General features: G+C 70.5%; 53 protein-coding genes and 2 tRNA genes (2 of these 55 running past the window's edge). 26 read left to right on the forward strand and 29 right to left on the reverse strand.

Translation table 11 applies throughout. The features are described 5' to 3' along the window. From AC3RXZ_RS07135 to AC3RXZ_RS07170, 8 genes are all read left to right on the forward strand, one after another. Positions 1–810: the 3' portion of a hypothetical protein gene (locus AC3RXZ_RS07135; RefSeq protein ID WP_491493568.1), read on the forward strand. 402 nt of this gene lie to the left of the window's left edge; only the last 810 of its 1,212 coding nucleotides appear in the window; the start codon falls outside the window, past its left edge; the stop codon is at positions 808–810. Then, entirely contained in the window at positions 807–1,613 is an 807-nt protein-coding gene (locus tag AC3RXZ_RS07140) for an inositol monophosphatase family protein (protein WP_491493569.1), read from the forward strand. The genes AC3RXZ_RS07135 and AC3RXZ_RS07140 overlap by 4 nt, the downstream gene beginning before the upstream one ends. Before the next feature lie 194 nt (positions 1,614–1,807). Further along, positions 1,808–3,124 (forward strand): M23 family metallopeptidase, encoded by a 1,317-nt coding sequence (locus AC3RXZ_RS07145; RefSeq protein WP_491493570.1) that lies wholly within the window; start codon positions 1,808–1,810, stop codon positions 3,122–3,124. A gap of 51 nt (positions 3,125–3,175) precedes the next feature. Next, positions 3,176–3,247: transfer RNA gene (locus AC3RXZ_RS07150), tRNA-Thr, on the forward strand. 35 nt (positions 3,248–3,282) lie between these two features. Then, a tRNA-Met gene (locus tag AC3RXZ_RS07155) sits at positions 3,283–3,356 on the forward strand. 147 nt (positions 3,357–3,503) lie between these two features. After that, entirely contained in the window at positions 3,504–4,511 is a 1,008-nt protein-coding gene (locus tag AC3RXZ_RS07160) for a sugar phosphate isomerase/epimerase family protein (protein WP_491493571.1), read from the forward strand. An 81-nt stretch (positions 4,512–4,592) separates the two neighbouring features. Beyond that, on the forward strand, positions 4,593–6,080 hold the full coding sequence (locus AC3RXZ_RS07165; RefSeq protein WP_491493572.1) for an HNH endonuclease signature motif containing protein: 1,488 nt from the start codon (positions 4,593–4,595) through the stop codon (positions 6,078–6,080). Between the two features lie 29 nt (positions 6,081–6,109). Next, complete coding sequence (locus AC3RXZ_RS07170) at positions 6,110–7,084, forward strand: SDR family oxidoreductase (RefSeq protein WP_491493573.1); 975 nt, start codon at positions 6,110–6,112, stop codon at positions 7,082–7,084. Between the two features lie 33 nt (positions 7,085–7,117). Here the strand turns inward: AC3RXZ_RS07170 and AC3RXZ_RS07175 are convergent, their stop codons facing one another. Together AC3RXZ_RS07175 and AC3RXZ_RS07180 are read right to left on the reverse strand one after the other, a co-directional pair. After that, positions 7,118–7,933 carry an SDR family oxidoreductase gene (locus tag AC3RXZ_RS07175; protein ID WP_491493574.1) on the reverse strand — a complete coding sequence of 272 codons (816 nt, stop codon included), beginning with the start codon at positions 7,931–7,933 and terminating at the stop codon, positions 7,118–7,120. A 103-nt stretch (positions 7,934–8,036) separates the two neighbouring features. Beyond that, a complete protein-coding gene (locus AC3RXZ_RS07180) occupies positions 8,037–8,891 on the reverse strand; it encodes an SDR family oxidoreductase (RefSeq protein WP_243230217.1) in 855 nt (284 codons plus the stop codon). Positions 8,892–8,984: 93 nt separating this feature from the next. On the opposite strand from AC3RXZ_RS07180, the gene AC3RXZ_RS07185 reads away from it, so the two are divergent. The 6 genes from AC3RXZ_RS07185 (at position 8,985) to glmM (ending at position 13,501) form a co-directional block, all read left to right on the forward strand. Continuing rightward, the gene (locus AC3RXZ_RS07185) at positions 8,985–9,350 is read left to right on the forward strand and encodes a winged helix-turn-helix transcriptional regulator (protein WP_491493575.1); all 366 of its coding nucleotides are present in this window, start codon (positions 8,985–8,987) and stop codon (positions 9,348–9,350) included. Between the two features lie 40 nt (positions 9,351–9,390). Continuing rightward, positions 9,391–10,257, forward strand: coding sequence for a tRNA pseudouridine(38-40) synthase TruA (gene truA / locus AC3RXZ_RS07190; RefSeq protein ID WP_491493576.1), 867 nt, complete (start codon positions 9,391–9,393; stop codon positions 10,255–10,257). A 66-nt stretch (positions 10,258–10,323) separates the two neighbouring features. Continuing rightward, on the forward strand, positions 10,324–10,992 hold the full coding sequence (locus AC3RXZ_RS07195; RefSeq protein WP_243230230.1) for an endonuclease/exonuclease/phosphatase family protein: 669 nt from the start codon (positions 10,324–10,326) through the stop codon (positions 10,990–10,992). 177 nt (positions 10,993–11,169) lie between these two features. Then, positions 11,170–11,616, forward strand: coding sequence for a 50S ribosomal protein L13 (rplM, locus tag AC3RXZ_RS07200; protein ID WP_243230238.1), 447 nt, complete (start codon positions 11,170–11,172; stop codon positions 11,614–11,616). Between the two features lie 25 nt (positions 11,617–11,641). Further along, positions 11,642–12,127: a 30S ribosomal protein S9 gene (gene rpsI, locus AC3RXZ_RS07205; protein ID WP_243230247.1), complete on the forward strand. Its 486-nt coding sequence runs from the start codon at positions 11,642–11,644 to the stop codon at positions 12,125–12,127. 15 nt (positions 12,128–12,142) lie between these two features. Continuing rightward, a complete protein-coding gene (gene glmM / locus AC3RXZ_RS07210) occupies positions 12,143–13,501 on the forward strand; it encodes a phosphoglucosamine mutase (protein WP_491493577.1) in 1,359 nt (452 codons plus the stop codon). A 40-nt stretch (positions 13,502–13,541) separates the two neighbouring features. On the opposite strand, the gene AC3RXZ_RS07215 is transcribed toward glmM, so the two are convergent. Genes AC3RXZ_RS07215 through AC3RXZ_RS07225 form a run of 3 tightly spaced genes read right to left on the reverse strand, consistent with a single transcriptional unit; the run spans position 13,542 to position 15,950 of the window. Continuing rightward, entirely contained in the window at positions 13,542–13,991 is a 450-nt protein-coding gene (locus AC3RXZ_RS07215) for a VanZ family protein (protein ID WP_491493578.1), read from the reverse strand. 20 nt (positions 13,992–14,011) lie between these two features. Continuing rightward, on the reverse strand, positions 14,012–14,956 hold the full coding sequence (locus tag AC3RXZ_RS07220; RefSeq protein WP_491493579.1) for a Ppx/GppA phosphatase family protein: 945 nt from the start codon (positions 14,954–14,956) through the stop codon (positions 14,012–14,014). A gap of 28 nt (positions 14,957–14,984) precedes the next feature. Then, positions 14,985–15,950 carry an acetylxylan esterase gene (locus AC3RXZ_RS07225; protein ID WP_491493580.1) on the reverse strand — a complete coding sequence of 322 codons (966 nt, stop codon included), beginning with the start codon at positions 15,948–15,950 and terminating at the stop codon, positions 14,985–14,987. Positions 15,951–16,123: 173 nt separating this feature from the next. Here AC3RXZ_RS07225 and AC3RXZ_RS07230 point away from each other — a divergent pair, with 173 nt between their 5' ends. From AC3RXZ_RS07230 to AC3RXZ_RS07240, 3 genes are read left to right on the forward strand one after another with little or no spacing between them, the layout of a single operon-like run. Then, positions 16,124–17,122 carry an ABC transporter permease gene (locus AC3RXZ_RS07230; protein WP_491493581.1) on the forward strand — a complete coding sequence of 333 codons (999 nt, stop codon included), beginning with the start codon at positions 16,124–16,126 and terminating at the stop codon, positions 17,120–17,122. Between the two features lie 10 nt (positions 17,123–17,132). Continuing rightward, positions 17,133–18,095, forward strand: a complete 963-nt coding sequence (locus AC3RXZ_RS07235) for a carbohydrate ABC transporter permease (RefSeq protein WP_491493582.1) — start codon at positions 17,133–17,135, stop codon at positions 18,093–18,095. Positions 18,096–18,125: 30 nt separating this feature from the next. After that, positions 18,126–19,880: a type 2 periplasmic-binding domain-containing protein gene (locus AC3RXZ_RS07240; protein ID WP_491493583.1), complete on the forward strand. Its 1,755-nt coding sequence runs from the start codon at positions 18,126–18,128 to the stop codon at positions 19,878–19,880. 68 nt (positions 19,881–19,948) lie between these two features. Here the strand turns inward: AC3RXZ_RS07240 and AC3RXZ_RS07245 are convergent, their stop codons facing one another. Genes AC3RXZ_RS07245 through AC3RXZ_RS07255 form a run of 3 tightly spaced genes read right to left on the reverse strand, consistent with a single transcriptional unit; the run spans position 19,949 to position 24,035 of the window. Continuing rightward, positions 19,949–20,515: a DUF624 domain-containing protein gene (locus tag AC3RXZ_RS07245; RefSeq protein WP_491493584.1), complete on the reverse strand. Its 567-nt coding sequence runs from the start codon at positions 20,513–20,515 to the stop codon at positions 19,949–19,951. A gap of 32 nt (positions 20,516–20,547) precedes the next feature. Further along, complete coding sequence (locus AC3RXZ_RS07250) at positions 20,548–21,549, reverse strand: LacI family DNA-binding transcriptional regulator (protein WP_491493585.1); 1,002 nt, start codon at positions 21,547–21,549, stop codon at positions 20,548–20,550. Then, a complete protein-coding gene (locus AC3RXZ_RS07255) occupies positions 21,543–24,035 on the reverse strand; it encodes a glycosyl hydrolase family 95 catalytic domain-containing protein (RefSeq protein ID WP_491493586.1) in 2,493 nt (830 codons plus the stop codon). The genes AC3RXZ_RS07250 and AC3RXZ_RS07255 overlap by 7 nt, the downstream gene beginning before the upstream one ends. Before the next feature lie 63 nt (positions 24,036–24,098). On the opposite strand from AC3RXZ_RS07255, the gene AC3RXZ_RS07260 reads away from it, so the two are divergent. The 8 genes from AC3RXZ_RS07260 to tsaE all read left to right on the forward strand — a co-directional run bounded on the left by AC3RXZ_RS07260 (position 24,099) and on the right by tsaE (position 36,061). Then, positions 24,099–26,159, forward strand: coding sequence for a beta-galactosidase (locus AC3RXZ_RS07260; protein ID WP_491493587.1), 2,061 nt, complete (start codon positions 24,099–24,101; stop codon positions 26,157–26,159). Then, entirely contained in the window at positions 26,156–28,477 is a 2,322-nt protein-coding gene (gene yicI / locus AC3RXZ_RS07265) for an alpha-xylosidase (protein ID WP_491493588.1), read from the forward strand. The genes AC3RXZ_RS07260 and yicI overlap by 4 nt, the downstream gene beginning before the upstream one ends. Further along, positions 28,477–30,963, forward strand: a complete 2,487-nt coding sequence (locus tag AC3RXZ_RS07270; RefSeq protein WP_491493589.1) for a glycoside hydrolase family 3 C-terminal domain-containing protein — start codon at positions 28,477–28,479, stop codon at positions 30,961–30,963. The genes yicI and AC3RXZ_RS07270 overlap by 1 nt, the downstream gene beginning before the upstream one ends. A 113-nt stretch (positions 30,964–31,076) precedes the next feature. Further along, positions 31,077–32,030, forward strand: coding sequence for a type I pantothenate kinase (coaA, locus tag AC3RXZ_RS07275; protein ID WP_243230319.1), 954 nt, complete (start codon positions 31,077–31,079; stop codon positions 32,028–32,030). Between the two features lie 168 nt (positions 32,031–32,198). Next, positions 32,199–34,046: a glutamine--fructose-6-phosphate transaminase (isomerizing) gene (glmS, locus tag AC3RXZ_RS07280; RefSeq protein WP_491493590.1), complete on the forward strand. Its 1,848-nt coding sequence runs from the start codon at positions 32,199–32,201 to the stop codon at positions 34,044–34,046. A gap of 70 nt (positions 34,047–34,116) precedes the next feature. Continuing rightward, on the forward strand, positions 34,117–34,476 hold the full coding sequence (locus AC3RXZ_RS07285; RefSeq protein ID WP_243230344.1) for a holo-ACP synthase: 360 nt from the start codon (positions 34,117–34,119) through the stop codon (positions 34,474–34,476). Then, positions 34,473–35,579, forward strand: a complete 1,107-nt coding sequence (alr, locus tag AC3RXZ_RS07290) for an alanine racemase (RefSeq protein ID WP_491493591.1) — start codon at positions 34,473–34,475, stop codon at positions 35,577–35,579. The genes AC3RXZ_RS07285 and alr overlap by 4 nt, the downstream gene beginning before the upstream one ends. Continuing rightward, positions 35,576–36,061: a tRNA (adenosine(37)-N6)-threonylcarbamoyltransferase complex ATPase subunit type 1 TsaE gene (gene tsaE / locus AC3RXZ_RS07295; RefSeq protein WP_491493592.1), complete on the forward strand. Its 486-nt coding sequence runs from the start codon at positions 35,576–35,578 to the stop codon at positions 36,059–36,061. Before alr ends, tsaE begins: the two co-directional genes overlap by 4 nt. Here the strand turns inward: tsaE and csrA are convergent. From csrA to AC3RXZ_RS07360, 13 genes are all read right to left on the reverse strand, one after another. Continuing rightward, complete coding sequence (csrA, locus tag AC3RXZ_RS07300; protein WP_243230366.1) at positions 36,039–36,290, reverse strand: carbon storage regulator CsrA; 252 nt, start codon at positions 36,288–36,290, stop codon at positions 36,039–36,041. The two genes, tsaE and csrA, sit on opposite strands and share 23 nt — an antisense overlap. Positions 36,291–36,299: 9 nt before the next feature. After that, positions 36,300–38,372, reverse strand: a complete 2,073-nt coding sequence (locus AC3RXZ_RS07305; protein ID WP_491493593.1) for a flagellar biosynthesis protein FlhA — start codon at positions 38,370–38,372, stop codon at positions 36,300–36,302. Beyond that, positions 38,369–39,460, reverse strand: coding sequence for an EscU/YscU/HrcU family type III secretion system export apparatus switch protein (locus AC3RXZ_RS07310; protein WP_243230373.1), 1,092 nt, complete (start codon positions 39,458–39,460; stop codon positions 38,369–38,371). Before AC3RXZ_RS07310 ends, AC3RXZ_RS07305 begins: the two co-directional genes overlap by 4 nt. Then, on the reverse strand, positions 39,457–40,218 hold the full coding sequence (locus AC3RXZ_RS07315; RefSeq protein ID WP_491493594.1) for a flagellar biosynthetic protein FliR: 762 nt from the start codon (positions 40,216–40,218) through the stop codon (positions 39,457–39,459). The genes AC3RXZ_RS07310 and AC3RXZ_RS07315 overlap by 4 nt, the downstream gene beginning before the upstream one ends. A 1-nt stretch (position 40,219) precedes the next feature. Then, the gene (fliQ, locus tag AC3RXZ_RS07320) at positions 40,220–40,495 is read right to left on the reverse strand and encodes a flagellar biosynthesis protein FliQ (protein WP_243230376.1); all 276 of its coding nucleotides are present in this window, start codon (positions 40,493–40,495) and stop codon (positions 40,220–40,222) included. Beyond that, positions 40,492–41,367 (reverse strand): flagellar type III secretion system pore protein FliP, encoded by an 876-nt coding sequence (gene fliP / locus AC3RXZ_RS07325; protein ID WP_491493595.1) that lies wholly within the window; start codon positions 41,365–41,367, stop codon positions 40,492–40,494. The genes fliQ and fliP overlap by 4 nt, the downstream gene beginning before the upstream one ends. Beyond that, a complete protein-coding gene (gene fliO, locus AC3RXZ_RS07330) occupies positions 41,364–41,816 on the reverse strand; it encodes a flagellar biosynthetic protein FliO (protein WP_308220947.1) in 453 nt (150 codons plus the stop codon). Before fliO ends, fliP begins: the two co-directional genes overlap by 4 nt. Next, a complete protein-coding gene (gene fliN, locus AC3RXZ_RS07335) occupies positions 41,813–42,475 on the reverse strand; it encodes a flagellar motor switch protein FliN (RefSeq protein WP_491493596.1) in 663 nt (220 codons plus the stop codon). Before fliN ends, fliO begins: the two co-directional genes overlap by 4 nt. Next, on the reverse strand, positions 42,472–43,392 hold the full coding sequence (locus tag AC3RXZ_RS07340; RefSeq protein ID WP_243230400.1) for a flagellar motor switch protein FliM: 921 nt from the start codon (positions 43,390–43,392) through the stop codon (positions 42,472–42,474). The genes fliN and AC3RXZ_RS07340 overlap by 4 nt, the downstream gene beginning before the upstream one ends. 48 nt (positions 43,393–43,440) lie before the next feature. Beyond that, entirely contained in the window at positions 43,441–44,274 is an 834-nt protein-coding gene (locus AC3RXZ_RS07345; RefSeq protein ID WP_491493597.1) for an OmpA/MotB family protein, read from the reverse strand. Then, positions 44,271–45,074 carry a motility protein A gene (locus AC3RXZ_RS07350; RefSeq protein ID WP_491493598.1) on the reverse strand — a complete coding sequence of 268 codons (804 nt, stop codon included), beginning with the start codon at positions 45,072–45,074 and terminating at the stop codon, positions 44,271–44,273. Before AC3RXZ_RS07350 ends, AC3RXZ_RS07345 begins: the two co-directional genes overlap by 4 nt. Beyond that, entirely contained in the window at positions 45,074–45,337 is a 264-nt protein-coding gene (locus tag AC3RXZ_RS07355) for a flagellar FlbD family protein (RefSeq protein ID WP_491493599.1), read from the reverse strand. The genes AC3RXZ_RS07350 and AC3RXZ_RS07355 overlap by 1 nt, the downstream gene beginning before the upstream one ends. 170 nt (positions 45,338–45,507) lie before the next feature. After that, the gene (locus AC3RXZ_RS07360; protein ID WP_491493600.1) at positions 45,508–46,191 is read right to left on the reverse strand and encodes a GntR family transcriptional regulator; all 684 of its coding nucleotides are present in this window, start codon (positions 46,189–46,191) and stop codon (positions 45,508–45,510) included. Between the two features lie 217 nt (positions 46,192–46,408). On the opposite strand from AC3RXZ_RS07360, the gene AC3RXZ_RS07365 reads away from it, so the two are divergent. Then, positions 46,409–47,626: a Fic family protein gene (locus tag AC3RXZ_RS07365; protein ID WP_491493601.1), complete on the forward strand. Its 1,218-nt coding sequence runs from the start codon at positions 46,409–46,411 to the stop codon at positions 47,624–47,626. 59 nt (positions 47,627–47,685) lie between these two features. On the opposite strand, the gene AC3RXZ_RS07370 is transcribed toward AC3RXZ_RS07365, so the two are convergent. The 8 genes in view from AC3RXZ_RS07370 to fliF are tightly spaced (at most 15 nt apart) and all read right to left on the reverse strand, a layout consistent with a single transcriptional unit that may run on beyond the window. Then, positions 47,686–48,843, reverse strand: coding sequence for a flagellar hook protein FlgE (locus tag AC3RXZ_RS07370; RefSeq protein WP_491493602.1), 1,158 nt, complete (start codon positions 48,841–48,843; stop codon positions 47,686–47,688). Positions 48,844–48,858: 15 nt separating this feature from the next. After that, positions 48,859–49,281, reverse strand: a complete 423-nt coding sequence (locus AC3RXZ_RS07375) for a flagellar hook assembly protein FlgD (protein ID WP_491493603.1) — start codon at positions 49,279–49,281, stop codon at positions 48,859–48,861. A gap of 14 nt (positions 49,282–49,295) precedes the next feature. Further along, positions 49,296–50,756: a flagellar hook-length control protein FliK gene (locus AC3RXZ_RS07380; protein ID WP_491493604.1), complete on the reverse strand. Its 1,461-nt coding sequence runs from the start codon at positions 50,754–50,756 to the stop codon at positions 49,296–49,298. Beyond that, positions 50,753–51,175 carry a flagellar export protein FliJ gene (locus AC3RXZ_RS07385; protein WP_491493605.1) on the reverse strand — a complete coding sequence of 141 codons (423 nt, stop codon included), beginning with the start codon at positions 51,173–51,175 and terminating at the stop codon, positions 50,753–50,755. The genes AC3RXZ_RS07380 and AC3RXZ_RS07385 overlap by 4 nt, the downstream gene beginning before the upstream one ends. Then, complete coding sequence (locus AC3RXZ_RS07390) at positions 51,172–52,467, reverse strand: FliI/YscN family ATPase (protein WP_491493606.1); 1,296 nt, start codon at positions 52,465–52,467, stop codon at positions 51,172–51,174. The genes AC3RXZ_RS07385 and AC3RXZ_RS07390 overlap by 4 nt, the downstream gene beginning before the upstream one ends. Beyond that, positions 52,464–53,069, reverse strand: a complete 606-nt coding sequence (locus tag AC3RXZ_RS07395; protein ID WP_491493607.1) for a FliH/SctL family protein — start codon at positions 53,067–53,069, stop codon at positions 52,464–52,466. The genes AC3RXZ_RS07390 and AC3RXZ_RS07395 overlap by 4 nt, the downstream gene beginning before the upstream one ends. Then, positions 53,059–54,063, reverse strand: coding sequence for a flagellar motor switch protein FliG (fliG, locus tag AC3RXZ_RS07400; RefSeq protein ID WP_491493608.1), 1,005 nt, complete (start codon positions 54,061–54,063; stop codon positions 53,059–53,061). Before fliG ends, AC3RXZ_RS07395 begins: the two co-directional genes overlap by 11 nt. Continuing rightward, positions 54,060–55,293, reverse strand: partial view of a flagellar basal-body MS-ring/collar protein FliF gene (gene fliF / locus AC3RXZ_RS07405; protein WP_491493609.1) — the 3' portion only. Its footprint extends 416 nt past the window's final position; 1,234 of the gene's 1,650 nt are visible here — the last part of the coding sequence; the start codon falls outside the window, past its right edge — the gene reads right to left on this strand; the stop codon is at positions 54,060–54,062. The genes fliG and fliF overlap by 4 nt, the downstream gene beginning before the upstream one ends.

Raw genomic sequence — 55,293 nt, forward strand, 5'->3', positions numbered from 1 at the left:
TTCAAGCCCGCGGCCGAACGCTACATCACGGTGTTCACGCGGGTCATCTACTACCTGACGCTCGTCTTCCTCGTGGCGCTCGCCGGGATGCTGGTGTTCTTCCTGACCTTCCCGCACACCTTCGACTACAACGACCTCTACTGGCGGATCGTCGTCGCACTCGCGATCCTCACGGCTGTCGGGACGACTCTGATCCCGCTGCTGAACGCACTGTTCGCGCCGAAGAAGCAGAAGCCCGCCGTCTCCCCGGCCGCCACCTCGTGGCCGACATACGGCGACGGCATCACGCCGCTGCCGGTGCTCGCCGACGGCTCCCCGGACTGGAACGCGTACTACACCGGTCACCCGACCGTGCAGACCGCGGCGCTTCCCGCGCCGGCGTATCCCGTGCTCGGCGGCGCGGTGGCCGCCCCGGCCTCCCACCCGCAGGAGCCGCAGGCTCCGGTCTGGCCTCCGCAGGATGCCGCTCCCACCGCGGCAGCGTGGTCGGCCGGTGCGGCGCAGTCCACGTTCCCGGAGCCCCCGGCGTATCCGACGCCGCCGACGCAGCCTCAGCCCGAGCCGTACCCGGCACCCCAGCCCGAGCCGTACCCGGCACCCCAGCCCGAGCCCTACCCCGGGCCGCAGCCGGAACCGTACCCGGTGCCTCAGCCCGGGCAGCCCGAGCCGCCGTCTGCTCCTGCCGCGCCGGTGGCGCCCGAGCAGACCGGTGAGACCCCTCGATCGGCCGCACCGACCCCGCAGGAGTTCCCGCCGCCTCCGCCGGTGCCGCCTCTCCCGCCCGTCCCGCCGACGCCGTCGCAGCAGTGACGGCGCCCGTCGCCGAGTCCGAGGGGCTGCGCGCTCTCGCCGTCGACATCGCGCGCGAGGCGGGCGAGCTGGCGAGGAGCCGTCGCGCGGTCGGCGTGTCCCTCGCCGCGACGAAGTCCACGCTCACGGACATCGTCACGGAGGCGGATCGCGAGGTCGAGGAGCTCATCCGAGCCAGGCTGGCGAATGAGCGTCCGGGCGACGGGTTCCTGGGGGAGGAGTCCGGATCGGATGCCGGGACCACCGGCGTGACCTGGGTCGTCGACCCCATCGACGGCACCGTCAACTACCTCTACGGCATCCCCTCGTACAGTGTGAGCATCGCCGCCGTGCGCGGCCCAGCGATTCCCGAGTCCTGGGAGGCGCTGGCCGCCGCGGTCTTCGCGCCGGGTCTCGGCGAGCTGTTCTCCGCGGCGCGCGGGGGAGGTGCGTGGCAGGACGACCGCCGTCTGCGGGTCACCGATTCCACGCCGGCGGGGGCGCTGCTCGCGACCGGCTTCGGGTACGACCCGGCCACGCACGACGGCGATCTGCTGACGGTCCGCCGCGTGATGCCGATCGCGCGGGATCTGCGACGCGGCGGGTCCGCGGCGCTCGATCTGGCGTATGTCGCTGCGGGACGTCTGGACGGCTTCTTCGAAAGAGGGCTGAACGCGTGGGACTTCGCGGCGGGTGCTCTCCTCGTGGAAGAGGCCGGTGGCCGGGTCAGTCGCTTCGACACGGATTCCGCGCGGCCGATGCTCATCGCCGGCGGAGCCGATGTCCACAGTCGACTGCGTGACCTTCTCGACACGGAGAAGTGAGTGCCGCTCATGGCATTCTCAGACACGACAGGGTACTGTTTATCCATTCGTTACCTTCGTCACCCGAAGACGCAGGTGTAAGCGCCCCCGAGCTTGACCGAAAGATCCCCGTTTTGCCCTTCGATACCCCTGAGGCTGAGAGTGCGCCCACGCGCCGCTCGAGCCGCCACCGCATCGCGGCTTCCGCGACCCCGGTGGATGAGGTGACAGCCGGTGAGATCCCCGTTCCGTCGTCCGCGGATGCCGTCAGCGTGCCGCTGTCGCGACGTGCGGCGCGCCGGCGTCCGACCGCGCCGGACGCGGCCCCGCAGAGCGGCGTCGACGCCCCGGCCATCGACCTCTCGCCGATGCCGGCCAGCAGCCGTCGAGCGCAGCGTGCGAACACTCCCCGCATCCCGGTCCCCGATGTTCCGGTCGAGGAGATCCTGGCGGATTCCGTCGTCATCGTCACGTCCGAGACCGCTCCGGTCGACGTGGCCGAGCACGACGATGCGATGACCGAGGCTCCCGTCGTCGTAGACGAGCCCGCGGCGCAGGCACCCGTCATCGAGGTCCCGGTCGCCGAGGCGGCTTCCGACGCTTCGGGCGCCTCCTCCGACGAAGATCCCTTCACCGCGGCATCCCAGATCTTCCGGACTCACACGGCGTCTGTCCCGGCGGCCGAGCGCGTCGAGCCCGCCGCCGATGAGGCTGCCGGTGCCGACGACGCCGAGCCCGCGACCGAGTCGCACGTCGTCCCGCGGCGCACGCGTCGCCCGAAGGCGCGCCGGATCGTCGCGGCCGGCGCGACCGTCGGCGTCATGGGGATCGCGGGTCTGCTCGCCGTGTCGATGACGCTTCCCGCCGAGGCTGTCGCCGCGGCACAGGGCGTCCAGGCGACGTCCGCGATGTCGCTGGTCACCTCAGCATCCGAGGTCGCCGGCGAGGCCTCCGACGAGGAGATCCAGGCCTTCGTGTCCTCCTCCGACGTGGCCGACCCGAACCTGCAGCGCAGCGAGGACTACTCGACGGTGTCCCTCGTGGACCTCGCCGCCGAGCAGGGCATCCAGTATTCCGACACGCTCTACACGAACGACCCCGAGGCCGCCATCCAGTGGCCGTTCGTGGTCGGCGTCGCGATGAGCTCCGGCTACGGACAGCGCTGGGGGCGTCTGCATGCCGGCATCGACCTCGTGCCGGGGAACGGCGCTCCGATCCAGGTCATCGCCGACGGCACCGTGCGCATCGCGACCGAGTCGGGCGGAGCCTACGGCGTGACCGTGTACGTCGATCACATCATCGACGGCGAGGTCGTGACGAGCCACTACGCGCACATGCAGTACGGCTCGCTGCGCGTCAAGGCCGGCGACAAGGTCAAGGTCGGCGACATCGTGGGACTGGTCGGCAACACCGGCCGCTCCTACGGCGCGCACCTGCATTTCGAGATCATCATCAACGGCTCGACGGTCAACCCGCTGCCGTGGATGCAGGAGAACGCCGGACGCCACGAGGGGGTCACCCCGGTTTCGTGAGAGGCCGGGAGATCTGGTATTCTCGTGTGGTTGCCTGAACAGGGCAGCAGCGCCCCGATAGCTCAGTGGCAGAGCACTTCCATGGTAAGGAAGGGGTCGTCAGTTCAATCCTGACTCGGGGCTCGCAGCATCCGCTTCTGGCGAGATGGATGCCGTGCGGCAGGGTAGCTCAGTTGGTGAGAGCGCACGACTCATAATCGTGAGGTCGCGGGTTCAAGCCCCGCTCCTGCTACAGAATGAAACCCCCGGTGATGCCGGGGGTTTTCTCGTCTCCGTGGCGCGAACGAGGCAGGCTTCGCGGATTCCGTCCGATCGTGGGTGATCCGTGGCGCGTCGATCCGTCTTGGGCCAGACTGATGCCGAGCAAAGGAGCTGAAGGATGACCCGACCGATCACGCTGTTCACCGGCCAGTGGGCCGATCTCCCGTTCGAAGAGGTCGCGCGCCTCGCCGGCGAGTGGGGCTACGACGGGCTCGAGGTCGCCTGCTGGGGCGATCACATCGACGTGTCCCGCTGGGATGACGACGCGTACGTGCAGTCGCGTCGCGACATCCTGGATCGCAACGGACTGAAGGTGTGGACGATCTCCAACCACCTCGCGGGGCAGGCCGTCTGCGATGACCCGATCGATGAACGGCACCGCGACATCCTGAGCGACCGGGTATGGGGCGACGGCGATCCCGAGGGCGTGCGCCGTCGTGCCGCCGAGGAGCTGAAGGACACCGCCCGGTTCGCCGCGAAGCTCGGCGTGACGACCGTGACCGGGTTCACCGGGTCGTCGATCTGGAAGGCCGTGGCGATGTTCCCGCCCGCCTCGGAGGAGTTCATCGCGGCGGGCTACCGGGATTTCGCCGACCGCTGGAACCCGATCCTCGACGTGTTCGAAGAGGTCGGCGTGCGCTTCGCGCTCGAGGTGCACCCGTCCGAGATCGCCTACGACTACTGGACGGCCAAGGCGACGCTGGAGGCGATCGGTCATCGAAAGAGCTTCGGGATCAACTTCGATCCGTCGCATTTCCTGTGGCAGCAGCTGGATCCGGTCGCGTTCGTCCTGGACTTCGCGGACCACATCTTCCACGTCCACGTGAAGGAGTCGATCACGAACCTCGACGGCCGCAACGGCGTGCTCGGATCCCACCTGCCCTGGGCGAATCCGCGCCGGGGCTGGACGTTCGTCTCGACCGCGCACGGGAAGGTGCGGTGGGAGCCGCTGTTCCGCGCGCTCAACGCGATCGGCTACGACGGGCCGACCTCGGTGGAGTGGGAGGACGCCGGCATGGACCGGCTGCAGGGCGCCCCGGAAGCGCTGGCGTTCGTGCGCAGGCTCAACGCCATAACGCCGCCGGATGCCGCGTTCGACGCGGCCTTCTCGACTCGAGCCGACTGAGACTCGAATGCGCCGGAAACCCGTCCTGACCGGCGGGTTTCCACATCGTTCGATGTCGGTGGCCCCCGTCATGATGGAGGCATGGAGAACAGTCCCGCAGCCATTCTCGATCAGGTCGCGACCGGCCTGCGCGAGCTGCTGAGCGGCGACGCGCTGGCGGGGCTGTCCGACGCCGAGCGGGCCGAGGTGCTGGCGGGTCTGGGGCAGCTGTCCCGGCTGACGGATGCCGCGATCATCGAGACGGTGGCGACCGCTGACGTGGACTTCGGGCATCGGTACGGATGCCGGGGCATGAATGAGATGCTGCAGCGAACGCTGCTCGCCGACGCTCCGACGGCGTCCCGGTTGACCCGCGCCGCGGCCCTCGTACGACGAGACGTGAATCTGCTGTCGGGAGAGCGGCTGCCGGCCCGGTGGACGGCGCTGCGTGAGGCGATGCTCGAGGGTGCGATCGGGGTGACGGGGCTGCTCGGCGCCACCGCGCCCTTCGAGCAGGCGGGAGACCGGATCGCTCTCGACGAGCGGATCTGGGCGGACGCGGTCCTGGCCTCGGCGGCCCGCGGTCGGCGGCCGGACACCGTCGACGTCGACGGGGGCGGCGCCGACACCGCCGACGTCGAGCCGTCGAGCGCGGACGACGAAGCGGGCCCGCCGGCGACGGCGGAGGACCTGCGGCAGTTCGCTCAGACGCTCGCGACCGTCCTCGACCCCGACGGTGCGGAGCCCACAGACTGCCAGGGGCAGGCGCGGCGCTTCCTGCGTCTCGGGCGGCTGACCAGGGGAACGCACCCGCTGAACGGGAACATCACGCCGGAGATGGCGGCGCAGCTGCAATTGATCTTCGACGCGTTCGACAACCCGAAGGTCGGCGGGGCGCCGGACCCGGGAGTGCTGTTCCGTCCCACGGACGACGAAGCCGAAGAACTCTCGGCCGGGGATCCGTTCGATTCCGATCCGCGGAACGTGATCGACCCGCGCACGCCCGGCCAGAAGCGGCACGACGCGCTCGCCGCTGCGCTGGGCATCGCGGCCCGTCATGAGGAGATGCCGTCTCTGGGCGGAGCCGCACCCACGCTCGTGGTGACGGTCGACGCGAAGAACCTCGCCTCCGGCGCGGGCTGGGCGACGATCGCCGGTTCCGAAGCACCCGTGCCGCTGCACGTGGCCGCGCACACGGCGTGTGCGGGCGCCATCCAGCGAGTGCTGTTCGATGAGGGCCGCATCATCGGGATCACGGTCAGCGATCGTGTGTTCACCGTCCACCAGCGCCGAGCGATCGTCGCCCGCGACAAGGAGTGCCTGATCCCCGGCTGTCACGTCCCCGCGACCTGGTGCGAGATCCATCACGTGACCGAGCATGCCCGTGGCGGGCCGACGCACACCGACAACGGCGTGCCGCTGTGCTGGTGGCATCATCGGTCCCTGGAGCACTCCGGCTGGGAGATCCGCATGAACGGCGGCGTCCCGCAGATCCGAGGCCCCGAATGGTGGGATCGGGAGCGGAGGTGGCGGACGCCGCGCCTCTCGGTGCCGACCGGACCGCCCCGAAGTAGGCTCCTGCGGACCTGACGGCATCCGTCCTGAGTAGAGTGCTGAGCATGTCAGCGACGAAGGTGTTGTTCATCGGCGGAACGGGGATCATCTCCTCCGAGGCGAGCGCTCTCGCAGCGCGACGCGGGATGGAGGTCACTCTGCTGAACCGCGGACGCTCCCGTCGAGCGCCCGCCGAAGGGGTGGAGGTGCTCACGGCCGACATCTCGGACGCCCGCGCCGTGGACGAAGCCCTCGCCGGGCGCGAGTTCGACGTCATCGCGGACATGATCGCATTCACCCCGGACCAGGTGCAGCACGACATCGATCGCTTCGAGGGGCGCACCGGACAGTACGTCTTCATCAGTTCGGCCTCCGCCTATCAGAAGCCGGTCGCCCGCCTGCCGATCACGGAGTCGACTCCGTTGCGCAATCCCTACTGGCAGTACTCGCGCGACAAGATCGCCTGCGAGGACCTGCTCGCCTCGGCCTACCGCGATCGCGGGTTCCCTGTGACGGTGCTGCGTCCGTCGCACACGTACGACCGGTGGACGATTCCGGCCTTCGTGGGCTGGACGGCGATCGACCGAATGCGGCGCGGCAAGGAGATCGTGGTGCACGGGGATGGCACGTCCCTGTGGACGCTCACGCACTCCCGCGACTTCGCCGTCGGGTTCGTCGGGCTGCTGGGCAATCCCCTGGCCATCGGGGACACGTTCCAGATCACGAGCGACTTCGTGTACACCTGGAACGAGATCTACACGATCCTGGGGCGGGCTGCGGGGGCGGAGCCGCGGTTGCGCCATGCGACCAGCGCGGCCATCGAACGAGCCCTCCCGGAGCGCGCCGGGCAGCTCACGGGCGACATGGCGCATTCCGTCGTGTTCGACAACACCAAGATCCGCCGCCTGGTGCCCGAGTTCGATCCGGTCATCGGCCTGCATGTCGCCGCGCGCGAGATCATCGAGTGGCACGACGCGCATCCCGAACTGCAGCGCGTCGATCCGGAGCTGGACGCGCTCTTCGATCGCCTGATCGACTGAGCGGGGGCCCGCGGAACCGGGCCCCCGAAGTCATCAGCGGAACGCCGCGGCGTTCTCCCGCGCCCACTGCGCGAACGTCCGCCCCGGCTGCCCGGTCAGGCGCGTCACGGTGTCCTGCACGACCTGACCGATCTCCGGCGGGTTCTTCGCCAGCTCGAGACCGAACTCGACATACTCCTCGTCGTATCCGTAGCCGCGCAACCGCTCGCGCTCTTCCTCCTCCGAGAGCTGCACCCACGTGACCTCCTCGTCGAGCGCATCGCCGATCCGGGATGCACGCTCGGCGGGCGTCAGCGCCTCGGGCCCGGTGAGGTAGTAGGTCCGGCCGTCGTGGTCGTCCTCGGTGAGAAGCACGACGGCGACGGCGGCGATGTCGGCCGGATGGACCATGGCGCTCGGCCAGGCCGCGAGCGTGCGGACCTGCCGGGTCTTGGCGATCTCCGGCGCCCATTCGAGCGCGTTCGTCATGAACTCGACCGGTGCGAGCTGCGCCCAGGGGATGCTCGCTGCGCGCAGCGCCGGCTCGAGCGTGCTCTCGTCCCAGCCGCCGAGGACGCTGATGCGTCGGATGCCGGCCGCCTCGGCGAGCTCGACCAGTTCCGGTCCGTTCTGCAGCGTCGCGCCGAAGGCGCCGTCGAAGGTGATGAAGTGCACCGCATCGCAGCCTTCCATCGCGGAGCGCATGCTCTCGAGGTCCGTCAGGTCGCCGCGCACGGCATCGACGTCGCGGGGGAGCCGGGCCCGGGCGGGGTCACGGGTCAGTGCCCGCACCCGCTCGCCGCGTTCCACCAGCTGATCCACGATGTGCCTGCCGACACTGCCCGTCGCCCCGGTGACCAGAATCGTCATGAGAATCGACCTTTCGTTCGTCGTGACGCCCAGTCTCGCGGGTTATCCGGACAGATATTGTCCGGATAACCCGCATCCGCGGAAGATCGCCAGGGGTGCCCCGTCAGGCGAGAGCGCGCAGGCCGTCGACCAGCGGCGTCGTCGGGCGACCGATCAGCCGCGCGAGCGTGCCGTCCGTGTCCGCCAGAGCGCCGTCGCGGATGCCGGCGTCCAAAGCGGTGACGAACCCGATCGTCCCGGCATCCAGGCCCGCGGCCTCGAGCGCGGCGGCGTGCTCCTCCGTGCTCAGTGGCGTGTAGACGACCGGACGCCCGACCACCTCCGAGATCGCCGCAGCGAGGTCGGCATACGTCCAGGCGATGTCGCCGCCCAGTTCGTACACCTCTCCGATGTGGCCGTCCTCCTGAAGCACGACGGCAGCGGCCTCGGCGAAGTCCCTGCGGCCGGCCGACGCGACCCGGCCGTCCCCGACGCTCGCCGCGAGGACACCGGTCGAGGCTGCACGCGCGAGGTCTGCGGCGTAGTTCTCGGTGTACCAGTTGTTCCGCAGGATCACGGCGGGAACACCCGAGGCGGCGATGAGCTCCTCGGTGGCCTTGTGCTCCGGAGCGAGGACGAGATCGCTCGTCGTCGCCTTCGGCGCGCTCGTGTACACGAGCTGCGAGACCCCGGCCGCGCGCGCGGCATCGATCACGGCCCGGTGCTGAGGGACGCGCTGCCCGACGTCCGAGCCCGAGATCAGCAGCACGCGATCGACCCCGTCGAGTGCGGCCGTCACGGTCTCCGGTCGGTCGTAGTCCAGCTCGACGACGCGCACGCCGCGAGCCTCGAGATCGGCCGCTCTGGCGATGTCGCGCGCCCCGGCGACGATCGCCGCGGGGTCGGCCCCGCGCTCGAGGAGGCTGTCGATGACGAGGCGGCCGAGCTGTCCGGTCGCGCCGGTGACGAGAATGGTCATGGGTGTCCTTTCATCGGTGACATCAAGCCCAACTCGACGGCGATCTCGATGCATTCCCGAACACGGGTACCCACTTTGACGTAAGGTACCCACATGACGGTGAGTTTTGCGCAGATCAAGGCCTCGGTTCCCGGCGCCTTCGAGGAGGGCTGCAGCACGCGGGTCGTGCTCGACCATGTCATGAGCAAGTGGGGCGTGCTGGTGCTGTCGGCCCTGTCCGAGGGGACGCTGCGCTGGGGAGAACTTCGCCGGACCGTGGCGGGCATCAGCGAGAAGATGCTGGCGTCGACGCTGCGCACGCTCGCCGACGACGGGCTGGTGCATCGGGAGTCGTTCCCCACGGTGCCGCCGCACGTCGAGTACAGCCTCACGCCGCTGGGGGAGGACCTGATGGCGCGCCTGCTCCCCCTGGTGGAATGGGTCGCCGACAACTCCGAACGGATGCTCGCACGATCCTGAACGTCCGGGCGCGGCTGCGCCCCGCGGATAGGCTGGCCGAGTGAGAATCCGCCTGGACATCGCCTACGACGGCACCCATTTCCGCGGGTGGGCCAAGCAGCCGGGGCTGCGCACCGTGCAGGGCACGCTGGAGGCGGCGCTGGCGCGCATCGTCGGCTCCGAGGTCCAGTTCGTCGTCGCGGGCCGCACAGATGCCGGGGTCCACGCCAGCGGGCAGGTCGCTCACGTCGACCTCGACGACGCGCAATGGGCGCGCATCGAGGCACGGCACGGCCGGGCCGCGCACGATCCCGCGGGATCGATCGCCGGGCGCATGCGCGGCGTGCTCGGGGCATACCCGGATGTCACGGTCACGTCCTCCGCGCTCGCCCCGGACGGCTTCGACGCCCGCTTCTCCGCCGTCTGGCGTCGATACCGCTATCGCCTGGCGGACGACGTCGCGGGCTTCGACCCGTTGCGCCGCGCCGACACGACGAGCATCCGGGGGAGCCTGGATGCCGAGGCGATGGATGCCGCGGCGCAGACCCTCATCGGCCTGCACGACTTCGCCGCCTACTGCAAGGCACGCGAGGAGGCGACGACCATCCGCACGCTGCTCGACTACCGCTGGCGACGGGACGAGCAGGGCGTGCTCGTGGCCGAGGTCAAGGCGGACGCGTTCTGCCACAGCATGGTGCGGGCGCTCGTGGGGGCGTGCGCAGCCGTGGGGGAGGGGCGGCTCGACGTCGAGGACCTCGCCGTGCTCCGGGATGCTCGTACCCGCACCAGCGAGTTCAAGGTGCTGGCGGCGCGCGGACTCGTCCTCACCGAGGTCGGGTATCCCAGCGACGACCTGCTCGCGGCACGGGCCGAGCAGACCAGGGCGCGGCGCGACCGGGACGGCTCGGTGCGGTCCGACGACGAGTGAGCCGTTCCCCGGCCGGTCGCCGGATCGACACCTGGCGCACAGTCGGAAGGTCTAGCGTGAGAGGGGATGAAGGTCATCTCCTACAACCTGCGCAAGCACCGCGCCGCCGGCGAACTCGATGCGCTCGTCGACGAGCACGGCGCGGACATCCTGTGCCTGCAGGAGTGCGACGTCGCAGCTCTCCCGGACCGGGTCGGAGATCTCGTGCTCGCCCAGGCGACGCAGGGCAACCGCCTGGGCCTGGCCGTCTTCTACCGGGAGAACACCTTTCGCCTCCACTCGCTGCGGGCGATCGAGTTGAAGAAGTCGCTGCACGACCGGATGCTCAAGCCGGCCCACGAGCGGGTGCTCGCCGTGCGGCTGCATGACATCGACGACGGGCGGGAGATGATCGTGGCGTCGTTCCACGCCGCACCGCTCACCGCCCTGAACTCGCTGCGGCGCACGCAGATCCGAAGCGCGCTGACCGAGCTCGAGGCGTTCGGCCCCGGCATCCCGATCCTCATGGTGGGGGACTACAACTATCCGGTCTTCAAGGAGAACCTGGGCCAGACCGTGCGCGACCACGGGTACACGCTGACGCTCTCGGACGAGCGCACCTACACGCGCTATCGCGTCTTCAAGGGGCACTACGACTTCGCCACCTCCGAGGGGTTCGACATCGACAGCATCCGCACCCTGCCTCAGCGCGCGAGCGACCACCGCCCGATCCTCATCACCGCGCAGCTGTCCTGAGGGACGAGGTGTCAAGTTGGGCAAAGCCGCCCTGATGGCGTAAGCTAACCCTTTGGTGCCCGACTGCGGTACCGCGAACGTGAGCCCTCCACTGGCGTGTTCTCCTTCCTCGAAGGCGGAACCACCCCGGAGTGGGATTCACGAACTCCTCCGTTCGAACAAGAAAGCAGCACTATCGTGACGCGCACTTACACCCCGAAGGCCGGGCAGGTCCAGCGTGACTGGGTCGTCATCGACGCCACCGACGTCGTTCTCGGTCGTCTCGCCTCGCACGCCGCAGCGCTCCTGCGCGGCAAGCACAAGGCGACCTTCGCCAACCACATCGACTCGGGTGACTTCGTCATCATCGTGAACGCCGACAAGGTCGCGCTCACGGGTCAGAAGCTCCAGAAGAAGATGGCCTACCGCCACTCGGGCTACCCGGGCGGCCTCAAGGCCGTCTCGTACGCCGAGCTGCTCGAGAAGAACCCCGTCCGCGCCGTCGAGAAGGCCGTCCGCGGGATGCTCCCGAAGAACAGCCTCGGGCGCCAGCAGCTGGGCAAGCTGAAGGTCTACGCCGGTGCCGAGCACCCGCACGCCGCTCAGAAGCCCCAGACGTACACCCTCGACCAGGTCGCCCAGTAAGCGCCGCAACGAAAAGGACATACTCGTGGCTGACATCCAGGACTCCACCGAATTCCCTCAGAACTACTCGACCGCGACGCCTGAGACCGAGGTTGCGGAGGCGGCTCCCCGTCCCGTGCTGAGCGTCCCCGGCGCCGCCGTCGGCCGCCGCAAGCAGGCCATCGCCCGCGTGCGCCTCGTCCCCGGCTCGGGAACGATCACGGTCAACGGCCGCACGATCGAGGACTACTTCCCGAACAAGCTGCACCAGCAGCTGATCAACGACCCGTTCACGGTCCTGAACCTCGCCGGTTCCTACGACGTGATCGCCCGCATCTCCGGCGGCGGCCCCTCGGGCCAGGCCGGTGCGCTGCGCCTCGGCATCGCCCGTGCGCTGAACGGCATCGACGTCGAGAACAACCGTCCGACCCTGAAGAAGGCCGGCTTCCTCTCGCGCGACGCTCGCGTCAAGGAGCGCAAGAAGGCCGGTCTCAAGAAGGCCCGCAAGGCGCCTCAGTACTCGAAGCGCTAAGCCGCACAGCCCTTCATGGCACTGTTCGGCACGGACGGCGTGCGAGGTCTTGCCAACGGCATCCTCACCGCCGACCTGGCGCTCTCCCTGGCCCAGGCGACTGCAGTCGTCCTGGGCCAGGGCCGTACCGCCGAGGCGCGCAAGGCGCAGGGCAAGCGGCTCACCGCCGTCGTCGCCCGCGACCCGCGCATCTCCGGCGAGTTCCTGGCCGCCGCCGTCTCGGCCGGCCTGGCCTCCTCCGGTGTCGACGTCTTCGACGCCGGAGTGATCCCGACCCCCGCGCTGGCGTTCCTCGTCGCCGACCGCGACGCCGACTTCGGCGTGATGGTGTCGGCCTCGCACAACCCCGCGCCCGACAACGGCATCAAGATCTTCGCCCGCGGTGGCGTGAAGCTCCCCGACATCGTCGAGCAGCGCATCGAGGCCGCCATGACCGGAGACAAGCTGCTGCCGACCGGAGAATCCGTCGGCCGCATCCAGCGGTTCTCCGACGCCGAGGACCGCTACGTCGTCCACCTGCTCGGCTCCCTGCCGCACCGCCTCGACGGCATCCACGTGGTCCTGGACTGCGCGCACGGCGCGGCATCCGGGGTCTCGCCCGAGACGTTCCGGGATGCCGGGGCCGAGGTGACCGTCATCGGAGCCGATCCGGACGGCATCAACATCAACGACGGGGTCGGATCGACGCATCTCGACCAGCTCGCCGAGGCCGTCGTGCGCCTGGGCGCCGACGTCGGCATCGCCCACGACGGCGACGCGGACCGCTGCCTCGCGGTGGACGCCGCCGGCAACGTCGTCGACGGCGACCAGATCATGGCGATCCTCGCGATCGCCATGAAGGAGCGCGGAGTCCTCACCGATGACACCCTCGTGGCGACCGTCATGAGCAACCTCGGGCTGCACATCGCGATGCGCGAGCACGGCATCACCGTCCGCCAGACCGCGGTCGGCGACCGGTACGTGCTCGAGGACATGAACGCCAACGGCTTCGCGTTGGGCGGCGAGCAGTCCGGTCACGTCATCATGAGCGAGTACGCCACCACCGGAGACGGCCTGCTCACCGGTCTGCACCTCGTCGCCGAGATGGCGCGCCAGCAGAAGTCGCTCGCCGAGCTCGCGAGCGTCATGACGGTGTACCCGCAGGTGCTGATCAACGTGCGCGGCGTCGACAAGGACCGCGTCGCCGACGACCAGGGCGTGCAGGATGCCGTCCGCACCGTCGAGCAGGCGCTGGGCGACTCCGGGCGCGTGCTGCTGCGCAAGTCCGGCACCGAGCCGCTCGTGCGCGTCATGGTCGAGGCCGCGGACGCGGAATCGGCGAAGACCTTCGGGCAGCAGCTCGCAGACGTCGTCTCGCAGCGCCTGGCGCTCTGAGACGCCGGGCTGATCGAGCCTCATCCCTTCACAGGAGCGCTCACGCCTCGACGGAGGCGCGGGCGCTCCGCGGCCTCCGCACGACCGCGGCAGCAACCCGTCCGGCCGCCGTCCCGAGCGTGTTGGCGACGACATCCGACACGGTCGGGAAGCGGCTCGGGAGCAGGATCTGCACGAGCTCGATCGTCGTGCTCGTCGCGCACCCGAGCAGGATCACCTGCCACCATCGCAGTGCGGGGAAGCTCAGCATGACCAGCGCGCCGAACGGCACGAACAGCACGACGTTGGCAAGGAACTCGAGCACCGGATAGCCGATCTCGAACGGCAGCCCCCACGCGGCCAGCAGCCGCGCCGCCGTCTCCACGATCCCGGTGGCCTTCTCGGCATCCTCACCCGGCAGCCACACGACGAGCGCGAGCGCGAAAAGGTACGGCACGAGCAGCACACGGGCGACCACTGCGCGCCGCGGCCGGGGCGGAGGAGCATCCATCCGGGACAGCGTACCTGCGCTCAGATACCGGTGCCGCTCCAGCTCAGCGACTCGATGTAGCGCAGCAGCACGCCCTCGCGCAGCGCCCAGGGCGAGACCTCGAGCTCCTGGACGTCCAGCATCGTCATCGCGGTGTGCAGGGACACGGCCGCCGCGACGATCTGGAACGTGCGATCGGGCGTGATGCCGGGCAGTTCCTGGCGGGCGGACGCCGGCAGCCGCGCGAGACGGGGGATCCAGGAGCCGAGGGCGTCGTGGGGGAGCAGCATCCGATCGATGCCCGACCAGCCGGGAACCGGGTACCCGACGAGGCGGGCGAGGGAGCGGATGGCCTTGGACGACCCGACGACGTGATCGGGCCGCGGCAACGCGCGGAAGGCCGGCGTCACCGAAGAGAGCACGGTCGTGGCATGCGCGCGCAGCCGTTCGACGGCGTCCTCGCCCGGCGGATCGTCGGGCAGGAACTCGACCGTCATGCGCCCGGCCCCCAGCGGGACGGATGCCGCGGCCTCCGGGATCTCGTCCGCTCCCGCCGCGATCTCCAGCGAACCGCCGCCGATGTCGAGCAGCAGCAGCTGACCCGCCGACCAGCCGAACCACCGGCGGACGGCGAGGAACGTCAGCTCCGCCTCGGTCTCGCCGTCCAGCACCTGCAGCGGCTGACCGAGCGCGGCTTCGATCCGCGCGATGACCTCGACGCCGTTCGTCGCCTCGCGGACCGCGCTGGTCGCGGTCGCGAGCAGGGCGTCGACGTTCTCGGAAGCGGCCACGGTCCTGGCGCGCGTGACCGCGTCCTCGAGCGCGCGCACGCCCTCGTCGGAGATCGCACCATCGGGGGTCAGGAAGCGCATGAGGCGCAGCACGGTCCGGTCGCTGGTCGTCGCCAGCGGCCGCCCGCCGGGGCGGACATCGGCTGCGAGCAGGTGGACGGTGTTCGATCCGATGTCGATGACTCCCAGGCGCACGGAGAAATCGTACCGGCGGCGCGGGTCCCTAGACGCGCGCGGCGAGCCAGCGCGCCTGGCGCACCCACTGCGCGATCTGCCCGCCCTCGTGGCCGTTGAACAGGTACGGCTCGATCTCGGCATCCGTCGAGGCGAGGTGGTTGTAGGCGGCGTACACGCTCGAGGGCAGCACGATGCCGTCCATGAGGGCGGCCGAGAACAGCGCGGGCTGGTGGATCCGGCGCGCGAAGTTCACACCGTCGAAGTACGACAGCGTCTCGAACACCTGAGCCACGCGGTCGCGGTGCACCGCGAGGTAGCGCTCGATCTCGGCGTACGGATGATCGGGGGTCCGCTCGACCGACCGGCGGAAGAAGCAGAGGAACGGCACGTCCGGCATGACGGCGAACACGTCGGGATGCAGGGCGCCGGCGGCGATCGAGATCCCGCCGCCCTGGCTCGCGCCGGTGACCGACACCCGGTCGGGGCGCACGAACGGCAGCTCGCGCGTCGTGTCCACGGCACGGACGGCATCCGTGAACAGCCGGCGGTAGTAGTACGTCTCCGGGGACTCGATGCCGCGGGTCATGAAGCCGGTCGCGGCGGAGGCCGAGCCGTGCGGGTCCGGGGTGTCTCCGCCGGATCCCCAGTTCGCTCCCTGGCCGCGCGTGTCCATGAGCACGTGCACGTATCCTGCCGAGGCCCACTGCAGGCGCTCACCGGGGATGCCGCGGCCGCCGCCGTATCCGATGTACTCGACGATCGCCGGAAGCGGCTCCTCGGTGCGCGGCCGTGTGACCCACGCGCGGATCGGGTCGCCGCCGAAGCCGCTGAACTCGAGGTCCTCGACGACGAGCTGATTCACCGGAGTGTCGGCCGGCCGCAGGGTCGCGGGAGCCGCCGCCTCGCGGGCCTCGCCGAGGGTGCGCTGCCAGAACGCGTCGAAGTCCGCGGGTTCATCGACGTCGGGACGGAAGACCTCGAGCTCGTCGAGGGGGAGATCGGTCAGAGCCACGGCAACACGGTAGCGGTTCGATCCCGGGTTGTCGAAACGCTTCCCCGCAAGGCTTGCGTCGACGCGGATCAGCCCCTATCGTGATGTCGAAGCGTTTCGACGTCCTACCTGGATGGGAGCGCTCTCAACAGACATCCGTGGGCGAGGACGCCCCCGACCCAAGGCATGGCACGATGACGACCACGACCCTGACCGAGACCATGGTCACGCAGCTCGACGAGGTCGAGAACCCGTCGCGCCGGCGTCGTCGACGCCGCGACCGGCAGCAGGCGGGTGGACGCAAGTCCTACGGCATGTTCCTGTGCATCCTGCCGTTCATCGTCCTCGCCTTCCTGTTCTCCTACTTCCCGCTGTACGGCTGGATCTACTCCCTCTACGACTACAAGCCCGCCCTCGGGCTCGAGGGCAGCGAGTTCGTCGGACTGCAGTGGTTCCAGATGCTCGTCAGCTCGCCGACTCAGGTCGCCCAGATCGCTCAGGTGATGATGAACACCCTCGCGATCAGCTTCCTCGGAATCGCCACGAGCGTCCTGCCGCTCGCCTTCGCGATCTTCCTCAACGAGATCCGCGCGCCCTGGTTCCGCAACGCCGTGCAGACCCTCACGACCCTGCCGAACTTCATCTCCTGGGTGCTCGTCTACATGATCGCCTTCTCGCTGTTCTCCAGCTCCGGCCTGGTGAACAACGTCCTCGGCGACTGGGGGCTGATCACCGCGCCGATCAAGTTCCTCGACACCAATGAGAACGTCTGGCTCACCATGACCCTCTGGAGCATCTGGAAGGGCCTGGGCTGGGGCGCGATCATCTACCTCGCTGCGATCGCCGGCATCGACCAGTCGCTGTACGAATCGGCGGAGATCGACGGCGCCGGGCGCTTCCAGAAGATGTGGTACATCACCCTGCCGCAGCTCATGCCGACCTACCTCGTGCTCCTGCTGCTGTCGATCGCGAACCTCCTCAACAACGGCATGGAGCAGTACTACGTGTTCCAGAACGCGTTCAACAAGGAGTGGATCCAGGTCCTGGACCTGTACGTCTACAACATCGGCATGACGGGCAACAGCCTGTCGATGGCGACCGCGATCGGGATGCTGAAGAGCATCGTCTCGGTCATCCTCCTGTTCACCGTCAACGCCATCGCCAAGCGTGTGCGCGGCGAATCGATCGTCTGAGAGGCGCGACATGACCGCCCTGACCGCACCCCCGAAGCGCCCCGTCCGCCCGCAGCGGCCCACCCGACGTCCCGCCGAGCACCGTCACGGCGGCGACGTCCTCTTCGCGATCAGCAACTACACGGTGTTCGCACTGCTCGTCGTGATCTGCGCCTACCCGTTCTACTACCTGATCATCAATTCCATCAGCGCGAACGACGTGTCCGCCCTCGGCGACGTCCGCCTGTGGCCGGTCGGACTCCACCTCGACAACTACAAAGAGGTCTTCCAGCTGAACGGCCTGCCGCTGGCGGCCGCGGTGAGCGTCGCGCGCACTGTGATCGGCACGGTCGCAACCGTGCTGGCATCGGCCTTCCTCGGCTTCATGTTCACGCAGAAGCGGATGTGGGCGCGCCAGTTCTGGTACCGCTTCGTCATCATCACGATGTACTTCAGCGCCGGCCTCATCCCCGTCTTCATCATCATGAAGAACCTCGGGCTGACCAACAACTTCTGGGTCTACGTGCTGCCCTTCATCGTGCAGCCGTTCTTCATCATCCTCGTGAAGACGTTCGTGGAGTCCATGCCGGAGTCCCTGCAGGAGGCGGCGGAGCTGGACGGGGCGAACATCGTGCAGATCTTCTTCCGCATCTACCTGCCGAACATGACGCCGATCCTCGCGACCGTCGCGATCTTCTCCGCCGTGGCGCAGTGGAACAGCTTCCAGGACACCCTGATCTACATCACGGACCAGAGCCTGTACACCCTGCAGTACCTGCTCTACATGTTCATCAACCAGGCCTCCAGCCTCGCCCAGGCCGCGCAGAACGCCGGCGGCGACCTCAGCGGCATCGTGTCCGCCGCGACCTCCCAGACGCCCACCTCCATCCGCATGACCGTGTCGGTGATCGTGGTCCTCCCGATCATCTTCATCTACCCCCTGTTCCAGCGCTTCTTCGTGAAGGGCATCATGCTGGGCGCCGTCAAGGGCTGACGGCGCTTCGCGCACCGAGAAAGGAAAGCAATGAAGCTGAAGAGGAAAGCCGCGCTCGGAGTGGTCGTACTCCTCGCCGTCGGCTCCCTGGCCGCCTGCACCGGCGAGCCGGCCGAGACCGACGAGGCGCAGGTCGACGCGTTCCCGACCGAGTGGGAGGAGGAGATCACGATCGACGTGTTCGACGGTCTCGCCAACTACATGGGCATGCAGGAGGGATGGTTCGGCGCGCTCGTCAAAGAGAAGTTCAACATGAACCTGAACATCATCGCCCCGAACGTCGCCGGCGGCGGCGACACGCTCTACAACACCCGTGTGTCCGCCGGAGACCTCGGCGATCTCATCGTCACCGACAAGGGTGAGAAGCTCGACGAGCTCGTGCAGGGTGGTCTCGTCCTGGATGCCGCGAAGTACTACCCCGCGATGGGCAACCTCGAGCGCTTCGACCGGGCCGTCGACCGGCTCAACGACGGCAAGGACGGCGTCTACGCGTTCCCCGGTCAGGTCTCCAGCATCCCGCCGACCGAGCCCAGCGAGGGACTCGAGCCGACCTTCGGGGCCTACTTGCGCTGGGACCTCTACGCGGAGCTGGGCTATCCCGAGATCAGCACTCTCGAGGACCTCCTCCCCGTTCTGAAGGGCATGCAGGACCTGCAGCCGACCGCCCCGAACGGGAAGAAGGTGTACGCCCTGAGCCTGTTCAAGGACTGGGACGGCAACATGATGAACAACGTCAAGCAGCCGATCACCTACTACGGCTACGACGAGCTCGGCTTCGCCCTCGCGAAGGCCGACGGGTCCGACTACCAGGGCATCCTCGACGACGACGGCGAGTACCACCGCGTTCTGGAGTTCTACAACGAGGCCTACCGCATGGGACTGGTCGACCCCGAGTCCACGACCCAGAACTACGACACGCTGTGGTCGAAGTTCCAGAACGGCCAGGTGCTGTACTCGTGGTGGCCGTGGCTGGGCCAGGCCGCGTACAACACCGAGGACAACATGAACGCCGGCACCGGCTTCATGCTCGCCCCGATCGAGGACCAGACGATCTTCTCGTACGGCGCCGAGGCGTACGGCGGCAAGCAGGTCTTCGCGATCGGCTCTCAGGCCGAGGACCCCGAGCGCATCGCCGCCTTCATCGACTGGCTGTACTCCACAGAGGGCACCTACACCAACAACAGCCAGACCCAGGGCGCCGCAGGCCCCGAGGGACTCACCTGGGAGATGGGCGACGACGGCCAGCCGCAGCTGACCGAGTTCGGCCAGGAGGTCTTCCTCACCGGTGACGCCACGGTTCCCGAGGAGTGGGGCGGCGGCAGCTACATCGACGGCACGTCGACGCTGAACATCAGCGCAGTGCTGCCGAACGACGTCGACGAGAACACCGGCCTGCCGTACAACTACCAGTTCTGGCCGCACTACCAGGAGCTCACGCAGAACGACCTGCGCGCCGACTGGTCCGCGCACATGGACGATGCGACCTCGACCATGGAGTACCTGAAGGCCAACGACCAGCTGCTCGTCGCGCCGGGGGCGAGCTACACGGCTCCGGCCGACGATTCGCAGACCGAGGCCCTGCGCAACCAGGTCAAGGCCGTGATCGTGCAGTACTCGTGGCAGGCGACCTTCGCCGAGAGCGAGTCGGACTTCGACAAGCTCTGGTCCGAGCTGCAGGAGACCGCCAAGGGACTCGGCTACGAGGACGTCCTCGCCGTCGATCTCGAGCGCGCCGAGGAGCAGAACGACGCCCGCATCGCGGTCGGGGAGGAGTTCGCCGAGTAAGAACGGCGTCACCTCACGAGAAGGGGCCGGGCGCACGCTCGGCCCCTTCGTCGTGCCCGAGGCCCCGTTCAGCTGCGACGTGCGAACGCGGAACGGAACAGGAACGCCGTCGCGTACGCGCCGACGGAGAAGCCGATCGTCACGAGGATCACCCCGAACAGCGGGAACACGATCGTGATGCACACCAGCGCGATCGGGATGAGGAGGATCCCGAGCATCCGCACCGGCTCGGCAGCGGGCAGCAGCAGTGCGTTCTTGAGCGTCTGGCGGAACGGCGCGGCGTACACGGCCGTGAGCGCCATGGCGAACAGGAAGGCCGCGAACAGGTACACCGCCGCCAGAGTGGCGACGACCGTCGCCGCGCCCGCGAGCACACTCGGATGCGACGCCCAGAAGATCGCGCTCGCCGCGAGCAGCAGAAGCGGCACGCCCAGGCACAGCCCGAGCAGGGTCGCGCGCACGAAGTTGCGTCCGAACGCCGGGAAGAAGTCCTTCACCGGACGCCCGCTCTCATCGTCCGAATAGCGGATCGTGACCTCGTACAGGGCGCTGGTCGCGGCCGGGATCGTGACGACCGGCAGGCACGTCACGAGGTACATCATGTTGAGCGCGACGAAGCCGAGGAAGGAAGACATCCCCTGGAGAGACCTGCTCTCCGGATCGATCCTCATGCGCCCGTGACGGATGCCGCGGCATCCGCTGCCGATTCCAGCTGGGGTGCGAGCAACTGGACGGGCGGGAGCTCCTCGCCCTCCAGCAGGCTCATGATCGCGCGCGTGGCGGTCGCGCCGAGCTCTTCCGCCGGGATGTCGATGCTGTCGGTCAGCGTCGGCACGGTGCGAGCCACGTCGGCGGGGCACAGGGCGATGACGTCCAGCTCCCGCCCGGTCTCGCCCGAGCTCAGCCGCCCGGCGACGTAGGGGAGCGCGCCCTCGTTGTGGAACAGGATGCCGGTGACCTCTGGCCGCTCCGCCAGCACGGCGTCGACCACGGCGACCGCCTCCTGGCTGCTCGGGCAGGCGTGCACGCGGGCCTCGAGCCCGAGCTCCTCGGCGGCTGCGAGGAAGCCGCGATTCAGACGGTCCGAGTAGGACGTGTGGCGCGCCATGACCTCCGCAGGAGCGCCCAGCAGGGCGACGTGCGTGTGCCCGAGCCGCGCGAGCCGCTCCGCCGCCAGCCGGCCGGCGGCCTCGAAGTCGAAGTCGACGCACGCGATGCCGTCCGCACCGGCGGGGAGGCCGATGAGCAGCGCGGGAGCGTCGAGCTCCTCGAGCGTTGCGATGCGCGGGTCGTCGGATTCGACGTCCATCACCAGCAGGGCGTCGACCATGGACGCCCGCGCGGCGCGGCTGAGGCCCGCGGCGTCGTCGCTCGTCAGCAGCAGGATGTCGTACTGGTGCGCTCGGGCCTCCCGCACGACGCCGGCGACGATCTCCATGATCACGTGCACGTCGACGCCGGCGCGCAGCGGCGCCTGCAGGCCGATGACGTTGGTCGATCGGGACGCGAGGGACCGGGCGCTGGCGTGCGGGCTGTACTTCAGGTCCGCGATGGCCTGCTCCACGCGCTCCCTGGTCTCCTGCGAGATGGTCCTCTTCCCGCTCATCACGTAGGACACGGTGGATATCGACACGCCGGCGGCGTGTGCGACATCGGCGATGGTCACCATCTCGGCTCCTTCGGCTCGATGATCGTCGGTTCTTCCGGATGCAGCGTGAGCTCGGTCTCGGGCAGACCGGGGCCGGACAGCATCACGGCGCGCTCGGCCTCGGATCCCAGCTGCACGCGCACGACGCGGTGCTCGCGCCATTCGAGGTCCACGCGGATGCCGCCCCGGCCGCGGAGCCCGCGCACGGCGCCGTCCGGCCAGTCCGGCGGCAGCGCGGGCAGCACGTGGAGCCGGCGTCGCGCGCCGTCGAGCTCGTGCGAGTGCAGCAGCGCCTCGGCGACGCCGGCGGTGAGGCCGAGGTTCCCGTCGATCTGGAACGGCGGATGCGCGCTGAACAGGTTGTCGTAGAGTCCGCCGCGCTGGCCCACGGCGACCTGTGCCGGACGCAGCGAGAGTCCGAGCTGATCCTGCACACGCTCGCCGTCGCCGAGGCGCGCCCACATCGCCAGGCGCCAGGCCAGCGCCCACCCGGTCGATTCCGCTCCGCGCGACAGGATGGTCGTCGCGGCGGCCTCGGCGAGCTCGGGCGTGCGCCGGGGCGTCAAGGTCCCGAGGGGATACAGGCCGACCAGATGCGACAGGTGCCGGTGCCGCGGCTCGGCGTCGACGAGGTCGCGATCCCACTCCGCGAGTCGGCCGTCCGGCAGGACGCGCGGGTCCGGGAGCATCGCCGTGACCCGGTCGAGCTCGGCGAGCCAGGAGGGCGAGAGACCGAGCACGCCCGCAGCCTCCGCGCACGCAGCGGCGAGGGCGCGCAGCAGGGCGACATCCATCGTGGTCGACTCGCCCAGCGCGCGGGGGATCCCCGCGGCGTCCAGGAAGCGGTTCTCGGGCGACGTGGACGGACTCGTCCACGCCCGCGATCCGTCCGTGCGGATCCAGCTCAGCGCGAAGCGCGCGGAGCCCTCGAGGACGGGCCAGATCTCCGTGGCCAGGCGCTCGAGGTCCTCATCGAACGTGTAGGCGTCCCACAGCTGAAGACTCAGCCACACGCCGCCCATCGGCCAGAACGCCCAGGCGGGATCGCCCGAGCCGGCGCCGACCGGTGCGGCGTGCCCCCAGGCGTCCGAGTTGTGGTGGAGCACCCAGCCGTCCGCCCCGTGCAGTTCGCGTGCGACGACGCGCCCCGTGGTCGCCGCGACTCGTCCGACGAAACGGCGCAGGGGCGCCCCGCACTCCGGGAGGCCCGTGACGTCGGCCGGCCAATAGGCCATCTCGAGATTGATGTTCGAGGTGTATGCGCTCGACCACGGGCCGGGCAGCTCGGCGTTCCACAGCCCCTGGAGGGTCAGAGGGACGGACGCCTCCCGGGAGGACGAGAGCAGCAGATAGCGACCGTAGTGGAACGCGAGGGCGGCGAGGCCTGCGTCCGGACGCTCCTGCGCCCGTGCGATGCGCTCGGGCGCGGTGAGCTCGCCGGCCCCGTCCGTGGACGGCAGCTCGAGCGCGCACCGTGTGTACAGCGCCTGGTGCGCGCGGACATGAGCGCCCCGCAGATCCTCGATCGCGGCATCGAGCGCCGGCACCGCCGCCCGCGCGAGCGCATCGCGCTCGTCATCCGGTTCGCCGGGCAGCGACGGTGCTGTCGCGGTGCCGATGAGCAGGACGTGCTCGCGCGCGGGTTCTGTCGTCAGGATGCCGTCGGACGATGTCGCCGCCACGACGGAGCGCACGGTGACGGCGCCGGTGCGCCCGCGATCCTCGTCGTATCGGATCGGCTCGGCCGGATGCTCGTGCCCGGGGGCGACGTCGACCGGAAGGTGCCACTCGACGACCAGGGCGTTCGCGACGTGATCAGTGCGGCGGTGGCGCAGCTCTCCCGCGACGCGGACGCGCAGCTGGACGGGCTGCTCGGCGATCACCCGGTGGACGATCGCGCTCGCCGCGGCATCCGTCCAGGTCTCGTGACGCACGGAGCCGGTCTCCGAGCGGTATTCGTGCGCGGCGACGGCGGTGCGCAGATCCAGTTGGCGCCGGAGGGAGGCGTCGTCGGCCCGGATACCGAGCACCTCCACGTCCACGTGCCCGAGCGGCAGGAACGCCTGCACCCACGGCGTCTGCTGGGACTGCACCAGGCGCTCGGCCTCGTCGGCGTCGCCGCGGGCGATCGCGTCGGCCGCGGCATCCAGCGCGGACCGGCCCGGAGCGGCGATGCCGCGCAGCGGGTCGGCGTCCGCGACGCCGGACCACGCGGTGATGTCGTTCAGCCACAGCCGCTCGCCTGCGAGGCGGCCTTCGCACATGGCACCGCGCGTGCCGTCCCCGACCGGGTACGCGTCGGTCCATCGCGCGGCGGGCCGGTCGTGCTGCAAGACGTGGAGATCGTCGCGAGCCGCGATGCGCTCCGCGTCGGTGGGGTGGGGGAGGTCGTCGGTGGCGTCGGCCTGCGGGGCACGGCGGGGATGTGAGAGGTCGTCGGTGGCCTCGATGTGCGGGGTGCGGGCAGGAAGGGGGAGGTCGTCGGTGACCTCGATGGACAGCAGCACGTGGCTAGTATATGGTCTCGTTGTTGAAACGCTTCGACAACTCGATCCAGAACCGGAAACCCCATGTCAACGACGACCTCGGCACGCCGTGCCTTCGACACGCTGATCGCCGAGCGCGGACTCGGCTTCGGCGGCGACTACAACCCCGAGCAGTGGCCGGCGGAGGTGTGGCGCGAGGACGTGGCACTGATGCGGGAAGCCGGCGTGAACCTCGTCACCGTCGGCGTGTTCAGCTGGGCCGTGATCGAGCCCGTCCCCGGCGCCCGCGAGTGGGCGTGGCTGGACGAGGTGCTCGACCTGTTGCACGCCGGAGGCATCGCGGTCGACCTCGCGACGCCGGTCGCCTCTCCGCCGCCGTGGCTCGGCATCCGGCACCCCGAGACCCTGCCGGTGGACCGGGACGGTGTGCGTCTGATAGCCGGCTCCCGCAACCAGTTCTCCCCGGCGTCCCGGGTGTACCGGGAGCACGCCGCGGCCCTCACGCGCGACCTCGCCGAGCGGTACGCGAAGCATCCGGCGGTGCGGATGTGGCACGTCGGAAACGAGTACGGCCAGATCGATCACGGCGACGAGGCGGCGCGCGAGTTCCGCCGCTGGCTGCGCGATCGCTACGGCACGATCGCGGCGCTCAACGAGGCCTGGGGGACCGCATTCTGGTCGCAGCGCTATGCGGAATTCGAGGAGATCCTTCCTCCGCGCCGCATGCCGTACCTGGTGAACCCGACGCAGTCCCTGGACTTCCGCCGATACAGCTCCGACCAGCTGGAGGACTGCTATCGGGAGCTGCGCGACGCCATCCATGCCGCCGGCGCGACCCAGCCGATCACGACCAACTTCATGGGCTTCCACGCGCTCACCGACTACTGGTCGTGGGCGGGCGAGGTCGATGTGGTCTCGGACGACCAGTACCCGGACCCGGCTTCCGCCGACTCCCCGGCATCCATAGCGCTCGTGCAGGACCTCATGCGATCCCTCGGCGGCGGGCGGAGCTGGGTGCTCATGGAGCAGGCCATCAGCGCCACGTCGTGGCGCGAGCACAACCTCCCGAAATCCCCGCTGCGCGCACGTCGCGATTCGCTGCAGGCCGTGGCGCGCGGCGCAGATGCCGTCTGCTACTTCCAGTGGCGTCAGGCCAGGGCGGGCGCCGAGCGCTTCCACTCGGCCATGCTCCCGCACGCCGGCGCCGATTCCGACGTGTTCCGCGGAGTCGTGCAGCAGGGGGAGGATCTGCGCCGTCTGGCGCCCGTCGCGGGTGCCGGCATCCAGGCCGAGGTCGCGATCCTGTTCGACTGGCCGTCCTGGTGGGCGGGCGAGGAGCCGGCCCGGCCGACCGAGCGACTGAGCACGTTGACCGAGCTCGGACGCTGGTACCGAGAGCTGTGGCGTCGCGGCGTCGCGGCGGACATCGTGTCCCCGGCATCCGACCTCTCGCGCTACCGCGTCGTCCTCGTGCCGCACTCCTACATCGTCCGGCCGAGTACTGCGACGGCACTGCGCGATGCGGTCGGCTCGGGGGCGCAGATCATCGTCGGGGCGTTCAGCGGCGTCGCGGACGAGAACGCGCACGTGCTCACCGGGCGCTCGCCCGTGCTGCTGCGCGAGCTTCTCGGCGTGAGCGGGGAGGAGTGGGGCGCGGTCCCGGACTCCGGCAGCGCACTGGTCTTCGACGAGAGCTGGGCGGCCGGTCGAGACGTCGAGGCCCCCGGCGCGAGCATCCTCGCGGAACGCCTGCGAGCGGACGGGGCCGACGTCCTCGCCCGGCACGCCGACGGCGACCTCGCCGGGGTCCCCGTTCTCACACGGCACGGCGTCGGCGACGGAACCGCCTGGTACCTCGGCGCGATCGTGGACGACGGCAGCCTGTCGGCCCTGATCGGAGACGTGCTCGGCACCGCCGGGATCAACTCGGCGCTCGGGGGCCGGGCGGAGATGCTTCCGGACGGCCTGGAGGCCGTCCGGCGCGGGGACGTCCTGTTCCTGCTGAACCACTCCGATCGTCACATCGACATCGACATCGCGGAGGGCGGGACGCGCGTCGACCTGCTCACCGGAGAGAAGACCGACCGCACCGTGGGCATCGCGCCCGGCGACGTACGGGCACTGACAGAAAGGCGCACCTGGTGAAGTTCACCGACGGCTATTGGCTGACCCGACCGGGGCTGACTCCCCTCTACGCGACGCAGGTCGACGACATCCGCATCGATCCGGATGCCGGGACCCTCACGGTCTTCGCGCCGACGACCGTGATCCGCCACCGTGGAGACACCCTCAACCGTCCGATGCTGACCGCGACGTTCTCGTCCCCGGCATCCGGGGTCGTGAAGGTGCGCGTCCAGCGGCATGCCGGGCGCGTCCACCGGGGCCCGGACTTCGAGACGTTCCCCGAAGCAGGGTTCGTGCCGGCGGTCTCGGTCGACGACGCCCAGGGCGTGCTGGAGACCGGCGATCTGCGCGTGGTCGTCTCGCGCACCGGCGACTGGGAGGTGCGCTTCGAGCAGGGCGGGCGCGTGCTCACCCGGTCGCTGCCGCGCTCCATCGGTCACTTCACGGCCGACGGCTCGTTCCGTCCGGACAGCGGGCCGGAGGCCCAGGCCGGAGACACCTGGGTGCATCAGCAGCTGTCCATCGAACCGGGCGAGCGCGTGTACGGGTTCGGCGAGCGCTTCGGCGCCTTCGCGAAGAACGGGCAGGTCATCGATTCCTGGAATGCGGACGGCGGCACCTCCAGCGAGCAGTCCTACAAGTCGGTGCCGTTCTATCTGACCAGCCGCGGCTACGGCGTCCTCGTGGACACCCCCGACCGGGCGTCGTTCGAGGTCGGCAGCGAGGTCAACTCCCGCGTGCAGTTCTCGGTGCCGGGGGAGACCCTGGACTACTACCTGTTCGCGGGTCCGACTCCCAAGGACGTGCTCGAGCGGTATACGGCCTTCACGGGCCGGCCCGCGCGGGTCCCCGCCTGGTCGTTCGGCCTGTGGCTGACGACCTCGTTCACCGCCGAGTACGACGAGGAGACGGTCAACGGGTTCATCGACGGCTTTGCCGAGCGCGACCTGCCGCTGAGCGTGTTCCACTTCGACTGCTTCTGGATGCGCGAGTTCCAGTGGACCGACTTCGAGTGGGACCCGCGGATGTTCCCGGATCCGGAGGGGCAACTGGCCCGGCTGCACGAGCGCGGCCTGAAGGTCTCCGCGTGGATCAACCCCTACATCGCGCAGCGTTCGAAGCTGTTCGCCGAGGCAGCTGAGAAGGGATATCTGCTCAAGCGGACCGACGGCGGCGTCTGGCAGTGGGACCTCTGGCAGGCAGGGATGGGGATCGTCGACTTCACGAATCCCGAGGCGGCGGACTGGTACGTCGGTCACATCGAACGGCTCATGGATCAGGGCGTCGACACGTTCAAGACCGACTTCGGCGAGCGGATCCCCGCCGAGGGCGTCGAGTGGTTCGACGGATCCGATCCCGCCCGCATGCACAACCACTACCCGCGGCTGTACAACGAGGTCGTCTTCCGCGCGCTCGAGCGTCGGCGCGGCACCGGGCAGGCCGTGCTGTTCGCGCGCTCGGCGACCGCGGGCACGCAGCAGTTCCCGGTGCACTGGGGCGGGGACAGCGACTCCAGCTTCCTGTCGATGGCCGAGTCGCTGCGCGGCGGGCTGTCGCTCGCGATGAGCGGGTTCGGGTACTGGAGCCACGACATCGGCGGCTTCGAGGGGACGCCGGACGCCGGGCTGTTCAAGCGGTGGCTGGCGTTCGGGCTGCTCTCCTCGCATTCGCGGCTGCACGGCTCGAGCTCGTTCCGCGTCCCGTGGCAGTTCGATGAGGAGGCCGTGGAGGTCACCCGTCTGTTCACGAAGCTGAAGATGCGGCTCATGCCGTATCTCGCCGGAGCAGCCGAGCAGGCGGCCTCGTCGGGCATCCCGATGATGCGCCCGATGGTGCTGGAGTTCCCGGACGATCGGAGCGGCTTCGACGCCGACACGCAGTACATGCTGGGCGACGCGCTGCTGGTCGCGCCGGTGTTCGACGCGGCGGGCGACGTCGAGTACTACCTGCCCGCGGGGGCATGGACATCCCTCATCGACGGAACGGTCGTCGACGGACGGCGCTGGGTGCGCGAGACGCACGATCACCTCTCGGTGCCGCTGCGCGTGCGCCCGGGGACCGTGCTGCCGTGGGGCGCGGTCGACGATCGCCCGGACTACGACTGGGCCGACGGCGTCACGCTGCGCTGCTTCGAGCTGCCGGACGGTCATGACGCCGTGACGACCGTGCCAGGGCACGACGGTGCTCCGGCGACGACGTTCCGGGTCCGTCGGTCCGGGAACCGCATCACGGCGAGCAGCACGGATGCCACGGCATCCTGGTCTCTGTCGGCGGGCGGTGCATCGGCGACCGCTCAGGGAGCAGGCGAACTGGAGATCACGATCGGGGAGGAGAGCTGATGCTGTTCCGCGATGTCACCGCGTCCGTCGCCGACCGGGCGGCCGACCTGCTCGCGCGGCTCACCCCCGAGGAGCGTCTCGCGATGCTCCACCAGGCGGCGCCCGCGATCGAACGGCTCGGCGTCCCGGAGTACCGCACGGGCTGCGAGGCGCTGCACGGGGCCGCCTGGCTCGGCACCGCCACCGTCTTCCCGCAGCCGGTCGGACTGGCCGCCACCTGGGACACCGACCTCGTCGAGCGCGTCGGAGAGGTCGCGGCGACCGAGGTGCGCGCCAAGCGCGCCGAGAACCCGCTCGTGAGCCTGAACGTGTGGGCGCCGGTCGTGAACACGCTGCGCCACCCCGGGTGGGGCCGCAACGAGGAGGGCTACTCGGAGGACCCGCACCTCACCGGGCACTTCGGGGCGGCGTACTCGCGCGGACTGCGCGGATCGCACGAGCGGGTGTGGCGGACCGTCCCGGCGCTCAAGCACTTCCTCGCGTACAGCAATGAGACGGACCGCTCGGCGACGTCGTCGAACATGTCGCTGCGCACCCTGCACGAGGAGGAGCTGCCGGCGTTCCGCGAGCCGATCGAATCCGGAGCGGCCGGCAGCATGATGCTGGCCTACAACCAGGTCAACGGCACCCCCGCGCACACGCAGCCCGAGCTGGTCGCCGAGGCGCGCAGCTGGGCTCACGGATCGCTTGCGGTCGTGTCGGATGCCGGGGCGCCCACGTTCGTCGTCTCGGTGCAGGGAGCGCAGCCCGACATGACGCACGCGGCCGCCGCGCTCGTGAGAAGCGGCATGGACTCGTTCACGGACAACGACGCGGATGCGCGGCCGACCTTGACCAATCTGGGGGCGGCGCTCGAGGCCGGGCTGCTGGACCGGTCCGACGTGGACCGCGCGGCGCTGCGCCTGCTCGAGATGCGCGTGCGCTCCGGCGAGTTCGACGGCGATGACGATCCGTATGCCGGAATCGGCATGGACGCGATCGACACGCCCGGTGCCCGGGAGCTTGCTCGCGAGGCGGCCGCGGCGGGCGTCGTCGTGCTGCGCGACGACGCCGGCGTGCTCCCGCTGGCCGCGCCGAGATCGATCGCCGTCATCGGCCCGCTCGCCGACCTCGTGCTCACCGACTGGTACTCCGGGACGCCGCCGTACGCGGTCGGCGTCGCCGCCGGTCTCGCGGAGCGGTATCCGGACGCCGAGGTGACGATCGAGACCGGCGCCGACACCGTGGCCCTGCGGGCGACGGGCGGCGGCGGATTCCTGACCTCGGACGCCACCGGCGCGCACGTGGCCGCGGTGGGCGCATCCGCGTCGGAGGAGGCTCTGTGGGACGTCACGGACTGGGGCGACGGGATCCTCACCCTGCGCTCGCACGCGTCGGGGCGCCTGCTCACCGGCGGTGCCTGGCCCGTGCGCGCGGATGCTGAGCGGGTCGGTGGCTGGGTCGTGCAGGAGAGCTTCCGCAGGCACGTGCACGCCGACGGCACGTGGTCGCTGCTGCACCTCGGGTCCGGTCGCTGGCTGCGCGTCTCGCGCGAGGTCGGGATCGTCCTCGCCGAGGGCGTGACGTTCGACGCCGCCGAACGCTTCGCCGTGCGGACGGTGCGATCCGGGGCGCAGGCGGTGGCGGATGCCGCAGCATCCTCGGACCTCGCCGTGGTGGTGGTCGGCAACGACCCGCACCTCGCCGGACGCGAGACCGAGGACCGCCCGCACCTGTACCTTCCCGAGGCGTCGACGGGCATCTGGCGCACGGCGCAGGAGACCGGGACGCCGACCGTGCTCACGATCGTGTCGAGCTATCCGTACATCCTGGGCGACGCGGATTCCGCCCCGACCGTGGTGTGGTCGAGCCATGCCGGGCAGGAGCTCGGGCACGGCATCGCGGACGTGCTCAGCGGCGACGTCTCCCCGACAGGGCGGCTCGCACAGTCCTGGCCCGCCGACCCGGCTCAGGCGGGCGACCTGTTCGACTACGACACGCAGCGGCAGCGGGCCACCTATCGGCACCAGCCGGAGCCCTACGCGTTCGCGTTCGGTCACGGGCTGACGTATGCCGACGTCGCGTACCTGGACGTGTCGCTCGATGCGGCGTCGGTGCCGGCACCGGCGCCGACGCATCGGCATCCGGCGTTCGGGCGCCCCGGCGAGGTCACCGCGACCGTCCGGATCGCGAACCGCGGCGAACGGGCGGCCGAGGAGCTCGTCCAGGTCTACGGGCTGGCGCCCGAGGGGCTGCCCGTGCCGCCGGCGCGGAGACTGCTGCTCGGATACCGTCGCGTGCGGATCGAGCCGGGGGAGACCCGCGAGGTCGAGATCTCCTTCGAGGTCGCACGCCTCGCGGTGTGGGACGAATCGCTGCGTCTCGAGGGCGCGGTCGACGACTGGCTGCATCGCGGCGCGCTGCGGGTGCAGCCGGGTGAGTACCGCATCGCCGCCGGTCCGTCGGCCGATGCCCTGTCGGCGGAGGCCGTCCTCGCCATCCGATGACCCGCCCAGGGGTTCTGCGACACTTCTCCGCGTATGCGACAGGAACGAACTGGCGCGGATGCTGAAAGGTGGCGCGGAACCCTCGAGCGTGCTCGGGCACGGGCGCGGATAGCATGGATGCCGTGACCACCGTCGAGCCCACGCGTCCGCTGTCCCCGTACCGGGAGATCGATCGGGCGGAGTGGGCGAGACTCGCCGCCGATCTCGACCAGCCGCTGAGCGAGACCGAGGTCGTCGAGATCCGCGGGATCGGGGACCGCCTCGATCTCACCGAGGTGCGCGAGGTGTACCTGCCGCTCAGCCGGCTGCTCAGCCTGTACGCGACATCGACCAAGCGCCTCGGCGCCGCGACCAGCGCCTTCCTGCAGGAGGAGGACACCACCACGCCGTTCGTCGTCGGCGTCGCGGGATCCGTCGCCGTGGGCAAGTCGACCATCGCGCGCCTGCTGCGCGAGCTGATGAGCCGCTGGCCCGGCACGCCGCGGGTCGAGCTCGTGACCACCGACGGGTTCCTCTATCCGAACGCCGAGCTGGAGCGCCGCGGGCTCATGGAGCGCAAGGGCTTCCCGGAGTCGTACGACCGGCGCGCCCTGATCTCCTTCCTGACCGAGGTGAAGTCCGGAGCAGCCGAGGTTCGTGCCCCGTTCTACTCCCACATGCGGTACGACATCGTGCCCGACGCGCACGTCGTGGTGCGGCGTCCCGACGTCGTGATCGTCGAGGGTCTGAACGTGCTGCAGCCCCCTCCGGCACCCAACGACGTCGCCGTGAGCGACCTGTTCGACTTCTCGATCTTCGTGGACGCCGACACCGACCACATCGCGAGCTGGTACGTCGATCGCTTCCTGGCGCTGCGCCAGGGGGCGTTCAGCAACCCGTCCTCGTACTTCAACGTGTTCGCGCACCTCACCGACGAGGAAGCGGTCCAGACTGCGATGGGGTACTGGAACGACATCAACATGCCGAACCTGGTCGAGAACGTCATGCCGACCAAGCACCGCGCGACCCTCGTGCTGAGCAAGGGCGCCGACCATGCCGTGGAGAGCGTGCTGCTCCGCAAGGTTTGATAGGCGACGGGTCAATGCGCGCAGCGCGTTGAGGCGTCGCCTATCAAGGTTGAGCGAGCGCCAGCGAGTCGAAACCTCCGTCGAGGTCGAAGCTTCACGCCCAACGCCCCACCCTCCCGGTCATATTGTTCGGAACCCTCGCAAAAATCCCCGCTTACCCTTGTCCTCATGTGTGGAATCGTCGGATACGTGGGCCCACGCCCCAGCCAGGACATCCTTCTCGCCGGTCTTGCCCGTCTCGAGTACCGCGGCTACGACTCCGCGGGGATCGCCGTCATCGATGAGGACGGCGCGCTCGGCATGCGCAAGAAGGCCGGCAAGCTCGGCATCCTGCGCGATTCGCTGTCGGACAGCCCGCTCGCCGACGGCACCACAGGGATCGGGCACACGCGCTGGGCCACCCACGGCGGCCCCACGGATGTCAACGCGCACCCGCACCTCGCCGACGACGACCGCCTGGCGGTCATCCACAACGGGATCATCGAGAACTTCGCGGCTCTGCGCGACGAGCTCGCCGCCGAGGACGTGAGCTTCCGCAGCGAGACCGACACCGAGGTCGCCGCTGCCCTCCTCGGTCGGGAGTACGCGAGCAACGGCGGCGACCTGCAGCTCGCGTTCCGCAACGTCGTCAACCGCCTCGAGGGCGCGTTCACGCTGCTCGCGATGCACCAGGATCAGCCGGGGCTCGTGGTGGGCGCGCGGCGCAACTCGCCGCTCGTGATCGGGCTCGGCGAAGGGGAGAACTTCCTCGGATCCGACGTCGCGGCCTTCGTCGAGCACACCCGCAAGGCGCTGGCGATCGGTCAGGACCAGATCGTCGCGATCACGCCGGACGCCGTCACCGTCACGGACTTCGCCGGCACCCCGGTGGAGGCCGAGCCCTTCGAGGTCTCCTGGGATGCCGCGGCCGCCGAGAAGGGCGGCTGGCCGAGCTTCATGGCGAAGGAGGTCGCCGAGCAGCCCGAGGCCGTGGCGAACACGATCCGCGGGCGCATCCAGGACGGGGCGGTCGTCATCCCCGAGCTGGACGGCCTGGACGACCTGTTCACCGGCATCAACCGCGTCATCATCACCGCGTGCGGCACGGCGTCCTACGCGGCCCTCGTCGGCAAGTACGCCATCGAGCAGTGGGCGCGCGTCGCGGTCGACGTCGAGCTCGCGCACGAGTTCCGCTATCGCGACCCCGTGATCGGCGCCGAGACGCTCGTCGTCTCGATCAGCCAGTCGGGCGAGACCATGGACACGCTGATGGCCGTCAAGTACGCGCGCGAGCGCGGCGCGAAGACGCTGTCGATCTGCAACACCCAGGGGGCGACGATCCCGCGCGAGTCCGATGCGGTCGTCTACACGCACGCCGGTCCCGAGGTCGCGGTCGCCTCGACCAAGGCGTTCTCGGCGCAGATCACGGCTCTGCTGCTGCTCGGGCTGCACATGGGACGGGTGCGCGGTGCGATCGCGGACGCCGCCGCCGACGTCGCCGAGCTGCAGGCGCTGCCGGAGAAGGTCGCCAAGGTCCTCGAGGAGGAGCAGGAGCACGTCGCCCAGCTCGCGAGCTGGATGGCGGACACCCGCTCGGTGCTGTTCCTGGGACGCCACGTGGGCTATCCGATCGCGCTCGAGGGCGCGCTCAAGCTCAAGGAGATCTCGTACATCCACGCCGAGGGCTTCGCGGCCGGCGAGCTCAAGCACGGACCGATCGCGCTGATCGAGCCCGGTCAGCCGGTGTTCGTGCTCGTGCCGTCGCCGCGTCACTCGGCGCTGGTGCACGCCAAGGTGGTCTCGAACATCCAGGAGATCCGCGCGCGCGGCGCCCGGGTGATCGTCGTGGCCGAGGAGGGCGACGCCGCGGTGCTGCCCTTCGCCGACGAGGTCATCCGCATCCCGCTGGCCGGCGCGCTGTTCGAGCCGCTGCTCGCGGTCGTGCCGCTGCAGATCTTCGCGATGGCGCTGGCCACGGCGAAGGGCCTCGACGTCGACCAGCCGCGCAACCTCGCCAAGTCCGTCACGGTGGAGTGACCCGGCCCGGCCCCCGGAGTGACGGGGACCGCGGGGCGTGGGCCGACGGCGTCCCGGGTAGGCTGAACCGGTGATCATCGGGACCGGCATCGACATCGTCGACATCGCGCGATTCGAGCGCACGGTCACTCGGACGCCACGGCTCATGGAGCGCCTGTTCGCCCCGGCGGAGCGGACGCTGCGCCTGCCGTCCCTCGCGGCGCGCTACGCCGCGAAGGAGGCGCTGATCAAGGCCCTCGGCGGCTCGGACGGCGTGCACTGGATCGACATCGAGATCGCCTCCGAGGCATCCGGCCGTCCGCGCTTCGACCTCAGCGGCACCACCGCCGAGGTCGTCGCCGACCGCGGCATCCTCACCCTCCACCTGTCCCTGAGCCACGACGCCGGTCTCGCCGCCGCGTTCGTCGTGGCGGAAGGAGTGCCGCTGTGACCGTTCCGTTCCGCGAGGCGAGCATAGACCTCGACGCGATCGCCGACAACGTGCGCCACCTGCGGGCGCTCACCGGGGTCGAGGTCATCGCGGTGGTCAAGGCGGATGCCTACGGGCACGGCGCTGCGACGGCAGCCGTGGCGGCGCTGTCGGGAGGCGCGACGCGGCTGGGCGTGGCCGAGATCGCCGAGGCCCTCGACCTCCGGCGGCAGGGTGTCCACGCCCCGATCCTGGCCTGGCTGCACAAGCCGGGGGAGAGCTTCGTCGAGGCGGCGGCGGCCGGCATCGAGGTCGGGATCTCGTCCTTCGACCAGTTGGAGGCGGCGGCGACCGCGGCATCCGTCGACCGACCCGTCGGCATCCATCTCAAGCTCGAGACCGGGCTGAGCCGCAACGGCATCGCCCCGGGCGACTGGTCGCGCGTCTTCGCGGAGGCCGCCCGGCTGGAGCGCATCGGCCGAGTCCGCATCGTCGGCCTCTTCAGCCACCTCTCCAACACCTCCCCGCAGGACGACAGGACGGCTCTGGCCCGCTTCGAGCAGGGCGTGACGGCGGCCGCGTCCTTCGGCATCCATCCCGAGATCCGGCACATCGCGGCCACGGCTGCCGCGATCGACCTCCCCGAGACGCGCCTGGACGCGGTCCGCATCGGCATCGGGCTGTACGGACTGTCTCCGTTCGACGACCGTTCCTCTGGCGAGCTGGGACTGCGGCCGGCGATGACCCTGCATGCCTCGGTCGCCGCGGTGCGTCGGGTTCCGGCCGGCACCGGCGTCTCGTACGGATACGCGCACCGCACGGACCACGACACCACCCTCGCCCTCGTGCCGCTCGGCTACGCGGACGGCGTGCCGCGGCAGGCGTCCGGCCGCGGTCCGGTGACGATCGGCGGCCGGCGCTTCACCGTCGCCGGCCGCATCGCGATGGATCAGTTCGTCGTCGACGTCGGCGACGCGCACGTGGCCGTCGGCGACGAGGTGGTGCTGTTCGGCGACCCCACGCTCGGCGTCCCGTCGGCGACCGAGTGGGCGAACGCGGCGGGGACGATCAACTACGAGATCGTCACACGAATCGGTCCGCGCGTGCCGAGGCGCGGCGCATGAGCGTGGATCCGGCCTTCCTCGGCCGCCGAGAGATCGCCACGACGGACGATATGGAGCACATGGGGCTGCGTATCGGGGAGCAGCTGGAGCCCGGCGACCTGCTGGTCCTGACGGGCCCGCTCGGCGCGGGCAAGACGACCTTCACGCGCGGTCTCGCCGAGGGGCTCGGCGTCCGCGGGCCGGTGCAGAGCCCAACCTTCGTGATCGCCCGCACCCACCCGTCGCTGGTCGGGCGGGCGCCGCTCGTGCACGTGGACGCCTACCGGCTCGGCTCCGCCGCCGAGCTCGACGACCTCGACATCGACTTCGCGCGCTCCGTGGTCGTGATCGAGTGGGGCAGGGACATGGCGGATGCCGTGGCGGATGCATGGTGGGACATCGAGCTCTCCCGCCCCGTCGGCGGGGCCGACGGCGTCGCGGATGACGAGCTGGACGCCGACGCGCCGCGCATCGTCGAGATCAGCCGCGTCGAGCGCGCCTGATCGCCTCGGCGAGTGCGGCTTCGACGGCCGCTCCTCCCGCTCCGGCGTCGGCGGCGGAGGACGCGTTCTCGACGCCGACGGCGTCCACGATCTCGGCGCGCTGGATGCGGGTCTCCCTCGGAGCCTGGATGCCGATGCGCACGCTGTCGCCCTTCACGTCGAGGATCGTGACTTCGATCTCGTCGCCGATGAGCACGCTCTCGCCGATCCGCCTCGTCAACACCAGCATCAGATCAGCCTAGTGCGCGTCGGCGGCGTCGGTGCCGGCGACCGGCGCGGCCGCGAGCACGGACTGGTCGCGCACGACGCCGATCGTCTCGATGCGCAGCGCGGCCGAGGTCGCCTCGGTGTACGACAGGACGGGGAGGCCGTCGGTCTGGGCGGATACAAGCCGCCGCACCGCCGAGCGCAGGTTCGGCGCGCAGACGAGGACCGGTTCGACGACGTCCGCGGCGCCCGCGACGGCCTGCTTGACCGATTCGATCACGGCCTCGAGGCGCTGCGGCTCGAGGATGATCTGCGGGCCGTCCTCGCTCGCGCGCAGGCTCTCCAGCATCGACTGCTCCAGCAGCGGATTGATCATGATGACGCGCAGCACGCCCTCATCGGCGAAGCGGGTGGCGACGGCCGGACCGAGAGCCGCCCGCGCGGCCTCGATCAGACCGTCCGCATCCGTGGAGACCTTGGCCCGCAGCGCCAGGGCCTCGTAGATCCGGCTCAGGTCGTTGATCGGGATGCGCTCGGCCAGCAGCCCCTGCAGGACGCGCTGGATCTCGGCGAGCGACAGCAGCGCCGGGGTGAGCTCCTCCACGGCGGCGGGGGAGGCCTGCTTGAGCGAGTCGGTGAGCTGACGGACATCCTCCCTGCTGAGCAGCCGGGCCGCTCCCGACTGGATGACGCTCGACAGATGCGTGATGATGACGCTCGCCCTGTCGATGACCGTGGCACCGGCGAACTCCGCGCTGTGGCGCATCTCCGCGGGGATCCACTTGCCCTCCAGGCCGAAGACCGGATCGACCCCGGTCGGCCCCGGCAGGGCGTCCAGTCCCTGGCCGAGCGCCAGCACGGACCCCGCGGGGGCTGTGCCCCGTCCGGCCTCGACGCCGGCGATCCGGATCGCGTACGTGGACATCGGGAGTTCGAGGCTGTCTCGCGTGCGCACGGGCGGCACGACCAGACCCAGATCCAGCGCGATGCGCCCGCGCAGGGTGCGCACGCGTGCGAGCAGGTCGTCCGTTCCGCCGGTCACGAGATCGACCATGTCGGGGGCGAGGAGGACCTCCAGCGGGTGCACCCGCATCCGCTCGATCAGATCCTCCGGATTCTCCGGCGCGGGGCCCGTCGGCTGCTCCTGCGTCTTCTGCGCGGCGGAGCGCGCCTCGGCCGCCTTGATCCGCTGCGACGCGAAGATCAGCAGGGCGCCGATCACGAGGAACGGCAGCATCGGCATCCCGGGGATCAGCGCCATGACGATCGCGGCGAAGCCGGCGATGCTCAGCGCTGTGCGGCTCTGCGCGAGCTGCCGCGAGGCGGCCAGGCCCATCTCCGTCTCGGCGTTCGACCGGGTCACGATCATGCCCGTCGACACGGCCATCAGCAGGGCGGGGATCTGGGTGACCAGCCCGTCGCCGATCGTGAGCAGGCTGTATGTGCTCGCCGCCTCCTCGATCGACATGCCGTGCTGGACGATCCCGATCGCGATGCCGCCGACCAGATTGATGATGATGATGACGATGCCGGCGATCGCGTCGCCCTTGACGAACTTGGACGCGCCGTCCATGGCGCCGTAGAAGTCCGCCTCGGCCGCGACCTCCGCTCGGCGCTCGCGCGCCTGCACGTCGGTGATGAGTCCCGCGTTGAGATCGGCGTCGATCGCCATCTGCTTGCCGGGCATGGCGTCGAGCGTGAACCGCGCGCCGACCTCGGCGACGCGCTCGGCGCCCTTCGTCACGACGACGAACTGGATGACGACGAGGATCAGGAAGACCACCGCGCCGATGATGATCGATCCGCCCACCGCGATGTGCGCGAAAGCCTCGATCACCTGCCCGGCGTAGGCCTCGCCGAGCACGAGTCTCGTCGAGGCGACGTTGAGTCCGAGCCGGAACAGCGTCGCCACCAGCAGCAGGGACGGGAACACCGAGAAGTCCAGCGGCTTCTTCACGAACATGGTCGTCAGCAGGATCACGAGCGCGAACAGGATGTTGACGATGATCAGAACGTCCAGGAGCGCCGGCGGTACCGGCACCACGAGCAGCAGCAGGATGCCGACCACGCCGATCGGAACGGCCAGTTTGCTCAGCATTCTCATGAGGGCCTCCTCGGGGGAAGGGAGTGGATGCCGCGGGCGGCGCCGCGTCGTCGCAGGGCGTCGACGAAGATCAGCACGCGCGCGACGGCGGTGTACAGGTCCTCCGGGATCTCGTGTCCCAGGTCGCACGCAGCGTGCACGGCTCTGGTGAGCGCGATGTCGCGCACCATCGGCACGCCGGCCTCGGTCGCCTTCTCCCTGATGCGCTCGGCGATCACGCCGCTGCCTTTGGCGACGACGCGCGGCGCGGAACGACCCGGCTCGTAGCGCAGGGCGACGGCCACGTGAGTGGGGTTCACGAGCACGACGTCGCTGTCGGCGACGGCGGCGATCATGCGGTTGCGGCTCATCGCGAGCTGGCGCGAGCGGCGCTGCTGACGGATCAGCGGGTCGCCTTCGGTGTTCTTGTTCTCGTCCTTGACCTCGCGCTTGGTCATCCGGGTGTGCTTGCGGTTGCGGCGCATCACGACCGTGACGTCGATCACCGCGAGGGCGAGACCGACGATGACGGCCGTCTGGATCAGTGCGGTCGTGCTGTCCGACGCCGTGCCGAGCAGCCAGGTGAGCGAATGCGAGCCGCTTGCGGACAGGACCGGGACGAGGCCCGCCACGACGATCCACAGGGCGATCGCGATCGCGGCGGTCTTCAGCAGCGCCTTGGCGCCTTCCCAGAGCGCCTGCAGCCCGAACACCCGCCGCAGGCCGTTGACCAGGTTGAACTGCTCGTACCGGCCGGCGGGCTTGCGCAGGTGCACGCCTCCCTGGATCACGGCGCCCAGGAGGGTGACGACCGTCACGACCGCGAGCAGCGCGCCGATCGTCGGCAGGACGGACGCCAGACCGAGCCGCAGCACCTCGAGGGCGCCGGACGGCGACGGCGACGCCGACACCGCCGTGATCGTGATCATCTGCTCGATGCCGGCCCCCGTGCCCAGGGCGATCGCGGTCGGCATCGCGACGGCCGCGGCGCCGATCGCGATCCAGGCGGTGAGGTCCTGACTCCGGGCGAGCCGCCCCTTCCTGCGCGCCTCGCGCAGGTGGCGGTCGGTGGCCTGCTCGGTGCGCTCGCCGCTGTCGGCGGTGCTCATCCGCTCACCCCGCGCATCATCCGGAAGGCGAGCGAGGAGAGCGCGTCGACGACGCCGGGCAGCGTGGCGTAGACGAATCCGGCAAGCAGCAGCGTCAGCAGGATCTTCACCGGGAAGCCCATCGCGAAGGCGTTCAGCGCCGGGGCGACGCGCGTGATGAGTCCGAGACCCGCATCGGCGAGGAACAGGACGAGCACGAGCGGACCGGCGATCTGCACTGCGGCGAGCATCATCTGCGAGACGCCCTCGACGAGCGCCTGCGCGGGCGCCGTGATCTCGAGGATCCCGTTCACCGGCACGGCCTCGAAGCTGCGGGCGAGGCCGGCGATGATGAGCTGGTAGCCGCCCGAGGCGAACAGCAGAGCCAGGACGGTCATGTGGAACAGCCGGGTGAACTGGGCGCCGTTGACGAGCGACTGCGGGTCGAACGCCTGCGCCAGCTGGAAGCCGCCGAAGACGTCGATCAGGCCGCCGGCCGCCTGGACGGCCGAGAAGCAGAGCAGGACGAGGAATCCCAGCAGGGCGCCGGTGAGGACCTGGATCGCCAGCGCGCCGAGGAACGGCCCGGTCTCCAGCGGCTGGTAGCCAGGAGCGACCGCGGCGCCCATGGTCAGGGACAGGGCGACGGCGAGCATCGCCTTGACGCGCATCGGGATCGCGCCGTAGGAGAACGGCGGGGCGATCACGAGGAATGCCGCGATGCGGACGCCTGCGAGCGCGGTCGCCTCGAGCCAGACGAAGTCCACGGGGATGTGCACGTCATCCTCCGCTCAGCAGCATCGGGATGCGGTCGAACATCTCGTTCGTGAAGGCGATGATCTCGGCGATCATCCAGTTGCCGGCGATCAGCAGGGCGATGCCGACAGCGATGAACTTCGGCACGAACGAGAGCGTCACTTCCTGCACCTGCGTGATCGACTGCAGCAGCGAGATCGCGAAGCCGACGACGAGGGCGGTCACGAGCATGGGCGCCGCGAGCTTTGCCGCGATGAGCAGACCCTGCGCGCCGATGTCGAGGACGGCCTCCGGACTCATCCGACACCTCCGTAGCTCTCCAGCAGCGACGTGATGATCAGCCCCCATCCGTCCACGAGGACGAAGAGCAGGATCTTGAACGGCAGCGAGATCATGACCGGCGGGAGCATCATCATGCCCATCGACATCAGCGCCGCGGCGACGACGATGTCGATCACGAGGAACGGGACGAAGATGACGAAGCCGATGATGAAGGCCGCGCGCAGCTCGGAGATCATGAAGGCGGGGATCAGCATGTACATCGGGACGCTCGCCGGATCCGCCGGGTTGTCCTGCCCCGCCGCGCGCGCCATGAGGGCGAGGTCCTCCTCGCGCGTGTAGGCGAGCATCCACTCGTGCAGGGGCCCCTGACCGATGTCGACCGCCTGGGCGAAGGTCAGCGAGCCGTCCATGTAGGGCTGCACGGCGACCGCGTTGATGTCGGTCAGCACGGGCCACATGAGAAACAGCGACAGGAACAGCGAGAGTCCGGCCAGGACCTGGTTGGGCGGGATCGTGGGGAGGGAGAGAGCGTTCCGCGTCATGGCGAGCACGACGAAGATCTTCGTGAACGAGGACATCATCAGCAGCAGCGCCGGGGCGACCGACAGGACGGTGATGCCGAGCAGAGTGAGGATGGACGCGGAGGGAGAGCCGTCGACGCCGTCGATGTCGATCGTGACGCCCGTCCCGTCGGTGCCGTCCTCGGTGCCGTCCGGGTCGTCGGGGGCCGCCGGGGCGGTCGGTGCGGTGGGAGCATCCGGCTCGATCGTGTCCGCGTGCGCCGGCGCCTGGACCAGGACCACCAGGGACGCCGCGAGCAGCAGTATCGCTCCGATCAGGAGGATGCCGCGCAGCAGGCGCGGCGGGGAGGCCGCGGCCGGACGGCTCATCGGACGCGCCGGAGCGCCTCGGCCGTCTGCCGCCACGTGCTGGGAGACAGGATCGAGCCGTGCAGCGGATCGTTGCGGTGACGTACGCGGAGGCGCTGAGCGGGCGCCGCGTCCTCGGCATCCGCTTCGGCGACCGCCGAGGCGAGCAGCCGGTCGAAGTCCTCGGCCGTCGGTGCGGGCTCCGGCGCGGCGGGCTCGTCCGGGAGACGGTCGATCAGGGTCACGCCGTGCTCCGTGACGCCGAGGACGTAGCGCGCATCCTCCGTCCGCACGACGACGACCTGCGCCTTCGCCCCGAGCCCCTGGCGTCCCAGCACGGTGATGGCCGGGGACTCCTTCGTGCGCGCGGTGGTGCGGGAGAGCCGGCGGTGCAGGAACCAGAGCAGGCCGAGCACCGCCGCGAGCGAGACCGCGACGCGCAGCAGGAGGAGGATGTCGTCCAGGATCAGGCCTCGGCGTTCTCGAGGATCCGCGTGATCCGCACGGCGTAGTCCTGGTCGACGACGACGATCTCCCCGTGCGCGATGATCCGGCCGTTGAGCTTCACGTCCGCCGGCGCGCCGGCCGAGCGGTCCAGCTCGACGATGCGGCCGGGCTCCAGATCCAGCACGTCGCGGACCGCCATGCGGGTGCGTCCGACCTCCACGGTCAGATCCATCTCCACGCCGGCGATGCGGTGCAGGAGCCGCGACGGCTGTCCTGCCGAGGCTGCGGGAGCCCGCGTGATCCGCACCGCGAGTCGGCCGATCGGGCGACCGGACTCGTCCTGCAGGTCGAAGACCTGCCCCAGCGGATCGGCGAAGACGGAGGAGGCGTCCTGCACGGTCGCCTCGCCGAGCGTCCCCGCACCGAGTGCCCCGGCGGCGGCCTCCAGCGCCGAGCGCAGACGGTCGGGCAGCGGAGCGTCCGCGAGACCGTCGACGAGGGTCTCCGGGTCGAGGATCCGGACGGCAAGGCGTCCTGACGACTCCCCGACGTACGACACGACCACGGCGTCGCCGTTGTCCCCGGACGGCTGTGCGGCGCGTGTGATCGTTACCCCGGCCGTGGGCAGGGCGGCGGCGAACGCGGCGGCGACGGCGGACTCGTGGGCGGGTGTCAGGGTCACGGGCGCTCCTCAGCGGGGATGTCGGGGGTGATGGCGGTCACGACGCAGGCCAGGCGCGCGCCGCTGGTGCCGACGGCGGCGGTCGCGACCGTCTGGCGGTCGACCACGAGGTCGAGCGGACGGTCGGCGGAGTGCGGCAGGGCGATGATGTCGCCGACGGCCAGCGCGAGCACGTCCGCGGGCCGGACGGTGTGCGGGGTCAGGCGCAGGGCGACGTCGACCGGAGCCGACTCGACCTGGCGTCTCATGAGGTCCGAGATGGCGGCGGGCGTCGCGCCCGAGTCGCGCGTCGAGAAGCCGTCGATGACGACATCGGCCGGGAGCATGACGCTCGCGGGGATCGTGCGCCCGCCCAGCCGCATCGACAGCCGGGCCACGATGACCGGTTCGGCGTCGGCAGCGACCTGCGCGAACTGCGAGCTCTGCTGGATGCCGATGACGTCGAGCCCCGGCGGCAGCAGGTCTCCCAGAGCTCCGCCCAGCTGCGCAATGGCCTCGAGCATGAGCGCCCGCACGAGCGCCTGGTCGATCGCCGTCAGAGTCCGGTCCTCGATCGGCGCGATCGGCCGCCCGCCGACCATCTGCACGATCCATCCGCTGGCGACCGAGAGCGGGAACTGTATCACCACGCGGCGATCGGAGTCGGCGAAGCCGCAGATCACCATGGTCGTCGTGGCGGGCAGGGACGCCGCGTACTCCGCGTAGGTCTCGGTCGCCACCTGCTCGACCGCGACGTGCGCGCGTCCGCGGATGCGCGCGGACAGCTCAGGAGCCCACTGCCGGGCGAAGGTCTCGAACGCCACTTCGAGAGCGCGCGCGTGTTCGCGGGACAGCGAGGCGGAGCGGCCGAAGTCGTACACCGCGACCTCGCCGACGGCGTGCTCGGCGCTCGGCCGCGCGCTGTCCTGGATCACCACGACCTCGACTATCGGGTGACTGCGGACTCTCGTAAGCAGCGGTGCGGTTCAGAATCGGGGCTGGGCCCCCTGGAGATCGGGGAGCAGTCGGCGCACCTCCTCATCGGCGGAGGAGAGGACGACGACGTCCACGCGTCGGTTCTGCGCCATGGCCTGCTCGGTGCTTCCCTCGGCGGCCGGTCTCGCGTCGCCGAATCCGACGGACCGGATCTGGCCGGGATCGATCCCGTCGACCTCCACGAAATGCCGGAGCACCTGCGTGGAACGCCCCACCGACAGCTCCCAGTTCGTCGCGAACGGCGCGACGGCCGAGCGCTGATCCGCGTGGCCCTCGATCGAGATCTCGTTCGGCACATCCACCAGCACTCCGCCGAGCGCGTCCAGCAGCGTCACCGCTTCGGGGGTCAGCTGCGTGCTGTTGGTGGCGAAGTACGTCTCCGCGCTGACCAGGCCGATCGTGAGTCCCCGTTCGTCGATCGTGAACGTCGCCGCATCCGCGAGGTCGTGCTCGACCAGCGCCTGACGCAGTCGATCGCGCAGCGCCGTGAGCTCGTCGAGCTCGGCTTCCGCGGCATCGAGCTCGGCCTCCGCGGCGTCGATCTCGGCCTGCATGAAACCGGCGCCGTCCTCCTCGAGGAGTTCGGCCGGGACGACGACCCCCTCGGAGACGTCGCGCACCTCGGAGGTGTCCTGCCCGAACCCCGTCGCGAGCGACGCGCTGAGCTGCTCGAACTTCTCCTTGTCCACGGTGGACATCGCGAACAGGACGATGAACATGCACATCAGCACCGTGATCATGTCGAGGTACGACGCCATCCACCGCTCGTCCGGCCCCTCCTCGCCCTCGGCGGAGGCCAGGTGGCGCCGTGCCCTGACGCTCACGACTCGAGCACCGTCTCGTCCGCGGTCGACGTGGTCCGGGACCGGCGCGGTGCCCGTCGATCGGAGACCAGCGCACGCAGGCGCTCGCCGACGAAGTGCGGGGGAGAACCGGCCTGCACGGCCAGCATGCCCTCCATCATCACCGTCATCCGCTCGAGCTCCAGCTCGCCGAGCCGGCGCAGGCGGCCGCCGATAGGGAGCCAGATGAAGTTGGCGGAGAGCAGGCCCCACAGCGTCGCGACGAACGCGGCGGCGATGAGGGGGCCGAGCGTCGACGGCTCATCCAGCTTCTCGAGGACGTGCGTGAGCGAGACGACGGTTCCGATGATGCCGACGGTGGGCGCGAACCCGCCCAGCGTGCTGTAGAAACGGGCGGCGGTGCGGCTGCGGGCGGCCGCGGACGCGATCTCGTCCTCCATCACGAGGCGGAGCTCCTCGGCATCCGTCCCGTCCGCGATGCTCTGCAGCGACTGCTTCAGGAAGGGGTCGGGCTCGTCGTCCACGAATCGCTCCAGGGCGAGCAGCCCCTCGGCACGGGCCGTCTCGGCGAAGCCGACGATCGTGTCGATGACGGCCTGCGCCGTCCGGCGTTCGCCGCGGAACGCGCGCGGCAGAGCCTTCACCGCCACCACGGCGTCGCGCATCGTGCCGCTGGCGATGCCGACGGCGATGGTCCCTCCGAACACCAGCACCATGGGGGCGGGCAGCAGGAGGGCGGCGAAGGAGGCGCCCTCGAGTGTGATCATCGCCAGCAGCGCCCCGAAGGCGAGGACGAGTCCGAGCAGCAGTGCGGGATCCATCAGGCCTCCTCGCGGGGGTCGGTCGGCCCGGCGATCGCACGCTCGGTCGCGCCGTCGTCGGATGTCTGCCGGCGGGCCGCAGCGGCGAGCACGCGCGCCCGGAGGTCGATGATCTGCTCGATCACCTCGTCCATCGTCTCGGTGATGACGAAGGTGGCGCCGTCGACCATGATCAGGGTGGTGTCGGGGGATGCCTGGATGCGCTCGATGAGGTCGGGATTCACCGCGAACCGGGTACGGTTCAGGCGCGTGACGACGATCATGGGCGATTCCATCCTGGAAGGTGCGTCCGGGCGGGGCCGGACCCGACGGCCCGTCCTGGGCCATCGGTGATCACTGTCGGCAGGAGGTGCCGCGGCGTTAGCCGGGGACGGAAGCTCGTGTGCACGCACGGGGTCCGCAGCGGCGGATCGCCCGAAGCGAGCCCATCGGCCTACGCGGCGGCGTCGATGGCGAAGCCGACGCCGGCGGCCCCGATCAGCCCGCACTGCACGCGGAAGAGGCGCTCTGCGGCATCCGCATCCCGCGTCAGCATCGCCAGGCGCAGGCGGCGGTAGGTGCCGCGGCGCTGCTCCGGGGTGCCGAGGTCGACGCGTGCTCGGCGCAGGTCGCGCTCCAGCACCGCGTTCTCGTTCGCGAGGACGCGGGTCAGGACGGGGTTGCCGGCATGACGGATGATGAAGACCACGAATTCCCGCGACGAGAGGACGAGGGCGTCGGCGTCGTCGCGATCGGATGCCTCGATCATGCGGTCGAGCAGCGCGACGGCGTCCGTCAGCTCGGTCTCGCTCATCCGGCCCACCGCCAGCTGCAGAGCATTCCCCGCCTGCAGCACCGCGTACTCGAGCGTGCTCGCGGCCTGCTCGGGAGTGACCTCGGTCACCCGCGTATAGCGGCTGGCGGCGACCTCGACGAGGCCGACGACCGTCAGACGCCGCAGCGCCTCGCGGACGGGGGTCCGCGAGATGCCCAGCGCCTCCGCGATGGCCTTGTCGTTCAGTTGCTCACCCGGCCCGAGACGTCCGTCGACGATCGCGGCGCTGAGCTCCTCGTGCACGCGGTCGCTGAGCGAATGCTGACCGCTCGCGGGAAGACTCAGAATGTCTTCCCAGTGCACGTTCTCTCGTTCTCTTCCCATGTCCTCGGCCTTCTTGCTCGCCGTGAACCCCCCAGTTCACCTCCCAGCCTACGCCTCGTGCCGAGCACGGAGCGTCCGCCTGCCTCCCGCTACTGTCGGCATCCCGGCTCGTGCGGTCAGCAGAGGTGAGGGTGTCGACCTCTTTACTCAGGTTTGGACGCCCTAAACCTGAGTAATTCGTGGAATACTCGCGTTTATGGCAATTGAGAGAAGGGGATCTGGGCAGGATTCCTGGCCTGCGCACACGGTCGATACGCTGCCGTGGCGTCAGCAGGTGCGCGGGGGCACCCGCGCTGATCGCATGCTGTCTTCGGTGGACACGATGACGCCGCCGATGATCTCGTCCCTCGATTACATGCCACCGATCGCGACGATGGTGATGTCGGAGTCGGCCCTGCTCGCTGTGGCGCAGGCGGACACCGAAGCTGAGGGGCATTCGGCGGCGATGAGCCGGTTCATGATGCGGACTGAGTCGGTCGCTTCGTCGAAGATCGAGCGCATCACCGCCACGGCAGTCGACTATGCCAAGGCACTTGCGGGGAATCGATCCAACAGCGCGGCTACCAGCATGGTGGCCGCGAGCACCGCTCTTCATGATCTCGTGACGGGGGTCGCCGACCACGGCCGGTTCTCGCTGGACGGTCTCGTCGCCGCTCATCGAGCCCTGATGAAGGACGACCGCTACGAGTCCGACTACGCGGGGCGGCTCAGGGACATGCAGAACTGGATCGGCGGCGGTGACCACTCACCCCGTGATGCCCTGCACGTGCCACCGGCGCCGGAACGGGTGCCGGCGCTGATGGAGGATCTGATCGATTACCTGAACCGCGACGACGTTCCTGTGATGGTGCAGGCGGGCATCGGGCACGCGCAGTTCGAGTCGATCCACCCGTTCGCCGACGGCAACGGGCGCATCGGCCGCGCTCTCGTCTCGGCCGTGCTTCGAAGACGCGGCGTGACGCGCAATGCCGTGGTGCCTCTTGCCAGTGGGCTGCTTGCCAGGCGCGAGGACTACTTCGCAGCTCTCGGGGACTACCGCCGGGGCGATCCTGCACCGCTGATCGACCTGTTCGCGAGCTCGGCGCGCGCGGCCGCCGTGTGCTCCCGTGAATCGATCGCCCGCATCAAGGCTCTGCCCGATGAGTGGGCAGCCGAACTCAAGCCGAGATCGGGTTCTGCCGTCGCGGCGCTCATCCCTGCCTTCTATGATCACCCTGTCATGGCGGCCGCCGAGATCGAGCGGCGCGCGGGTGCGTCGGAGCAGCAGACATACCGCGCGATCGCGCACCTTGCCGAAGCCGGGTTCATCCAGGAGATCACCGGACGCAAACGAGACCGGGTCTGGGTCGCAGCCGAGCTGCTGGCAGAGCTCGACGACCTCGACCGGCGGATCCAGGCGGAGATGGCGGGCTGAACCGCGGCGAGACCTCTCGCGCCCGAACACCGGTCCGATGCCCTTGCGCGCCCCGAGCGTCAGCGCTTGAGGTTCGTCAGCTCCTGCAGGACCTCGTCGCTCGTCGTGATGATGCGCGCGTTCGCCTGGAACCCGCGCTGCGCCACGATGAGGTTCGTGAACTCCTGCGACAGGTCGACGTTGGACATCTCCAGCGCCCCGCTGACGATGCCGCCGATGCCGTCCTGACCTGCCGCGCCGACCGTGGGCTCGCCCGAGTTGGCGCTCGGACGGTAGTGCGAGGATCCGGCCTTCTCGAGGCCGCTGGGGTTGACGAAGCCGGCCAGCGCGAGGCGCGCGAGCACGGCGGTGTCGCCGTTGCTGAAGGTGCCGACCAGGCTGCCGTCCTCGGTCAGGGCGTAGGAGAGCAGTGTGCCTGCGGGGGCGCCGTTCTGTTCGCCCAGCGCCGCTGTGCTCAGCTCGGCGTACCCGGTGAGACCGGACAGGTCGACCGTGACGCCGCCCGAGACGATCGTGCTCGCGCCGGTCTGCTCGCCGTTCACGAACGCGAGAGAGGTGGTGGAGGTGCCGTCGGTGACGTCCCAGCCGGTCGCCGTGCGCGTGAAGGTCAGCTGCAGCTGTCGTGCCGCACCCTCGGCGTCGTAGACCTCGAGCTCGCGGACGATCGTCTCGCCCACGGCCTTGTCCGAGGGGAGGTTGCCCGCGGCGGATGCTGCGGTCGTCGCGCGCCCAGGAGCGATCGCGCCCACCGGCAGCGTGATGGTTCCGACACCCTGACCCGGGACGATCGCGCCGTTCTGGGCCGTCCAGCCCTGAACGAGTGCGCCGTCCGCCGTGACGAGCCGACCGGCCGCATCGAACGAGAACGCGCCGTTGCGGGTGTACAGCGTCTCTCCGCCCGCGCGCACCATGAAGAATCCGTCGCCGGCGATCATGAGGTCGGTCGGCACGCCGGTCGCCTGCCGCGACCCGGAGGCGAAGTTGGTGGTGATCGCCGAGATCTGCACGCCGAGGCCGACCTGAGCGGGGTTGGAGCCTCCGGCGTCGGCCTGGGGCAGGGTGGAGTTCTGCACGAGCTGGGCGAGGGACTCCTGGAACTGCACCGAGGAGGCCTTGAATCCGACGGTGTTGACGTTGGCGATGTTGTTGCCGGTGACGTCCAGCATGGTCTGGTGCGAGCGCAGGCCGGAGATGCCGGCATAGAGGGAACGGAGCATGATCTGCCTTTCGTTTCAGGACTTCAGGGTGAGGCCGGACACCGCGTCGAGCGCGACCGGGGTGTCCCCGATCGTGACGATCGGGATGGGACCGGCGAAGGACACGGAGCTGACGATGCCGGACTGCTCGACGCCGTCGGCGTCGACGTACTGCGCCTCTTGGCCGATGAGCGCGGCGGCCGTCTGACGCATGCTGAGCGCGAAGCTCTCGGTGGTGGTGGCCGCCAGCGCGGTCAGCTGCTCCATCGAGGCGAGCTGCGTGGTCTGCGCGATCATCTCGTTCGTGTCCATGGGGGAGCTCGGGTCCTGGTTGGACAGCTGCGTCACCAGCAGCTTCATGAACACGTCGGCGTCGAGCGTCTGCTTCGGCGCGGGGGTGCTCGCGGCGCTGTTCGCGCCGACGGCGGCGGTTCCGGTGATCGGGGGGATGGTGGTCATGGGGCTCCTCGTTGTCAGGCGAACACGTCGATGCCGGTGGTCGGTGCGGATGCCGGGGGCGGCTCGGGAGTGTCGAGGCCCGTGTCCATGCTCGCCGCGGAGACGGTCGACCCGGGAGCGGTGCGGCCTCCCGCGGCACCCGGCTCGGGCGATCCGTCTCCGCCCTGGTCCGTCCGGCCCGACGGAGCGTCGTCGGCCGCGGCATCCTGTCCGCCCAGGGACAGGGAGGAGGACGGGGTCGCCGCGGCGAGGTCCCGCCGCAGGTCGGTGAGGATCGCGCGCAGGGCCTCGCGCCCGGCATCCGTCGCGGAGGCGAGCTCGACGTGCAGGACGCCGCCGGCGACATGGGCGCGCACCGTCACGGGTCCGAGGTTCTCCGGCGAGACGGTCAGGGTGATGGTGTGCTCGCCGTCCGGAGCCTGGGCGAGGGCGATGACGGGCGCGGAGAGCTGCGGCAGCAGGCCGGCCCGCGCCGGGGCGGATGCTGCGGCCGCCGTCGTGACGGCCGGTGAAGCGGATGCCGGTGCCGGGGACTCCACGGGCAGGGCGGCAGGGAGGGGGTCCGCGGCGACCGCCGGACCCGTCGCGGCCGGGCCGGCGGGCGCCGCCGATGCGGGAGAGGATGCCGGGAGAGCGGGGTCCGCGGTCGTCGGCGCCGCGGGTGTGAACGAGGCAGGAGACGGCGTCCCGGAAAGGGCGGCGGGCCGGTGAGCCTCGGGTGCGGGTGCGGGTGCGGATACCGTCCCACGTGGCGCCGGGACGGCGTCCATGGTCGTCGCCCCCTCGGGCGGAGCCGCGTTCGTCGGCGTCGGGGCGGCCGCGGTCTCCTGACGCGTCGCAGTCGTCGATGCCGAGGCGGCAGCCGCACCCGTCGCGGGAGCGGCTGCGACCGCCGGAACCCGCCCGGGGTCTGGGCCCGCTGCCCGACCGGATGCCGATCCGGCGGGGCCCGCCGCGGAGACCGCGGAGCTCTCGCCGCCTTCGAGGAGGGGCCCTGCTGCGCCCGGAACCGTCGCGGACGCGTCGGCGACGGACGCGGAGGGCGCGGGCGAAGCACCCTCCGCGACGGCGTCCGCCGCCGATGCGGACGGGGCGCCGGTCGGCGGGATCGTGTCCGCCACGGCTTCCCCGGTGGGGAGCGCCCCGGCGGCGAACGCGGGAGCGTACAAGACGCTCGCCTCGCCGCCGATTCCGCTGATCGGGGAGGGAACCGGTGCGACGGCCTCGGGGCGTCCGGCGTCGCCGCTGCCGAGGCCGACGCCGGACACGTCGCCCTCCTCCGATCCGGCCTCGAGGCCGGACGATCCCGTGCCGGCCGGGATCCCATCCGCGGCGATACCTTCCGGCACGGGACCCGCGAGTTCCTTGCGCACGGTCTCGGCGAAGGCGCCCGCGCCCGACGGCGTGCCGCCGCGAACCGGGTGAGGCACGGAGGCCGCGCCGCCGAGTGCGGGGGGCATTCCGAGCAGCGTCATGTCGCACCCTCCGCCCTGGGTCGACCGGCGATCTCGTCGATGTCGTTCTGCTCCTGCCTCAGCGCTTCGGCCTCCTGCCGCGCGGCGTGCGCGTCGGCGAGGCGCTCCAGCGCCCGCACCTCGCGACGGGCCTCGCGATGCGCGTCGCGGGCGTCCGCCAGCGCGGACGAGCGCAGCTCGGCGAGCGATGCGAGGTCGCCGAGCTGCCGCCGAGCCGAGACGCGCGCCGCCGCGATCGCGGCCAGCGTGCGCACGTCGATCGCGTCGGATCCCGACGCGTCCAGCGCGGCGCGGGCGACGCGCTCGCGGGCCTTGGCCTGATCCGCGTCGATGACGGCGCGCGAGAGCCGCTGGGCGGCCGCCCGCTCCTGGATGCCGCGGACGCGCAGCAGCCCCGACAGCGAGAACCCCCGGCTCATGAGACGTTCCCGAACGCCGTGACCAGCGCATCCAGCCGCCGCCAGGACTCCTCGAACGTGCTGGACTCGTCCAGATCCTGGGTGAGGAAGGCGGTGATGGCCTGTTCGTGCTCCAGCGCGGCGTCCACGCGCGGATTCGCCCCGGCATGGTACGCGCCGATGTCGATGAGGTCGTCGGCTCCGCGGCGGGCGGCGAGGACCGCGCGCAGACGCCGGGCCTGCTCCCGCTGCGCGGCGGAGGTGATCTTCCCGGCGACGCGGGAGATCGAGCCGAGCACGTCGACGGCGGGATGGTGGCCGGAGACGGCGAGCCGCCGGTCGAGCACCACGTGCCCGTCGAGGATCGAGCGCGCCGCGTCCGCGATCGGCTCGTTGTGGTCGTCGCCGTCGACGAGCACCGTGTAGATGCCCGTGACGGAGCCCGAGCGGCCGGTGCCGGCACGTTCGAGCAGGCGCGCGAGCGTCGAGAACGTCGAGGGCGGATAGCCGCGGGTCGCGGGCGGCTCGCCGGCGGACAGCCCGATCTCGCGCTGGGCCATCGCGACGCGCGTCAGCGAGTCCATCATCAGCACGGCGTGCGCCCCGTCGTCGCGGAACGACTCCGCGATGCGGGTGGCGGTGAACGCGGCGCGCAGGCGCGCCATCGCCGGCTGGTCCGAGGTCGACACGACGACCACCGACCGCGCCAGGCCTTCCGGACCCAGGTCGTCCTCGATGAACTCGCGCACCTCGCGGCCGCGCTCGCCGATCAGGGCGATGACCGCGGCATCCGCCTGCATCCCTCGCGCGATCATCGACAGCAGGGAGGACTTGCCGACGCCGGAACCCGCGAACAGGCCCATGCGCTGACCGCGGCCCACGGTCGCGAGAGTGTCCAGCACGCGGATGCCGAGCGGAAGCGGCGCTGTGATGCGTTCCCGGCCGATCGCCGACGGCGGCACGGCGTGCATGCTCACGCGGGGGGCGCGCAGCGGCCCCTTGCCGTCGATGGGGTTCCCGAGGCCGTCCAGGACGCGGCCGAGCAGGCCCGGTCCGGTCGGCACGAGCGGCGCCCCGCCGCGGCGGCGGACCGGGGCGTCCAGCGCCAGTCCGTCGATCGGTGCGAGCGGCATGCATCTCGCGCCACCGCGGTCCAGCGCGACGACCTCGGCCAACGTGTCCTCGCCCAGCTGGACGACGTCTCCGACGGCGCACTCCACGCCGCGCACCTGGACCCCCAGGCCCCGCACCTGCGAGACGCGTCCGATCCGCTCGGGGCGGGCCGCCTCCAGCACGTCGGACCAGCCGCTCATGACTCCTCCTCGAGGATGCTCCGGCGGGCGCGCTCGAACGCGGATCCGATGCGTGCGTCGATCAGGCCGTCCGCGACCACGACGATCGCATCGCCGCGCGCGAGATCGTCGTCGGCACGCAGCGCGACACCGTCGGGCCGGGCACCGGAGAGTTCGAGGGCCTCCAGATCCTCGGGATGCAGACGGACCTCGAACCCGTCGTCCGTCCGTGCCGCGGCCAGAGCGCGCTCGACGGCGGCGATCGCCGCCCGCCCTGGGCCCGTCAGCTCGCCCGCGACGATCAGCTCAGCCAGCTCGATCGCCCGGCGCAGGAGCAGCTGATCGTCCTGCGCCGCGACGGCGTCGCGATGAGCGGCGAACTGCGCCGCAGCGGCCTCGACCGCCGACACGACCCGCCCCAGGCTCGCGTCCGCCTCGGCCTCGCGTGCGCGCCTCACCGCGTCCTGCCGGCGCGCCAAGGTCTCCACCGCCGCTGTCGCGACGCGGAACCCCTCGGCGTGCCCGTCCGCGTAGCCGCGCCGGCGCGCCCTCTCGCGTTCCCGCTCGGAGTCCTCACCGAGCAGGCGCGGGTAGGCCGACGGGCGGAAGGCGTCAGTAGACATACTCGTCCTCGTCGGAGCGCTGGACGGTGATGTCGCCGGAGGCCTCCAGGGTGCGGATCAGCCGCACGATCTCGGCACGCGCCTCCTCGACCTGGGACATCCGCACCGGTCCCAGCGCCACGGCCTCCTCCGCGAGGTTCTCGCGGTTGCGCTCGGAGATGTTCCGGTTGATCACGTCGAGGATCGCCTGGTGCGCCCCCTTCAGGGCGATGGCGAGCGAGCGGATGTCGATGCTGCGCAGGACGCGCTGGGCGTCGCGGTCCTCGAGCTTGACGATGTCGGCGAAGGTGAACATCCGGGACCGGATGTCCTCGGCCAGCACGCTGTCGCGATCCTCGATGCTCGCCAGCAGCGCCTTCTCGATGGTCGCGTCGGAGCGGTTGATGATCTCGACGAGCGGCTGCACTCCGCCGAGCGCGTCGGGGCTGTCCTTGCTGGAGAACAGGCCGGTGCGCGCCTTCAGCGCCTCCGCGACCACCGTGATCGCCTCCTGTGTCGCCGTCCCCATGGTGGCGATGGCATGGGCGACATCGGCGCGTGCGGCATCGGGCAGCGCCGCGAGGACGGACGCCGCCTGGTCGACGGGAAGGTGCGCCAGCACGAGCGCGACGGTCTGGGGGAGCTCGCCGTCCAGCAGCGTCGCCAGCTGCGCCGGCTCCGCCGCGCCGAGGAAGTCGAAGGCGGAGTTCGACAGGGTGGCGCTGGCACGGCCGAGCACGGCGGCGGCCCGCTCGGAGCCGAACGAGGCCTGCAGGAGCACCTCGGCGACGTCGCGTCCGCCGCGGGCGGGCGGCAGGTGCCCGGTGGCCACCCGCTGGAACTCGGCGAGGGCCCTGGCCGTGGACGCGGCGTCGAGATCCTGCAAGCCGATGATCTCGGCGGCGACCGTCTCGGCCTCCGCCTCGGACAGGTGCTTCATGACCTCGATCGCGTGCGCGCGATCGAGGTTCATGAGGACGATGGCGGCGGTCTGCGGACCGGTGAGGCCGGTCATACCGCTGCCCTGTCGTCGAGGAAGCTGCGCATGAGCTCCGCGGTGCGCTGCGGATCGCTGCGGGTCAGGGCATCCAGTTCGGCGCGGCGGCGCTCGAGGCTGACCTGGGCCGGCTCCGAGTTCAGCTCCCGTTCGAGTTCGGGGTCGGGCTCCGGCGGGGTGACCTCCAGGACGGCCGTGGGCGCCTGTTGCTCCAGCGCCGTCTGTGCCGTCCGGAACGGATCCGTGGCCGCAGGCAGTTCGGACAGCGGCGGCGGACGTTCGCCGAACAGCGAGTCGAACTCGTCCTGCTTGCGTGCGCGTCGCCGGGTGCGGACGAGGTGCGCGATGACGCCGGCGAGCAGGGGGACCGCGATCGCCGCGGCGATGATGAGCGCCGTGGTCAGAGCCGACAGGCGCTCCGCCTCGGCGGCCTCCTTCGCCGACTGGAGGGCGGCCTGCGCCGCGTCGGCATCGGTCTGGCTGAACGAGACGAGCTCCACCGACAACCCGTCGCCGCGCTGCGGGTCGATGCCGGCGGCTGCCGCGACCAGGTCCTCGAGCTGGGCCACGGTGATGTCGGTCGCCGCGTCCGCGTCGACCGCCACGGACACCGACTGGCGGGTGATCGACCCGGCGGGCGTCGTGGTCGACTCGACGAGCTTGTTCACGACGTTGTTGCGGGTCTCCTCGGTCGACTCGTACGCGCCGTCGCCGGTGCCGTCGGGCACGGCGATGTTGTCGGGGCCCAGCACGCCCGCGTCGGTGTCGCCGCCGTTGCTGGTCTCGGTGCGGGTCTGCTCGGACAGCGGAGGGGCTCCCTCCGCCGGCGTGTAGGTCTCCTCCAGCCGCTCGCTGACCGACCGGTCGATCTCGGCCACGACGGACACCTTCGCGTTGCCCGCGCCCACGACGGCGTCGAGCATCTGCTGGACGGCGGCCGTGACGCGTGCCTCGTGCTCGCCGGACTGCTGGTCGACGCCGCCGACGGTCCCGGTGCCGACGGCCGACAGCGTCGTGCCGGTCTGGTCGATCACGGCGACGTTCTCGGCCTTCAGGCCGGAGACGGATGCCGAGGTGAGGTGCACGATCGCCTCCACCTGATCGGCGCTCACCGCGGTGCTCCCGTCCGTCTCGACGAACACCGAGGCCGTCGGATCGACCGTCTCGGAGACGAAGACGCTCTCCTCGGGGATCGCGAGCTGGACCGACGCCGCCGACACGCCGTCGAGCGCGGCGATGGTCGCGGCG

This window comes from Microbacterium cucumeris (genome assembly GCF_058349845.2).

What these genes read in the sequence shown, in the direction of transcription:
- AC3RXZ_RS07160 (WP_491493571.1), top strand. Translation starts at nt 3,504, where the DNA reads ATGACCCGACCGATCACGCTGTTCACCGGCCAGTGGGCCGATCTCCCG.
- AC3RXZ_RS07165 (WP_491493572.1), top strand. Translation starts at nt 4,593, where the DNA reads ATGGAGAACAGTCCCGCAGCCATTCTCGATCAGGTCGCGACCGGCCTG.
- AC3RXZ_RS07170 (WP_491493573.1), top strand. Translation starts at nt 6,110, where the DNA reads ATGTCAGCGACGAAGGTGTTGTTCATCGGCGGAACGGGGATCATCTCC.
- AC3RXZ_RS07175 (WP_491493574.1), bottom strand. Translation starts at nt 7,933, where the DNA reads ATGACGATTCTGGTCACCGGGGCGACGGGCAGTGTCGGCAGGCACATC.
- AC3RXZ_RS07180 (WP_243230217.1), bottom strand. Translation starts at nt 8,891, where the DNA reads ATGACCATTCTCGTCACCGGCGCGACCGGACAGCTCGGCCGCCTCGTC.
- AC3RXZ_RS07185 (WP_491493575.1), top strand. Translation starts at nt 8,985, where the DNA reads ATGACGGTGAGTTTTGCGCAGATCAAGGCCTCGGTTCCCGGCGCCTTC.
- AC3RXZ_RS07195 (WP_243230230.1), top strand. Translation starts at nt 10,324, where the DNA reads ATGAAGGTCATCTCCTACAACCTGCGCAAGCACCGCGCCGCCGGCGAA.
- glmM (WP_491493577.1), top strand. Translation starts at nt 12,143, where the DNA reads ATGGCACTGTTCGGCACGGACGGCGTGCGAGGTCTTGCCAACGGCATC.
- AC3RXZ_RS07215 (WP_491493578.1), bottom strand. Translation starts at nt 13,991, where the DNA reads ATGGATGCTCCTCCGCCCCGGCCGCGGCGCGCAGTGGTCGCCCGTGTG.
- AC3RXZ_RS07230 (WP_491493581.1), top strand. Translation starts at nt 16,124, where the DNA reads ATGACGACCACGACCCTGACCGAGACCATGGTCACGCAGCTCGACGAG.
- AC3RXZ_RS07235 (WP_491493582.1), top strand. Translation starts at nt 17,133, where the DNA reads ATGACCGCCCTGACCGCACCCCCGAAGCGCCCCGTCCGCCCGCAGCGG.
- AC3RXZ_RS07240 (WP_491493583.1), top strand. Translation starts at nt 18,126, where the DNA reads ATGAAGCTGAAGAGGAAAGCCGCGCTCGGAGTGGTCGTACTCCTCGCC.
- AC3RXZ_RS07245 (WP_491493584.1), bottom strand. Translation starts at nt 20,515, where the DNA reads ATGTCTTCCTTCCTCGGCTTCGTCGCGCTCAACATGATGTACCTCGTG.
- AC3RXZ_RS07250 (WP_491493585.1), bottom strand. Translation starts at nt 21,549, where the DNA reads ATGGTGACCATCGCCGATGTCGCACACGCCGCCGGCGTGTCGATATCC.
- AC3RXZ_RS07260 (WP_491493587.1), top strand. Translation starts at nt 24,099, where the DNA reads ATGTCAACGACGACCTCGGCACGCCGTGCCTTCGACACGCTGATCGCC.
- AC3RXZ_RS07270 (WP_491493589.1), top strand. Translation starts at nt 28,477, where the DNA reads ATGCTGTTCCGCGATGTCACCGCGTCCGTCGCCGACCGGGCGGCCGAC.
- coaA (WP_243230319.1), top strand. Translation starts at nt 31,077, where the DNA reads ATGGATGCCGTGACCACCGTCGAGCCCACGCGTCCGCTGTCCCCGTAC.
- glmS (WP_491493590.1), top strand. Translation starts at nt 32,199, where the DNA reads ATGTGTGGAATCGTCGGATACGTGGGCCCACGCCCCAGCCAGGACATC.
- tsaE (WP_491493592.1), top strand. Translation starts at nt 35,576, where the DNA reads ATGAGCGTGGATCCGGCCTTCCTCGGCCGCCGAGAGATCGCCACGACG.
- csrA (WP_243230366.1), bottom strand. Translation starts at nt 36,290, where the DNA reads ATGCTGGTGTTGACGAGGCGGATCGGCGAGAGCGTGCTCATCGGCGAC.
- AC3RXZ_RS07305 (WP_491493593.1), bottom strand. Translation starts at nt 38,372, where the DNA reads ATGAGAATGCTGAGCAAACTGGCCGTTCCGATCGGCGTGGTCGGCATC.
- AC3RXZ_RS07310 (WP_243230373.1), bottom strand. Translation starts at nt 39,460, where the DNA reads ATGAGCACCGCCGACAGCGGCGAGCGCACCGAGCAGGCCACCGACCGC.
- fliQ (WP_243230376.1), bottom strand. Translation starts at nt 40,495, where the DNA reads ATGAGTCCGGAGGCCGTCCTCGACATCGGCGCGCAGGGTCTGCTCATC.
- fliP (WP_491493595.1), bottom strand. Translation starts at nt 41,367, where the DNA reads ATGAGCCGTCCGGCCGCGGCCTCCCCGCCGCGCCTGCTGCGCGGCATC.
- AC3RXZ_RS07350 (WP_491493598.1), bottom strand. Translation starts at nt 45,074, where the DNA reads ATGGATCCCGCACTGCTGCTCGGACTCGTCCTCGCCTTCGGGGCGCTG.
- AC3RXZ_RS07355 (WP_491493599.1), bottom strand. Translation starts at nt 45,337, where the DNA reads ATGATCGTCGTCACGCGCCTGAACCGTACCCGGTTCGCGGTGAATCCC.
- AC3RXZ_RS07365 (WP_491493601.1), top strand. Translation starts at nt 46,409, where the DNA reads ATGGCAATTGAGAGAAGGGGATCTGGGCAGGATTCCTGGCCTGCGCAC.
- AC3RXZ_RS07370 (WP_491493602.1), bottom strand. Translation starts at nt 48,843, where the DNA reads ATGCTCCGTTCCCTCTATGCCGGCATCTCCGGCCTGCGCTCGCACCAG.
- AC3RXZ_RS07375 (WP_491493603.1), bottom strand. Translation starts at nt 49,281, where the DNA reads ATGACCACCATCCCCCCGATCACCGGAACCGCCGCCGTCGGCGCGAAC.
- AC3RXZ_RS07380 (WP_491493604.1), bottom strand. Translation starts at nt 50,756, where the DNA reads ATGACGCTGCTCGGAATGCCCCCCGCACTCGGCGGCGCGGCCTCCGTG.
- AC3RXZ_RS07385 (WP_491493605.1), bottom strand. Translation starts at nt 51,175, where the DNA reads ATGAGCCGGGGGTTCTCGCTGTCGGGGCTGCTGCGCGTCCGCGGCATC.
- AC3RXZ_RS07390 (WP_491493606.1), bottom strand. Translation starts at nt 52,467, where the DNA reads ATGAGCGGCTGGTCCGACGTGCTGGAGGCGGCCCGCCCCGAGCGGATC.
- AC3RXZ_RS07395 (WP_491493607.1), bottom strand. Translation starts at nt 53,069, where the DNA reads ATGTCTACTGACGCCTTCCGCCCGTCGGCCTACCCGCGCCTGCTCGGT.
- fliG (WP_491493608.1), bottom strand. Translation starts at nt 54,063, where the DNA reads ATGACCGGCCTCACCGGTCCGCAGACCGCCGCCATCGTCCTCATGAAC.